This is a genomic window from Acidovorax sp. FJL06 (assembly GCF_003852545.1).
GTDB lineage: Bacteria > Pseudomonadota > Gammaproteobacteria > Burkholderiales > Burkholderiaceae_C > Acidovorax.
On record NZ_QAJR01000001.1, the window covers coordinates 64,722 to 121,262 of the forward strand.

The following is a 56,541-nucleotide window of genomic DNA, read 5'->3' on the forward strand; positions in this document are numbered from 1 at the left end:
GCGGGAACCGGTGTCAGAAGGCACAAAGTGTACCGTGGGCCCATGTAAGCGCCTGTTCCAGCGCTGTGGGGCGCCCAGAAATGGGGCCTCCCCCGGCCGCGCCGCCCAGGCGACCAACCGCGCGCAACCCCCCTTTGATAATCCCCCGATGCATTCCACCCGCAAAACCCACATCGACGCCCTCGCCATCTCCTTGCTCCTGGCCTGCTGCATGTTCTGGGGCTTCCAGCAGGTGCTGGTCAAAGCCACCGTGGCCGAGGTGGCGCCGGTGTTCCAGGCCTTTGTGCGTTTTGCGCTGGCCACGGTGGCCGTGGCGGCCTGGTGCCGGTGGCGCGGCGTGCCGCTGGCCAGCAGGGCCGAGCCCGCCGGGGCCGCACGCGCCGGGCTGCTGGCCGGGGCGCTGTTTGCGGGCGAGTTTGCGTGCATCTACCTGGGCCTGCAGTACACCAGCGCCTCGCGGCTCACGGTGTTTTTGTATGCCTCGCCCTTCTGGGTGGCGCTGCTGCTGCCGCGCTTCATCCCCGGCGAGCGGCTGCAGGGCAGGCAATGGCTGGGCCTGGCCGCCGCGTTTGTGGGCGTGGGGCTGGCGCTGGGCGATGGGCTGCTGGGCCCCGCCAATGCCGCCCAGCCCCAGGCCTGGCTGGGCGACCTGCTCGGGCTGGCGGCGGGGCTGATGTGGGCGCTGACCACGGTGGTCATCCGCACCACGCCCCTGGCGCGCGTGGCGCCCGCCAAGCAGCTGCTCTACCAGGTGGGCGTGAGCACGGCGTTGCTGCCGGTGCTGTCGCTGGGCCTGGGCGAGGCCTGGGTCTGGCAGTTCAGTGCGTTTGCCTGGGGCTCGCTGCTGGCGCAGGCGCTGGTGGGGGCGTTTGTGAGCTACCTGGCGTGGATGTGGATGCTGGCGCACTACCCGGCGACCAAGATCTCGGTGTTTGTGTTCCTCACCCCCGTGTTTGCGCTGCTGTTTGGCGCCTGGTGGCTGGGTGAGCCCGTGACGCCCGGGCTGCTGGGGGCCCTGGTGCTGGTGGCGGCGGGCATTGTGCTGGTGAACCGGCGGCCTGCCACCCCTTGAGATTGAACAAAAGTGGCTGCTAGCGCTTGCCCATCAAGCGCTAGCAGCTATCTTTTCAGAAGCAATCAGAATTTCGGAATCTTGATCCGGCTGATCATCAACGAGCCCGAGGCCGCAAACAGCAGCACCAGCGGGTGCAGCGTGAAGCCGCCAATCAACACCTTGCCGAACCACAGGTGCTCGCGCACCGCACCCATCGCGCCGGCCACGGCCAGCAGGCCCACGAGCACGATGGAGGTGGGGATGGGCGTGCCCTCGAAATACTTCACCTTGCCCGTGCCTTCGGACAGCGTTTCGGCCGTGACGTTGTAGCGCGCCAGGCGCGAGACGCCGCAGGCCACGAAGTAGGCCAGCACGATGCGGTCGTACAGGCCCTGCATGCCGCAGCCGTAGGCGATGATGGCCGGGGCCACGCCGAACGAGATCACGTCGGCCAGCGAATCCAGCTCGCGGCCCATGGCCGAGCTTTTCTGGCGCCAGCGGGCGATGCGGCCGTCGAGCACGTCAAAGACCAGCGCGGCCAGCACCAGGGCGCAGGCGAAGTGGATGTGCAGGATGTCGCCCGTCTCCAGGTACGACATCACCGAGAACAGGGCCCCCACGCCGCAGAACGCGTTGCCCAGCGTGAACCAGTCCGCCAGGTGGAACTCACGGATCATCGAAAAACGCTTGGGGGGGTTGGGGGTGTTCATGAAAGGGGCGCTGGGGGGCGCGCAGTGGACATCCACGGCATTATGGGCGCGCCGCCGGGGCGGCCGCGCGGCCCTCGCCCACCTTGGCCAGGATGAAATCGATCAGCGTGCGCACCGAGCTGGTCTGGTAGCGGTTGGGCATGTAGAGCAAAAACATCTGCGTGCCGAACACGCTCAGGCGGTAGTCGTCGAGCGCGGTCACCAGCTGGCCCTGGTCCACCAGGTCCTGCACCACGTAGTCGGGCATCAGGCCCACGCCCAGGCCCGCCAGCACCGCGTCGCGCAGAAACAGCATGTTCTCGGACAGCAGCGTGGGCCGGGGCAGCACCTCTTCGCGCTGGCCGTTGCGGTAGGCGGCCACGCGCAGTTCGCGGCCGATAAAACCTGCGGAGATGAGCGGCACCGCCCCCAGGTCGCTCAGTTGCCGGGGCAGGCCCTGCGCGTCGGCATAGCCGCACGACGCGCAGACCACATACCGCACGGCCCCCAGCGGCCGGGCCACCAGCGCGGGTGGGGGCTCGGTCATGATGCGGATGGCGATGTCCACGTCCTCGCGCACCAGGTCGCTCACGCGGTTCTCGAACACCACCTCCAGCAGGATGCCGGGGTACAGGCGCTTGAACTCGATCAGCCACCCGGCCATGACCACCTGGCCGTAGCCCACGGGCATGCTCAGCCCCACGCGGCCCTGCAGGCTCTTGCCCAGGGTGGCGATGGTCTCCTGCGCCGCCAGGATCTCGTTGACGATGCTGCGGCCATGGTCGTACAGGCGCAGCCCCACCTCGGTGGGCTCCACGCGCCGCGTGGTGCGGCGCACCAGCTGCACGCCCACCGATTTTTCGAGCTGGGCGAGGTGGTAGCTCACGTTGGCCCGGCCCATCTTGAGCTTGCGCGCGGCCAGGCTGAGGTTGCCCGCGTCCAGGATCTCCACCAGCAGGGTCAGGGCCGAGAGGTCCAGGCGGTCGGCAGCCGGTGGTTTGTCAAAATTTTTCATACAGAGTGTCAATGCTTCATGGGATTGTCAAGAAATCCTGTCAACACAACAATGCCCTCTCTGCCCCTTCACCCGCCACGATGCCCAGCGCCGCCCCCCTGAACCCCGCCTTCGCCCGTTCTTCCACCATCCGCAGCCTGCAGGACGTTGAGCGCCTGGAGCGGCTGCCGCTGGCCCAGGCCCAGCCGGTGCAGAGCACCTACGAGATCTTCCGCAACGCCGCCCACGCCTTTGGCGGCAAGACGGCGCTGACCTTCCTGCCCACGGCCGACCCGGCGGACGAGCCCATCCGCTGGTCGTATGCGCAGCTGCTCACCGGCATCCACCAGACGGCCAACCTGCTGCACCACCTGGGCGTGGGCCCGCAGGATGCCGTGGCCGTGCTGCTGCCCGGCTGCCTCGAATACCACCTGGCGCTGTGGGGCGGCGAGGCGGCGGGCATCGTGCAGCCGCTCAACCCGATGCTCACCGACGAGAAGATCGCGGCCATGATGCAGCTCGCACGCGCCAAGGTGCTGATCGCCTACGGCGCCGAAGGCGACTCGGGCCTGTGGTCCAAGGCCCTGCGCCTGCGCAGCTTGGTGCCGACGCTGACCACCGTGCTGCGCGTGGCCCCGCACGACGAGGCGCCCGGCGCCGCAGGCACCTTGCCCGAGGGCGTGATGGACTTCGCGGCCCGCCTGTGCCAGCCCGCCGACCGGCTGGTGAGCGGCCGGCACATTGCGGCCACGGACATCGCCGCGTACTTCCACACCGGCGGCACCACGGGCGCGCCCAAGCTGGCGCGCCACAGCCACGGCGCACAGGTGTTCACCGCCTGGGCCAGCGTGCAGATGCAGGGCATCACGCCGCAGGACGTGGGCATCAACGGCTACCCGCTGTTCCATGTGGCGGGGGTGCTGCCGGGCTCGCTCGCGGCGCTGTCGGCCGGCGTGGAAACCATCATCCCCACCACCGGCTTGTTCCGCAACCGCGAGGTCATCGCCCGCTACTGGCAGCTGGTGGAGCGCTACCGCTGCACCTACCTCTCGGCCGTGCCCACGGTGCTGGCCGCGCTGGCCAATGTGCCGCTGGATGGTGCCGACATCTCCACGCTGCGCTACTGCCGCACGGGCGCGGCCATCCTCGCGCCCGAACTGGCGGTGCGGTTCGAGCGGCTGTTTGGCCTGCATGTGCACGAGAGCCTGGGCATGACGGAGATGGCGGGCATTTCCACCATCACGCCGCCCGGCGTCCACGCGCCCGCCGGCTGCGTGGGCTGGCGGCTGCCGTACACCCAGCTGCGCGTGGTGGCGCTGGATGCGCAGGGCAACGCCTCGGACCAGGACCTGCCCCCCGGCCAGAGCGGCATGGTGCTGTTCCAGTCGCCCAACCTGTTCTCGGGCTTTCTCGATGCGGCCGACACCGCCAAGGCCTTCACCCCCAATGGCTGGCTGGCCACCGGCGACCTGGGCTTTGTGGATGAGCAAGGGCGACTGCACCTGAGCGGCCGCTCCAAGGACCTCATCATCCGCAGCGGCCACAACATCGACCCCAAGGTGATCGAGGACGCGCTGGGCGCCCACCCCGCCGTGCAGCTGTGTGCCGCCGTGGGCGCGCCCGATGCCTACGCGGGCGAGCTGCCCGTGGCCTTTGCCACCCTGGTGCCGGGCGCCGAGGCCACCGAGGCCGAGCTGCTGGCCTTCACCGCCGAACGCGTGGACGAGGCCGTGGCCCGCCCGCGCTGGGTGCAGGTGATCGACACCATGCCCGTGACCAACGTGGGCAAGATCTACAAGCCCGCGCTGCGCCAGCGCGCGGCCTGCCGCACGGTACAGGCCCTGGTCGATGGCGTGTGCACCGAACTCGGCGTGGCCCCGCACCCCAGCGCGCAACCCGAGGGCGACAGCGCCGTGCGCGTGGCCGTGGCCGCCAGCCCCGAGGCGGCCGGGCTGATGGCCCGCCTGCGCGAGGTGCTCGCGCCCCTGCCCCTCACCGTCCGCGTGGCGGCGGGCACTGGCGCAGCAGCGGACCACCCTGCGTCCGCACAGCCCACGGCGTGACGGCCCGCCGTGCCCGCCCGCCTGCCTGCGCGCCCGCCCGGCCGGGACGATCCGATTTCCGATAACCACGACAGGAGACAACCCATGCCCCACCCGCCTCTGATGACCCGCCGCCACTGGCTGGGCACCGCCGCCCTGGCCACCGCCACCTGCATCGGAGCGGGCACCGGCACGGCCGCCTTCGCGCAGGCCGCCCCGTACCCGAACAAGCCCATCAAGGTGGTCGTGCCCTTTGCGGCCGGCGGCGCCACCGATGTGCTGGCGCGCGTGCTGGCCGAAAAGATGGCCGTGGGCCTGGGCCAGCCCCTGGTCATCGACAACAAGCCCGGCGCGGCCGGCATCATCGGCACCGACGCCGTGGCCAAGGCCGCGCCCGACGGCTACACCCTGCTGCTGGGCCTGAGCAACTCCATGCTCACCAACCAGTTCCTCTACACCAAGCTGCCCTACAGCCCCGAGCGCGACATCGCCCCCATCTACCAGATCGCGATTGCGCCGCTGGTGCTGGTGGCCCACCCCAGCGTGCCCGTGAGCACGGGGCCCGAGCTGCTCAAGTACGTGGCGGCGAACAAGGGCAAGGTGGCCTATGGCTCCTATGGCACGGGCGCCTATCCGCACCTGGCCGGGGCCTACATGAGCCAGTCGCAGAACGCCGACATGAGCCATGTGGCCTACCGGGGCGAGGCGCCCATGGTGCAGGACCTGCTGGGCGGGCAGATCCAGATCGGTTTTGCGAGCGCACTGCAGGCCAAGGCCCACATCGATGCGGGCAAGCTCAAGGCCCTGGGCGTGAGCGGCGAGCGCCGCATGGGCACGCTGCCCCACGTGCCGTCGCTGGCCGAACAGGGCATGAACGACGAGGCCTACCGCGTGGCGGGCTGGCTGGCACTGGGAGCCCCCGCCGGCACACCGGCCCCGATCGTGGAGCGCATTGCCGCCGAAGTGCGCAAGGCCACGCAGCACCCCGACGTGGCCCAGCGCATTGCGGCCATGGGCTTTGATGTGCAAAACAGCTCGCCCACGCTGTTTGCGGCCGCCATGGCCAAAGAGCGGCCGGTGTGGGAGCGGCTGATCAAGGCGTCGGGGGCGAAGCTGGATTGAGGTGGGGAGGGGCGGCCTTCACAGCCCCCGCATCGCCGATAGCGCCCCCTGATACTCCCTCTTCCGCAAGGGGAGAGGGGGTCACACCGGGGCGCCGCTGGTGCTTGGTTGGCTGGGACCACATGGGCGGTATGACAACGCCAAAATTCAATCCAATATGGCCGCCATCGCCCATCCAGCAAGCGCTAGAAGCTATTAATTTTGCAGCATCGCAGCCCGTTCCGCTGCAAACGCCACATACCAGCCCAGGCACCCCGGGTTGGCCATCGCATCCTGGTTGACCACCTTCTCGATGGGCTGGCCCAAGAGCAGCTTCTTGATCGGCAGCTCCTGCTTCTTGCCGCTCAGGGTGCGCGGCACCTCAGCCACCACAAAGATGTCGTCCGGCACAAAACGCGGGCTCAGGGCCGTGCGCACCGCGCCGTTGATGCGACCGCGCAAGGCGTCGTCCAGCACGCTGCCGGGGCGCAGCACCACAAACAGCGGCATATAGCTTTCGCGGCCCAGGTACTCCAAGTCCACCACCAGACTGTCGAGCACCTCGGGCAAGGATTCGACCGCGCTGTAGATCTCGCTCGTGCCCATGCGCAGGCCGTGGCGGTTGATGGTGGCGTCGCTGCGGCCATAGATCACGCAGCCGCCGTTGGCGCCGATCTTGAGCCAGTCGCCATGGCGCCAGACCGCACCCATGCTGGCCGGGCCATCGCCACCGCCGGGCTGGCGGCCGTGGCCTGCGGGGTACATGTCGAAGTAGCTCGACAGGTAGCGGCTGCCGTCCTGGTCGCCCCACAGGAAGAGCGGCATCGACGGAATCGGCTGCGCGCAGACCAGTTCGCCCACCGCGTCCTGCACGGGGCGGCCTTCGGCGTCCCACGCTTCCACGGCCGCGCCCAGCATGCGGCACTGCATCTCGCCGGGCACCTGCGGCATTTCGCGGTTGCCGCCGATGAAGGCGCCGCAAAAATCGGTGCCGCCGGAGATGTTGTTCCACCAGATGTCCGATGTGCCCAAGGCCTCGAACTGCGCTGTGCCCCACTCCTGCACCTCGGGCGACAGCGGCGATCCGGTGGTGCCCAGCGCGCGGATGCGCGTCAGGTCGCCATGGTCGCTGAGCGCGATGCCCGCCTTCATGCAGTTGGCAAAAAACGCCGCGCCCGCGCCGAAGAAGGTCACGCCCGTCTCGGCCGCAAAGCGCCACAGCACGCCCCAGTCGGGGTGGTCCTTGCTGCCGCCGGGGTTGCCGTCGTAGATCACGCAGGTGGTGCCCGAGAGCAGGCCGCTCATCTGCGCGTTCCACATCACCCAGCCGGTGGAGCTGTACCAGTGGTAGCGCTCGCCCAAGCTGTTGGCCTCGTAGCTGCAACCGATGTCGTTGTGCAGCACCTTGAGCTGCAGCGCCACCAGCACCGTGCCGCCGTGGCCGTGCACGATGGGCTTGGGCAGGCCGGTGGTGCCGCTGGAGTAGACGATCCACAGCGGGTGGTCAAACGGCAGCCACATCGGCTCGAAGGCCGTGGTTTCGGCATCATTTCGGGCTGTAGCGCTCGTCCAATCTGCCCAACCAGCTATCGAAACAGAAGCATCCAGGTTGCCCAGCAGCACCGCGTGCCGCACGCTGGGGAGCTGCGCGCGCAGCTCGGCCAGCACGGGGCGGCGGTCGTGGTCGCGCCCGCCGTAGCTCACGCCGTCCACGCCGATCAGCACGGTGGGTTCGATCTGGCGGAAGCGGTCCAGCACCGCATGCGTGCCCATGTCGGGCGCGCAGATGCTCCACACACCGCCGATGCTCACCGTGGCCAAAAACGCCACCATGGCCTCGGGCACGTTGGGCAGGTAGGCGGCCACACGGTCGCCGGGCCGCACGCCCTGGGCCTTCAGGTGCAGCGCCAGCGACGCGACCTGGCGGCGCAGCGCGGGCCAGCTCAGCTCGCGGTGCTGGCCTTTTTCGTTGCGGCTGATGACGGCGGGCAGGCCCGCGGCATGCGCGGCATCCACATGCCGCAGCACCTGGCGCGCGTAGTTCACCTGGGCACCGGGGAACCACTGCGCGCCCGGCATGGTGTTCTTGCCCAGCACGGCTGTGTGGGGCGTGGGCGACTGGATGTCGAAGTAATCCCACACGCTCTGCCAGAACGCATCCAGCGCGGTGGTGGACCAGCGCCAGAGCGCGTCGTAGCTGTCGAACTGCAGCCCGCGCGCATCGCGCAGCCAGTTCTGGTACAGCCGGATCTGGGGGATGTAGGGCGGGGGGGTGTTTGTTGTTGTCTCCATGGCGACGCAGCGTACCAGCGCCCCCGCGCGCTGACCATGCCGGGCCGTCTCCGAATTGACAGCATGCATAGCATCCCTGGGCTTGACTGCGGTATTGCACCGCGCCCCGCGCGGGCATTGCCTACACTGCCGGGCTCGCTCGTTCTGCGCACCGCGCAGGGTTTGCGTTCTTTCTTGCGTTTCTTTCCCTTCCCCGCCTTGCCGCGCCACCGCTGCGCGCATCGGCCCCGGGCCAGGGGCATGCCGCCCCTGCGGTGCATGCGCCCGGCCCCGGGAGGTGCAGGTGGGTTCTCTTGCGGCCCGGACACCACCCGCCGCACCCCAGCCCTGCCCCCGCCCGGCCCACCTTGCGCCGGGCTGCGTTTTCAGGCTTCATGGGCGCTGGCGGCGTGGCTTCCTCCTGCACATCCCCTTTTCGACTGTTCAGAAAGGTGATCAATCCATGGAACTTTTCATCTCGGCGGGCCTGATCCTCGCCATCGTGCTCTGGGGCGTGGTTGCCCCGGAGGCCCTGGGCGCGGTGTTCGACACGGCGCTGGCCGCCATCACGCGCAACTTCGGCTGGTTCTACCTGTGGGTGGTGCTGGGCCTGGTGGTGATGGCGCTCGTCCTGGCGTTCAGCCGCTATGGCGACCTGAAGCTGGGCCAGGAGGACGACGAGCCCGAGTTCTCCATCGGCGCCTGGTTTGCCATGCTGTTCGCAGCGGGCATGGGCATCGGCCTGGTGTTCTGGGGCGTGGCCGAGCCCATCTCGCACTACGGCACGCCGCCGCCCGGCGTGGTGCCGCGCACGCCCGAGGCCGCCAACGCCGCCATGCGCTACAGCTTCTTCCACTGGGGGCTGCACCCCTGGGCGGTGTACAGCATCGTGGCGCTGGCGATTGCGTTTTTCCAGTTCCGCCGCGGCGGCTCGGCGCTGGCCAGCACGGCGGTGCAGGCCCTGCCCTGGGCGCCGCTGCAGCGCATCGGCCCGGCGGTCAACATCCTGGCCGTGATCGCCACCGCGTTCGGCGTGGCGGCCTCGCTGGGCATGGGGGCGCTGCAGATCAACAGCGGGCTGCACACCGTGCTGGGCGTGCCGGTGGGCGCGGCCTGGCAGGTGGGCATCATCGTGGCGACCACGGCGCTGTTCCTCATTTCAGCGGTGTCGGGCCTGGGGCGCGGCATCAAGTGGCTGTCCAGCTTCAACCTCATCGTGGCGGCGCTGCTGGCGCTGGCGGTGTTCGTGCTCGGGCCCACCGTGGTCATCATCGACACCTTCACCAACACGCTGGGCAGCTACCTGAGCGACTTCGTGCGCATGAGCCTGCGCATGACGCCCTTCCGCGACAGCGGCTGGGTGGGCGGCTGGACGGTGTTCTACTGGGCCTGGTGGGTGAGCTGGTCGCCCTTCGTGGGCCTGTTCATCGCGCGGGTCTCGCGCGGGCGCACCATCCGCGAGTTCATCCTGGGCACGGTGCTCGCGCCCACGCTGGCGGCGTTCGTGTGGTTCTCGGTGTTCGGCGGCGCAGCGCTGCACCTGCAGATCATGCAGGGCGTGCCCCTGGCGGATGCGGTGAATGCCGATGTCTCCACCGCACTGTTCGCCATGTTCCGCGCCCTGCCCTGGGGCGCGGTGATGTCGGGGGTGGCCACCGTGCTGGTGCTGGTGTTCTTCGTCACCTCGGGCGACTCGGCCACGCTGGTGCTGGGCATGATGAGCACCGGCGGGCAGGAGAACCCCTCGGCGCGCGTCAAGGTCGTCTGGGGCCTGCTGATCTCGGGCATTGCCATCAGCCTGCTGCTGGCTGGCGGCGTGAAGGCGGTGCAGACCGCCACCATCGTGTTCGCGCTGCCCTTCACCGCCGTCATCCTGCTCATGGCGCTGGCGCTGTGGCGCGGCGTAAAGGCCGACTGGGAGGCCGAGGACCGCCGCGACCGCGCCCTGCGCCGCCGCCTGCGCGAGATGGCGGGCCCGCCCCCGCAGCCGTAGGCCGGCGAGAGAGAACAGAAGGACGGAACGCGCCCCGGCGCCGTGGGCGCACAGGCGCATGCGGGGGGCGCGCGGTGCATGCGTCTATCATCCGCAGCCACACCCGCGCACCCTGCGCGCCCCGCCTCTCCTGTCTTTTCTTCGCGTCCGATGTCCATGCCCCTGCTTCTGTCCGCCTGGCCCGCCCTGGTGCTGGCCTTGCCCGTTCTGTGGCTGGTGTCGGCCATCGTTTTCCTGGCCAAGGGCAACCGCCGGGCGTTTGCGCAGCTGCTGGCCCTGGCGGCGTGTTTTCTGATCGGCGCACTGCTCATGGAGTTTTTCACCTTCATGGGCGCGCTCATGGCCCGCACAGGCAGCCAGCACGCCACGCCCGAGGTGGGCACCGGCACGCGCCAGCTGCTGGAGACCATCGCCAACCCACGCTCCATCACCGCGCCGCCGCTGTCGCTGGCCGCCTTCGCCGCGTACAGCATCCCTGCGGCCTACCTGTGGCTGCTGGTGACCTGGGGGCTGCACCTGCGCGGCAAGAAGGCCGGCCCGGCCAAGAAGAAACCCGCCAAAGGCACGCGCAAAGCAGCCAAGGATTGATACCGGTATGCGTTCAAAAATATAGGTCCGTTCACGCTGAGCCTGTCGAAGCGCCGCGCGAGGCTTCGACAGGCTCAGCCCGAACGGTTCTGGTTTATTGAACGCAAACGGGTATGAGAGGCTGAACCCCGCCCATGGCGCTGAATCACCACAGGGCTTCAGGTGATTTTGGCCTGTAGCGTGCATTGGTAGTGCGCTGTAAGCTATTAATTTCATAGCATCACCCACACCATGGCTTGACCCAGGGCAAAGCCCGCCCTGCAGGCCGCGCCCACAATGGCGGGCGCGCCAGGCGCCTTGTCTGGCCTTGTTGGATTTCACCCCGCCATGACGACCCCCCACCACAGCGACGTGCTCATCGTCGGCGCAGGCCCGGCCGGCCTGTCGCTGGCCATCTCCCTGGCCCAGGCCGGCTTCACCGCCACCGTGGTGGAGCAGCAGAGCGACAGCGCCCTGGCCCAGCCCGCGCCCGACGGCCGCGAAATCGCCCTCACCCACCCCAGCCGGGCCACGCTGCAGCGGCTGGGCAGCTGGGCCCATTTGGCCGACCACGAGGTGGGCCAGATCGCCGAGGCCCAGGTGCACGACGGCCCGCTGGGCCAGCGCAGCGCGCTGCAGCTGAACGCGGCCAGCGGCGCCCCCCGTGGCGCTGCGGCGGCCCCCGGCGCCCTGGGCTTTATCGTGCCCAACCACGCGCTGCGCCGCACGGCCCACACCGTGGCCGCGCGCACGCCGGGCGTGCGCCTGCTCACCGGCACCCAGGTCACGCGCGTGGCCACGCTGCCCGGCCATGCCGAGCTGGACTGCGTGCCCACCGCCCCCGGCGACCACACTGCGCCCCAGCGCCTGACGGCCCCGCTGCTGGTGGCCGCCGACAGCCGCTTCTCGGCCACGCGCCGCCAGCTGGGCCTGGGCGCGCAGATGACCGACTTTGGCCGCACCGTCATCGTCTGCCGCATGCGCCACCCCCAACCCCACGGCGGCGTGGCCCACGAGTGTTTTGGCTACGAGCGCACGCTGGCCGTGCTGCCCCTGCCCGACGACCCGCAGGGCGGCCATGCGCTGTGCTCGGTGGTGGTCACGGCGGGCGCGGCCGACGCCGCCGCGCTGATGGCACAGAGCCCCGGGGCCTTTGCCGCGCAGGTGCAGGCCCAGTTCAGCGACCGGCTGGGGCCCATGGCGCTGGTGGGCGAACGTTATGCCTACCCGCTGGTCGCCGTGTATGCCCAGCGCTTTGCAGGCCACCGCTGCGCGCTGCTGGGCGACGCCGCCGTGGGCATGCACCCGGTCACCGCGCACGGCTACAACCTGGGCCTGGCCGGGGTGGAGCGGCTGACCGCCGCACTGGTCAGCGCCCGCCAGCGCGGGCGAGACATCGGCAGCGCCGACGCACTCGCGCCCTACGCCCGCGAACACCACCGCCACGCCTGGCCCATCTACCAAGGGACCAACGCCATCGTGCGCCTGTACACCGACGCCCGCCCGGTGCCGCGCCTGCTGCGCCAGCTGGTGCTGCAGGGCGCGCGGCGCCTGCCGCCGCTGCAGGCGGCCATCGTGGGGCAGCTGACGGGCCAGGCCCCCGCGTGGATGCGGGTGCTGGCGCCTGGGCAGGCGGCGGGGCTGCGCAACGGCTAGCGCCAGTCTCTGCGGGCTTTCGGACAGTGGCCCATCTACATCGAAGCGCTAATTTTCAGAAGCACAACCTCTGCAACTGGCGCGCCCCAGGCCAGTGCCACCGTGGAACTGGCTGTGCCAGGCCACGGGTGGCGTCCCCCTCAGGGGGAAGACGCGAAGCGGCTCAGGGGGAGCCATCCCTTACCCCCAACGTGGCCACCCCATACACCGGCGCGCCCAGCCAGGGCCGCCACAGCGCATCCAGCGCGATGCCCGCCCAGCCATAGCCCTCGGCCGCGCTCTGCTCGCGCAGCAGCCGCAGGCGCGGGTGCACGGCCGCCAGCTCGGCCATGCGGCCCACGCCCCAGCAGAACTCGGCCCCCGTGGGCCCCACGCTGGGGTGCCGGGCGGCCCGGCCCACGGCCTGGCGCGTCAGCACATCCAGCACCATGCGCGAGCCCGTGGGCGCATGCTGCGCAAACTCGGCCAGCACCGCCTGTACCTGCGCGGGCTGCAAATACATCAGCACGCCCTCGCACACCAGCAGCACCGGCTGCGCGCCGCTGCGCGATGGCAGCCCCAGGCGCTGCCACCAGCCGGGCTGGGTGAGGTCCACCTCAGCCTGCCGCGCGCGCGGACCCCACGCCGGCAGCAACGGGCGGCGCAGCGCCATCACCTCGGGCAAGTCGGCATCGAGCCACTGGTTGGCGCCCACGTCCAGCCACTGGAAATGCTGCGTGAGGCCGCAGCCCAGGTTGGCGCCCAGGCCCTGCGGGTGCGCCGCAAAAAAGGCACGCCCCGCGTCCTTGACGGCCCGGGTGCGCCACAGCACCTGGAACACCGTGGGCAGGTCGTCGAGCAGCGCATCCACATCGGCGCCCAGGCGCTCCAGCAGCCCGCCCGCCACGGCATCGCGGCAGTCCAGCCACGAAAAGTAGCGCGCGCCCCGCGCCCGTGCCGCCAGCGGGATCAGCAGGGTGCTGGGCACGGGGGGCAGGTGGGCGCGCTGCAGCAGGCTGCTGGGGCGGCTGGCCGGGGCCGCATGCAGCGCGGGGCTGCGCGGCGGTCGAACACGGCGTCGGGCGGGGGTCTGCGGCACGGGCGCTCCTCCTGTGGCAGCAGGCGCCACGGTCGGGGTGGAATGCGGGAGGCCCGGAATCCAGGCCTTTGAACGGCTTGCCATGCCATTCTGATCGCTTCGCTGCACAACGCGGAGAATGGCCGCAGCACGTGCTGCGGTATGTCAAGACATGGGGGTCCGCAAGTGTTCAGCTAACTACGGAATACCCCGCCAGTCCGTCACCAACCCCGCACCCGCGTTGCCCTGCGACGCCTTGAGCTATGACACAGAGGGTGTACCGGCCTCAGCCCCTCACTGAAGCAGTGGCTTGTTCAAACACAAACCCCAGAGCGCGGATCTCGTCCTCGCTCATATGCACCTCTATCAGCTCTGGTTGCCTCGCTTCGATTGCGCGGCGACGCTCATAGTTGGTGGGAGGGCCATTGTCGATCTGGCGGCGATCTTTGCCGCTGCGCCGCTCCGCGCCTCTTCTGTGTTCGACGGTCATGCTGCTGGTGGGTTGATTTGGATGAGTGTTTGCATGTGTCTTTGAGACTCCCCTTTGCGCCATGTGGCTGAACCCCATGCAACGCCTTGTCGTTTCTTGGCTGCCTGCAACGGATCGGGAAGTGCGAGTGGAAAGATACCGCTGCCCAACACCTGTGAGAAGGAGGCATGACATTTGTTGACGATCTGCGCCACCGGAGCGTGTCAAAGATGTGAAGTTAGCTGTCGCATCCCGAAGCGGAGGATTCAAGCTGAATTGCACCCCACGCATGCTGGCTAGCACCTGCCAAGCCCTCCGAAATTGATAGCTGCCAGCGCTTACCCATCAGGCGGAAACGCCCAATTTGGCTCAAAACCCAGCAAGGCCAGCGCGACTGCTGGGCCGCCAGCGCATCCATCCTCACACGCCCGGATGCTGACCGGCCCCGCCTGCATGCTAGGCCCTGGTACCCACTAATCCTTCACCAACGCCCACACCAGCGCCACCCCCGCCGCCAGCAAATCCCCGGTGAACGAGCTGTCGTCTGCATCGCCGGTGCTGCTGGTGAACGCGCGCTTTTGCCGCTCGCGTTCGGCCCGGGTGCGGTCGCGCTCCAGCGCGACCAGGGCATCGCCGATGTCCACGGGCGACGCGGGCATGCCCTGGGCCTTGGCGCGGGCGCTGGCTGCGGCGTAGCCCTCCATGGCGCGCACCACGGCCTGGGGGTCGATGAGGGAGAACGCGGCGCGGCAATAGGGGCAGGCGTGGTCCTTGCGGATGTCCACGGGCGCGCCGCAGCTGGTGCAGTAGATGGCGCCCACGCGTTGGGCCAGGTCATCGATCTCGGGGCGCGTCATGTGGCGCACAAAGCCTTTTTCGACCATGAAGGACGAGAAGCTGCTGAAGCGGCCATGCTGGCGCGCGCAGCGATAGATCATGTAGCGGCCGCTGCGCACCACGTCGAACCCCTTCACCAAGGCCCCCGTGCAGCGTGGGCAGGCCATGCGTTCCGCCAGGGGCTGGTGCTGGTCGGTGCGGTGCTCGTGCAGCAGGCCAAACAGCTGGACCACCGAGGCGGGCGTGAGCTTGAGGTTTTCGTGCCGGTCAAACCACAGGCCCTGGCAGGCAAAGCAGATGTCCAGCTCCAGCGTGTCGCCCAGGTTGCTGGCAAACCGGTGGGTCTGCATGGGCTGGCGGCACGAGGGGCAGGACGGCAGGGGCGACATGGGGGGTGCGGCGCAGGGCCAAGCGGTGGGTGGCCCAAATCCTAACCCGGCCCAGGCCCGGTGCGCGGCGCAACAAGCGGCGTGCGGCCTGGTGGGCAGCGTTAGCATTCGCGCCTTAACAACAAGGAACCAACACCATGGGATTCATGAACTGGCGCGTGAAAAGCGCTGAGGTGCTGCAGCAAGGCGGCGTGATCGCGCCCGACGAGCGGCTGCCCTGGCCGCAGACGGCGGTGATGGGTGTGCAGCACGTGATTGCGATGTTTGGCGCCACGGTGCTGGCGCCCATCCTGATGGGCTTTGACCCGAACGTGGCGATCCTGATGAGCGGCGTGGGCACGCTGATCTTCTTTCTCGTCACCGGCGGCAAGGTGCCCAGTTACCTGGGGTCGAGCTTTGCGTTCATCGGCGTGGTGATTGCGGCCACGGGCTATGCGGGCCAAGGCGCCAATGCCAACATCGCCGTGGCGCTGGGCGGCATCATCGCCTGCGGCCTGCTGTACACGCTGATTGGCGCGCTGGTGCAGGCGGTGGGCACGGGCTGGATCGAGCGCTTCATGCCGCCCGTGGTCACGGGCTCGGTGGTGGCGGTGATCGGCTTGAACCTGGCGGGCATCCCGGTCAAGAACATGGCGGCGAGCAACTTTGACAGCTGGATGCAGGTGGTGACCTTTGTGAGCGTGGGCCTGGTGGCCGTGCTCACGCGTGGCATGGTGCAGCGCCTGTTGATTCTGGTGGGGCTGATCGTGGCCAGCATCATCTACGCGGTGCTGACCAACGGCCTGGGCCTGGGCCTGGGCAAGCCCATGGACCTGACCGCGCTGGCCAACGCCGCCTGGTTGGGCATGCCGAACTTTGCCGCGCCGGTGTTCGATGGCAACGCCATGCTGCTGATTGCGCCCGTGGCCATCATCCTGGTGGCCGAGAACCTGGGCCATGTGAAGGCCGTGACGGCCATGACCGGGCAGAACCTGGACCGCTACATGGGCCGCGCGTTCATCGGCGACGGCATTGCCACCATGGTCAGCGGCAGCGCGGGTGGCACGGGCGTGACGACCTATGCCGAGAACATCGGCGTGATGGCGGCCACCAAGATCTACTCCACCGCCGTGTTCTTGCTGGCGGGCGTGTTTGCGCTGGTGCTGGGTTTCAGCCCCAAGTTCGGCGCGCTGATCCAGACCATTCCGCTGCCGGTGATGGGCGGTGTGTCCATCGTGGTGTTTGGCCTGATCGCAGTGGCGGGCGCCAAGATCTGGGTGGACAACAAGGTGGATTTTTCGCAGAACAAGAACCTGATCGTGGCGGCCATCACCCTCATCCTGGGCACGGGCGACTTCACGCTCAAGTTCGGCCAGTTTGCGCTGGGCGGCATTGGCACCGCCACGTTTGGCGCCATCCTGCTGTATGCCTTGCTCAACCGCAAAGGCTGATCGGTTTAGTAAGGGTTAACCCTTAATTTGTAAGCAACAAACGCTAGCATCCTGGGTTTTGCCCTGGGGGTCGTCCGCCCGTGAGGCGGGCGGCCCCTTTTTTCTTTCTGCGGAGTTTGTTCATGTCCCTGGCCGATCGGGTGCTCTACCCCGACTTTCTCTCCCGCACCATGTCCGCCGACGAGGCGGCCGCCCTGATCCCTGCCGGTGCCCATGTGGGCATGAGCGGCTTTACCGGCGCGGGCTACCCCAAGGCCGTGCCGGGCGCGCTGGCGCGCCGCATCGAGAGCCTGAACGCGCAGGGCCATGGCTTCAAGATCGGGCTGTGGACGGGCGCCAGCACCGCCCCCGAGCTGGACGGTGCACTGGCCCAGGTGGACGGCATCGAGATGCGCCTGCCCTACCAGTCCGACCCCACGGTGCGCCGCCAGATCAATGCGGGCCACATGCAGTATGTGGACATCCACCTGTCGCATGTGGCGCAGTTTGTGTGGTTCGGCTTTCTGGGCAAGCTCGATGTGGCGGTGGTCGAGGTGGCGGGCGTGCTGCCCGACGGGCGGCTGATCCCCTCGTCCTCGATCGGCAACAACAAGACCTGGCTGGACCAGGCCGACAAGGTCATCCTGGAGGTGAATGCCTGGCACAACCCGCAGCTCGAAGGCATGCACGACATCTACTACGGCACCGACCTGCCGCCGCACCGCCGGCCCATCCCCATGACGCGGCCCGACGAGCGCATCGGCGAGCCCTATCTGCGCTGCGACCCGTCCAAGGTGATTGCGGTGGTGGTGACCAACCAGCCCGACCGCAACAGCGTCTATGCCGCACCCGATGACACGTCGAACCGCATCGCGGGCCACATCATCGAATTTTTGCAGCACGAGGTGAAGAAGGGCCGCCTGCCCAAAGACCTGCTGCCGCTGCAGTCGGGCGTGGGCAACATTGCCAACGCGGTGCTGGCGGGGCTGAACAACGGCCCGTTCGAGAACCTCACGGCCTACACCGAGGTGCTGCAGGACGGCATGCTGGACATGCTGCGCTCGGGCACGCTGGCCAGCGCCTCGGCCACGGCGCTGTCGCTGAGCCCTGCGGCCATGCAGGACTTCAACGACCGCATCGACTTCTACAAACAGCGCATCGTGCTGCGCCCGCAGGAGATCAGCAACCACCCCGAGCTGATCCGGCGCATGGGGCTGATTGCCATGAACGGCATGATCGAGGCCGACATCTACGGCAACGTGAACAGCACCCACATCATGGGCTCGGCCATCATGAACGGCATCGGCGGCTCGGGCGACTTTGCGCGCAACGCCTACCTGTCGATCTTCATGACGCCCTCGCTGGCCAAGAACGGCAGCATCTCGTGCATCGTGCCCATGGCCTCGCATGTGGACCACACCGAGCACGACGTGCAGATCCTCGTCACCGAACAGGGCCTGGCCGACCTGCGCGGGCACTCGCCCACGCAGCGGGCCGAACTCATCATCGAGCGCTGCGCGCACCCGGACTTTCGCCCGGCGCTGCACGACTATGTGGCCCGCGCGCGCAAAACGGCCGTGGGCCAGCACACGCCGCACCTGCTGAACGAGGCGCTGTCGTGGCACCAGCGCTATGTGGAAACGGGCTCGATGCGGCCGGGCCCGGCGGCGTGATCAGCCCAGGAAACGGCCCGCGCCGTTGAGCACTCCGAGGTCGATGAAGCGCGAGCCCACATAGGGCGACTGGCCGCTGTAGTCGACCACAAAGCCGCCCATGTCCCAGTTGCGGATGCCGGCCAGCGCCGTGCGCAGCTTGGAGCGGCTGGGGTCGGAGCCGGCGCGCTCCAGGCCTTCGGCCAGCACGCGCATGTTGACGTAGGCCTCCAGGCTGCCCAGCGTGAAGTCCTGCTGGCCTTTGGCGCGCATGGCGGCCTGGTAGTCGCGCACCAGCTGGGTCTTGGCGCGGTTGGGGTCGGGCATGACCATGGTCACGGCAATGCCGCTGCCGGCATCGCCCAGCTGCTTGAGGCCGTCGCTGGTCAGCGTCACGCTCACGCCGGCCATCAGCACGCCCGGCACGGTCTTCTTGATGCCGCGCACCAGTTCCACCGAGGCCGCGCCCGCCGTGGCCAGCAGCACGGCGGCAGGGCGGGACTCGGCCACCTTGGCCAGCACGTCGGCCAGGTTCTTGCCGTCGGTGGCCAGCGCGGCCTGGACGGTGGGTTTGATGTTCTGCTCGGCCAGCGAGCGCGTGGCGTCTTCCAGCATCTCGCGGCCATAACCGTTGTCCAGGTACACCACGCCGATGCCCTGCAGCCCCATGCCCGCCAGGCGCTGCACCAGGCGGCGCACCTCGTCGGTGTAGCTGGCGCGCACATGGAACACGTTGCGCCCGCCCTTGCGCAGCGACGACGCGCCCGTGAGCGGCGCCACATAGGGGATGCCGGCCTCTTCGATCAGCGGAAGGATGGCCGTGTTGTTGGGCGTGCCCACGCAGGACAGCAGCGCAAAGGCGCTGCCCTGGCCGATCATCTGCTTGACGTTCTCGGTGGTGCGCTGGGGCACGTAGCCGTCGTCCACCATGTTGAACTGCAGCGTGCGGCCATGGATGCCGCCCCGGCCGTTGAGGTACGCCAGCGCCGCGTCGGCGCCCTGCTTGATGTCGTGTCCAAAGCCCGCCAGGGGGCCGGTGAGCGCGGCCGAGCAGCCGATGGTGAGCGTCTTGCCCGTGATGCCCCCTTCTTGCGCCCAGACGTTGCGCATGAACACGGGGGCCGCCATCACGGCGGTGGCACGGGAGGCAAGGGTGACAAACTGGCGACGCTGCATGAGGAACCGACTCCGGGAAAAAACACAATGGAAAACCCCGGCATGCTGCTGAATGTGCCTATGCACGCAGGCCCGGCCTGCTGCCGACCCCCGGGGAAAACTGCATTCTAATGAGCCATGTTACTGTGCAGTAGTGTGCAAAGAACCTGTTCAAGATCTTTTCGGGGATCGCATTGGAGTGCCATCGTGATGAAGTGGATGCCTCGGGTGTGCCGCATGGGCTCATGCCCNNCCCGATTTCACTCCAACCCTTCGGGCAAGTGCCTTGCCGGGCGGTCTGCGGCGTTGCGGCGCTTGCCAATAGCCGAGCTATTGGCGGCGCCCCGCGCCTAGCACCCCATCCCGGCAAGGGACTTGTGCGACCCCGAAAAGATCTTGAACAGGTTCTAGCACTACCCCGCTCCTTCTTGAGAACACCATCCGCCATGCCCATCTGGAAAAAGCCCGCCAGCCTTGCTGAATTCAACGCCGCCAACCACAACACCGCCGCCCAGCACCTGGGCATCGAGATCACCGAGCTGGGAGACGATTTCGTGCGCGGCCGCGTGCCGGTGGACCACCGCACCGTGCAGCCGTTCGGCCTGCTGCACGGCGGCGTGAGTGTGGTGCTGGCCGAGTCGCTGGGGTCGATTGGCGCCTACTACGCCAGCCCTGAGGGCCACAACGCCGTGGGCCTGGACATCAACGCCAACCACCTGCGCTCCGCCACCAGCGGCTGGGTCACGGGCACGGCGCGGCCGGTGCACATCGGGCGCAGCACGCAGGTGTGGCAGATCGAGATGGTGAACGAAGAGGGGGAGCTGACCTGCGTGTCGCGGCTGACGATGGCGATCCTGGCGCCGAGATAGGGAACATCCCCCTGAGCCGCTACGCGGCTTCCCCCTTCTCTCGAATCGCTGCGCGATGCGGGAAGGGGGACGACACCGGTGGCCTGGCAAAGCCAGTTCCACGGTGTCTCTGGCGTGGGCGGCGCGCCAGTTTCCACGTGCTGCGTGTTGTGCCGGCCTTTGATTTAACCGGCCTGCAACGATCGTGGAATAAGCGCCGACAGCTATCTATTCAGTAGCGTTTTCTTGTTTCGCCAGCCGCTCGCTTTTCCAGTACACATCGTCGCCGCCGTCCATGCGGTTGAGCACACGGGCGAGCACGAACATCAGGTCGGAGAGGCGGTTAAGGTACTGGCGCGGCGCGTCGTTGAGCGCCTCGGCCGCGCCCAGCGCCACCACGGTCCGCTCGGCGCGGCGGGCCACGGTGCGGCACACATGGGCCTGCGCGGCGGCACGGGTGCCGGCGGGCAGGATGAACTCCTGCAGGCGCGGCAGGGCGGCGTTGTGTTCAGCCAGGGCTTCGTCGAGCGCCAGCACGGCGGCAGGCTTGAGCAATTCAAAGCCCGGGATCGACAGCTCGCCCCCCAGGTTGAACAGCTGGTGCTGCACCTCCACCAGCAGCGTGCGCACGCCGTCGGGCAGGGGCTCGCACAGCAGCAGGCCGATGTGGGAGTTGAGTTCGTCCACATCGCCCAGCGCGTGGATGCGCAGACTGTCCTTGGAAACACGTTCGTTGTTGCCCAGCCCGGTGGTGCCGGCGTCTCCGGTGCGGGTGGCGATCTGAGTGAGTCGGTTGCCCATGGCGGTGCCTTGGTGAAAAGGGAAAGGAAAACCCGTGATTCTCCGCCAGCCGCTTGCGGCCCCCAAGGGCTGCATCCCGGCGCATCACGGCCCCATGGCGACACACCACCGGCCCGCCCGTTACACCGCGCACGCAAATGTTGGCGGAGGCAACAGCAGGCAAGAATGCTGGCGCGCGGAGCCTTGCTGCGGTGCAATAAAACCCTGTTCAACTTTGAAGGAGCTTCGCATCCCATGAAAGCACTGCAACGACGCACTTACTCGTTCGACACCCGCAGCGTGCTGCTGTTCACGGCCCTGGCCCTGGGTGGCGCGGGGGCCCTGCACGCACAGACCGCTTCGCCCGCCTCCACCCCCCAGGCCGGTGCGCAGAGCAAGGGCCCGGGCTTTTCCTTGGGGCCCGGCAATCCCCCCAGCGCCAGCGCTGCGGCCTTTGACCGGGCCGACACCAACAAGGACGGCCAGTTGAGCGCGCAGGAGGCCGCAGCCCTGCCCGCCATCAGCCAGCGCTTCCAGGAGCTGGACACCGACAAGAACGGCATGCTCTCGCGCGCCGAGTTCGACAAGGGCGTTCAGCACTGACGCGGCCCCGCGCCGAGGCGTGGCGCCTGTCCGCCACGCCTTGATGAATGAATGAAGAAACGAAGGAAGCAAGGGCCTGCCCGCGCTGGAACTCCAGGGCGTGGGCAGGCCCTTGTGCGTGCCCTGTGCGGCGTGCGCGGCGGCATCCCGCAGAAGGGCTTTTGTATCAGTCGTGCAGCGACGACAAGAACTGCTGCAGCTCGGGCGTCTGCGGATTGCCGAACAGCTCTGCAGGCGTCCCCTGCTCATGCACCCGCCCCTGGTGCATGAAGATCACGCGGTCGCTCACCTTGCGGGCAAACGCCATTTCGTGCGTGACCATCATCAGCGTCATGCCCTCTTGCGCCAGCGACTCGACCACGCGCAGCACCTCGCCCACCAGCTCCGGGTCCAGCGCCGAGGTGATCTCGTCGCACAGCAGCACCTGCGGTTCCATGGCCAATGCGCGCGCAATGGCCACGCGCTGCTGCTGGCCGCCCGAGAGCTGGTCGGGCATGGCGTCGAACTTTTCGGCCAGACCCACCCGCGTGAGCAGCTTGCGCGCCTGCGCCTCGGCGGCTTTGGCATCGCGCGCCTTCACCAGCGTGGGGGCCAGCATGATGTTGCGGCCCACCGAAAGGTGCGGAAACAGGTTGAAGCTCTGGAAGATCATGCCCACCTGCTGGCGCAGTTCGCGCATGGCGGCGGGGTTGTCGTGCAGCAGCTTTTTGCCATGAACGCTGAGCGCGCCCTCCTGGAACTCTTCCAGACCGTTCACGCAGCGCAGCAGCGTGCTCTTGCCCGAGCCGCTTTTGCCGATGATGGCGATCACCTCGCCGCGCTGCACCTTCAGGTCAATGCCCTTGAGCACCTCGTTGCTGCCATAGGACTTGCGCAGCGCCGTGATGTCCACGATGGGCGGCTCGCCCACCACGATGCCATCGTGGGCGGGAGTCGGGGTTTCAACGGCGGTTGCCATGGAGTTTCCTTTCAAGGGACTGCGCCACCAGGCTCACCGGGAAGCACAAAACAAAGTACAGCAGGGCCACGCAGGCGTAGACCAGGAAGGGTTGGTAGGTGGCGTTGGAGATCATGCTGCCCGCCTTGGTCATCTCGACAAACCCGATCACCGACGCCAGCGCCGTGCCCTTGATGACCTGCACCAGAAAGCCCACCGTGGGCGGCACCGCAATGCGCAGCGCCTGCGGCAGCACCACATGGCGCAACTGCTCGCCGAAGTTCAGCGCCAGGCTCTGCGCCGCCTCCCATTGCCCCTTGGGGATGGCGGCCACGCAGCCGCGCCAGATCTCGGTGAGGTAGGCGCTGGTGTAGAGCGTGAGCGCCACGGCGGCTGCCGTCCACGGCGAGGTCTTGATGCCGAACAGCGCAATGCCGAAGTACGCCAGGAAGAGCTGCATGAGCAGCGGCGTGCCCTGGAACACCTGCACATAGGCGCCCACGGCGCGGTCCACGCCGCGCACCTTGGACAGGCGCAGCACCAGCAGCAGCAGGCCCACCAGGCCACCGCCGATAAAGGCAATGAGGGACAGCGAGACCGTCCAGCGCGCGGCCATCAGCAGGTTGCGCAGGATGTCCCACAAAGAAAAATCCACCATGGCGATCTACCTTCCCACCAAAAAACGCGCACCCACCCACATCAGCAGGCGGCGGGTCAGCATGGACAGCAGCAGGTACACCAGCGTGGCCAGGATGAAGGCCTCGAACGCGCGGAAGGTGTTGCTCGAAATCAGGTTGGCGGCGTAGCTCAGTTCGGGCGTGGAGATCTGCCCGCACACGGCCGATCCCAGCATCACGATGATGATCTGGCTCACCATCGCCGGCCACACCTTGAGCAGCGCCGGCGGCAGCACCACGCGCCGGAATGTCTGGCCGGGCGTGAGCGCCAGGCTGTGCGCCGCCTCGATCTGCCCACGCGGCGTGGCCTCGATGCCCGCGCGGATGATCTCGGACGAGTAGGCCCCCAGGTTGATCACCATGGCCAGCACCGACGCGAATTCTGGCGACAGCTTGAGCCCCAGCGCGGGCAGCCCGAAGAACAGGAAGAACAGCTGCACGATGAAGGGCGTGTTGCGCACCAGCTCCACATAGCTGGCCACGGCCCAGCGCAGGGGCACGGCACGCGGGCCGAGGTTGCGGGCCCGCGCCCAGGCACAGGCCGTGCCCAGCAGCAGGCCCAGCACCGTGCCCACGATGGTGAGGGCTATGGTCCAGGCCACGCCGCGCACGAGCAACGGCCAGGAGGACAGCACGGCGGAGAAATCAAGTTGGATCAGCATGGTGCATACAGCTCATGGTCTTGTGGCCTGCGCCCCGGGGTACTGCGCATGCACTGCGACTGCGGGGCTGCGCCTTCAAATCACATCCAGTCAAAACCCCACCCGTTCGGGCTGAGCCTGAACGGTGGGGTGTGTCGGTGCCCGATCCAATCACAGCGGCAGGTCGCCCGCAGGGCGGCCCAGCCACTTGCTGGAAAGCTTGTCGATGTCGCCCGACTTGCGCGCCTCGGCAATGATCTCGTTCACGCGCAGGCGCAGCTTGTCCTCGCCCTTGGCCACGCCGATGAAGTTGGGGCTGTCTTTCAGCAGCAGCTTGTATTCGGTGGCCAGGTTGGGGTTCTTGACCATGATGGTGCCGGCCGTGGAGGCGCTGGTGGCAATGGCCTGTGTCTGGCCCGACACGAAGGCCGAGATGCTGGCCGCGTGGTCTTCAAAGCGCTTCACGTCCACACCGGGGGGCGCCACCTTGGCCAGTTCCTGGTCTTCCATGGCGCCGCGCGTCACAGCCACCGACTTGCCTGCCAGGTCGGCAAAGCTCTTGATGGACAGGCTTTTGCTCGCGAACACGGCCTGAAAGAACGGTGCATAGGCGGCGGTGAAGTCGATCACCTTTTCGCGCTCGGGGTTCTTGCCCAGGGTGGAGATCACGAGGTCGGCCTTCTGCGTCTGCAGGTAGGGGATGCGGTTGGCACTGGTCACGGGGATCAGCTCGACCTTCACGCCCAGCTTGGCGGCGATGTAGTTGGCCATCTCCACGTCCAGGCCCTGGGGCTTGAGGTCGGTGCCGACAAAGCCGTAGGGCGGGTAGTCGGTGGGGATGGCGATCTTGATTTCCTTGGCCTTGAGGATGTTGTCCAGCGCGTTCTGCGCATGGGCAGCGGGCGCCATGAGGGCAGCCCACAGGCCGGTAGCGGCGAGCAGGCCCAGGGTGGAACGGCGGGTGGTGCGGGTGGTCATAGCAGGGCTCCTAGGTAGGTGGATGCGTCGTCGTCGGACAGGGGGGAAACGGGTTTCTTGGCCGCCGCTGTCTTGCGCGGAGCACGGGGCCTGGCGGGCACCGAAGCAGGTTCGGCCACAGGTGCCGGGGCGCTCTTGCGCACCGGGGCCAGCGCATCGCGCAGCCCGGCCAGCGGGTCGCTGCTGGCCTTCAGGCGCAGGGCCGACTGCACGGTGCCGATGTGCTCGGACATCAGCGCCTCGGCGCGCGCGATGTCGCCCGCCTCCAGCGCCTCGACGATGCGCACATGGTCGGCGCAGCTTTGCGCCGCGTCGTGCGACGACTGGTAGAGCATGGCGATCAGCGTGGTGCGCGCCGTGAAATCGCGCAGCGTGTCGGCCAGCAGGCTGTTGCCCAGGCATTCGGCCAGGCACACATGGAAGTCGCCCAGCAGAAAGCTGCGCGCGCCCACGTCGCTGCCGGCCAGGGCCGCCTTCTCGCGCTGCAGGTGGCTCTTGAGCTGGCGCACGGCCGTCTTGTCCACGGACTTGAGCTGGTGCAGCAGGCCCAGTTCGATCACGCGGCGCGCCTCGAAGGCCTCGCGCGCCTCGTCTTCCGAAGGCTCGATCACATACCAGCCGCGCCGCGCGCTCACGGTGACGATGCCGCGCGTGGCCAGCCGCATGAGCGCCTCGCGCACGATGGTGCGGCTGCAGTCGAACAGCATGGCCAGCTGCTGTTCGCCCAGGCGGGAGCCGGGCGCAAGCTTTTGCGCCATCACGGCTTCGATGATGCGGTTGCTGATCTCGGTGGCGGTGGTCATTGCCTGCGGTGATGCAGGTTCCGTGCCAACTGGTATACAAGGCCGATGCACCACTGTGGCGCACCACCGCCCGCTTTCTGCATCCCACGGGTGCACCCCGGACCGGGATGCGCGCCCTCCATCCGGTGCCCGCCCCGTGCGGCTTTACGCGGTGGCGGCGCTTCTTTACCCAGGCCTTACGCGATCTCCCCAATCGGTCCGTAGCCTCCGCACCAGTCTCGACCCCCTGCACTACAAGGAAGCACGCCGTGTCCCACCCCCAGCATTCCGCCCCTGCGGCACATCCCCCGGCCCCGGGCCGGCGCCACCTGCTGGTATCGGCGCTGGGTCTGGTGGGCAGCAGCAGCCTGCTGGCGCTCACCGGCTGCGGGGGCGCGTTGGCCAGTGAAGCCAGCGTGCGCTTCATCAACGCCACGGTGGACGACACCCAGGCCGACTTCTACCTGGGCAGCACCCAGGAGGTCTCCAAGCTCGCCAACGGCGGCGCCATCACCAGCTGGCGCACGGTGGATGCCGAATCCACGCAGTTCGCGCTGTACAAGGGCGGCGGCGCGACCGCCCAGCTCACCGAGACCCGGGCACTGGAAGAAGACAGTTACACCAGCGTGCTGGCCTATGGTTCTTTGGCCAACAGCCTGCGCTTCCGGTTTTTTGCAGAATCCAGCGCCAGCGCCGACAGCGGCAAGGTCAAAGTGCGTCTGTTCCATGCGGCCGAGAACCTCGGCGGCATGGACCTGTACATCACCAACACCAGCAGCCTCAGCGGCCTGAGCCCCACCGCCACCGTGACGGCCTATGGCGAACTCAGCGACTTCAGCACCGTCACCTCGGGCACCTACCGCATCCGCATCACCACCCGCAACGACCAGAGCAATGTGCTGTTCGACACCACCACCCAGGTCAACCTGTCGAGCCTGTCCGTGCACACGCTGGTGGTGGCGCCCCGGCCCAGCGGCTCGTACCCCAATGTGAGTGCGCTGCAGGAAAAGGGCGATTCGGCCCTGCTGGCCAACGCGCTGGCGACCGGCTGACCCCGCGGCCATGCAGCGGCCGACGGCTTGTCTTGCAGGGACCTGACCGCTCCCGCGCGGCGGTGCCCCTGCCCCTGGCCGGGCGGAAACCCTGGTGGTATTCTTTTTGGCTTCCCCAGGAGACAAACACCATGAACGCCCCCACCGCTGCCGCCCATCTGCTGCCCGCCATCCACCTGCGCGATGTGCCCCCGGCACTCATCGACGCGCTGCAAAGCCGGTTTGGCACGCAGTGCTCCACCGCGCAGGCCGTGCGCGAACAGCACGGGCGCGACGAAGGCTCGCTGCAGGCGCCGCCGCCCAGCGCGGTGGTGTTTGCCGAAAGCACGCAGGACGTGGCCGACGCGGTGAAGCTCGCAAGCCAATACGACGTGCCCGTGATTGCCTATGGCGCGGGCTCCTCGCTCGAAGGCCACCTGCTGGCCGTGCAGGGCGGCATCAGCATCGACGTGAGCCGCATGAACCGCGTGCTCAGCGTGAACGCCGAAGACCTCACCGTGACGGTGCAGCCTGGCATCACGCGCAAGCAGCTCAATGACGCGATCAAGGACACGGGCCTGTTCTTCCCCATCGACCCCGGTGCCGACGCGAGCATCGGCGGCATGAGCGCCACACGCGCCAGCGGCACCAACGCCGTGCGCTACGGCACCATGCGCGAGAACGTGCTGGCGCTGCAGGTGGTCACCGCCAGCGGCGAGGTCATCCACACCGGCACGCGCGCCAAGAAGAGCAGCGCGGGCTACGACCTCACGCGCCTGCTGGTGGGCAGCGAAGGCACGCTGGGCATCATGACCGAGATTACCGTGCGCCTGTACCCGCTGCCCGAGGCCGTGAGCGCGGCGATCTGCTCCTTCCCCAGCATCGAGGCGGCCGTGCACACCGTGATCCAGACCATCCAGCTGGGCGTGCCCATCGCGCGCGTGGAGCTCATCGACCACCACACCGTGCGCATGGTCAACGCGCACAGCAAGCTCACGCTGCGCGAGGAGCCCATGCTGCTGATGGAGTTCCACGGCTCGCCCGCCGGTGTGAAGGAGCAGGCCGAGACGGTGCAGGACATCGCCTCCGAATTCGGCGGCCAGGCCTTCGAATGGGCCAGCACGCCCGAAGAACGCACCCGCCTGTGGACCGCACGGCACAACGCCTACTTCGCCGCCGTGCAAAGCCGCCCCGGCTGTCGCGCCATCAGCACCGACACCTGCGTGCCCATCAGCCGCCTGGCCGACTGCCTGCTCGAATCGGTGGACGAGGTCGAAGCCAGCGGCATCCCCTACTTCCTCGTCGGCCACGTGGGCGACGGCAATTTCCACTTCGGCTATCTCATCGACCCCGACAATGCCGACGAGCGCACGCGCGCCGAGCAGCTCAACCACCAACTCGTGGCCCGCGCGCTCTCCATGGGCGGCACCTGCACCGGCGAACACGGCGTGGGCATCCACAAGATGGGCTTTTTGCTGGACGAGACCGGCGCGGGCGCGGTGAACATGATGCGCGCCATCAAGCGCGCGCTGGACCCGAAGAACATTTTGAATCCGGGGAAAATCTTCGCTATGTGAAGCCCGCCCGGGGCGACGCAGGCAAGCAGCGCCCTCGGCCTCCAGGGTGACCCTACACCAGGGCAGCACGAGCGGAACCTCGTGGCCCTGCGGGGGCACCGAAACCCCCAATTCACGATGCGCATCGCCCTCGTCTCCGACATCCACGGCAACCTCGCAGCCCTTGAAGCCGTGGCGGCCGACATCCGCCGCCGGGGGGCCGATCAGGTGGTGAACCTGGGCGACAACCTCTCGGGGCCGCTGCTGCCGCGCGAGACAGCACAGTGGCTCATGGCCTCAGGCTGGCTGTCGCTGGCCGGCAACCACGAGCGCCAGGTGCTGCAGCTGCGCCCGGGCCATGGCAGCGCATCGGACCAGTACGCGCATGCGCAACTCACCGAGGCCGAGTTCGCCTGGATGCGCAGCCTGACCCACACCCTGCGCCTGGATGAGGATGTGCTGCTGTGCCACGGCTCGCCGCGCAGCGACCACGAATACCTGCTGGAGACGCTGGACGGCCCCACGGTGCGCGCCGCCACGCCGGCCGAAATCGACGAGCGCCTGGCGGGCCACTATGCGCCGCTGATGGCCTGCGGCCACACGCATGTGCCGCGCCAGGTGCGGCTGGGGGCGGGCGTCCTGCTGGTCAACCCCGGCAGCGTGGGCCTGCAAGCCTATGGCGACGACCACCCTGTGGCCCACAAGGTAGAGAACGGCACGCCGGATGCGTGCTACGCCATCGCGGAGCGCACAGCCCAGGGCTGGCAGGTGGCGCACCACCGGGTGCCTTACGACCACGAGCCCATGGCGATGCTGGCGCAAAGGAATGGCAGGCCGGAGTGGGCCCACGCGCTGCGCACGGGCCATATGCCAGCGTGAGGAACTGCGCGCGGTCAGCCGTGCACCGCGCGGGAATCGGCGGGCGCCTGCGCCCGGTCGTTCAGGCCGTAGTCACGCACTACCGCCGCCACGCGCAGCCGGTAGTCGGCAAACACATGGTCGCGCCCGGCCGCCTGGGTGCTGCGGTGCACCTCCTGCTGGCGCCAGCGGGCCACGGCCTCCTCGTCGCGCCAGAAGGACAACGACAGCAGCTTGCCGGGCTCGCTCAGGCTTTCGAAGCGCTCGATGGAAACAAAGCCGTCGATCTGCGCCAGCAACGGCTTGAGCGCTGCGGCTGCATGCAGATAGGCACCGCGCTGGCCCGGTGCGGGCGCCACCTCGAAGATCACGGCCATCATGCGGCGGGCTCCTGCGGGTGGGCTGGCAAACCCAGCGTGCCCTCCACGCCCTGCGTGAAGGTGCGCTCCTCGCGCAGGATGAAGCGTTTCTCCTGTGCGATCGCAAAGTTGGCGCGGCCTTCGGGGTCGGCGCGCAGGCGCGCGCGGTAGGCCTCGTAGGCGGCCAGCGAATCGAAGCCGATCAGGCCCCAGGCCTCGTAGTTGCTGCCTTCGTGCGGCAAGAAGTAGCCCAGCAGGTGGCCACCGCAGCGGGGAATGATCTGGCCCCAGCGGCGCGCGTATTCGGCGAACGCCTCGCGCTGAAAGGGGTCGATGTCATAGCGGATGAAGCAGGTGATCATGGTGTTGGGAAGTCCTGGTTTGGCAAGGGCTTCACGATAGGCCGTTGACGGCCCAGGATGGTTCGCCCAAGATCGAACCATGAAAGACGGCCCCCACATCGCGCGCATTGCCGCGCTCATCGGCGACAGTGCGCGCGCCGAAGTCCTCACCGCCCTGATGGCCGACCGCGCCCTCACGGCCACCGAGCTGGCTGCCCTTGCGGGCGTGACCAAGCAGACCATCAGCGCCCACCTCGCCAAGCTGCTCGACGCCGGTTTGCTGGTGGTGGAAAGCCAGGGCCGGCACCGCTACTTCCGGCTGGCGGACCGGGACGTGGCGCAGTTGCTGGAGTCGCTGATGAACGTGGCGTTCCGCGCCGGCGCCGTTCGCCTGCGCGCCAGCCCGCGCGAGCCGGCCCTGCGGCGCGCCCGCGTGTGCTACGACCACCTCGCGGGCGAAGTGGCCGTGCAGCTGCACGAGGCGCTGCTGCGCCAGGGCTACCTGCAGCCCGCCGAACAGGGCCTCGTACTGACGGCCGCCGGGGCCGAATGGTTTGCCCACCAGGGCATCGACACCACCGCCGCCGCACGCCAGCGGCGCATGCTGTGCCGCCCCTGCCTGGACTGGAGCGAGCGGCGCCACCACCTGGGCGGCGCTTTGGGCGCGGCGCTGCTGCAGCGCATGCTGGAGCGCGGCTGGGCCCGGCGCGACAAGGATTCGCGCGTGCTGCATTTCTCCGCCGAAGGCGAGTTGGCCCTGCGCGCCTGGCTGGCGCCTGCCGCGGGCGAGGCCGCGAGCAACGACACTGCCCCCCGCACGGCGCGCAGGGCCCAGGCCGGCACATGAAGACGCTGCTGCTCTTTGTGGCCACCGCCCTGGCCGAGATCGTGGGCTGCTACCTGCCGTGGCTCTGGCTGCGCCAGGGCAAACCGGTGTGGCTGCTGCTGCCGGCAGCCGCAAGCCTGGCGCTGTTTGCCTGGCTGCTCACGCTGCACGACACCGCAGGCGCAAGCCGCGTGTATGCGGCCTACGGTGGCGTCTACATCGGCGTGGCGCTGGCCTGGCTGTGGGCCGTGGACGGCATCCGGCCCACGCCCTGGGATGTGGCAGGGGTGCTGGTGGCGCTGGCGGGCATGGCGATCATCGTGTTCCAGCCGATGAAATGAACACCCCCTGAGTCGCCTTCGGCGCCTTCCCCCTCTCTCGCTGCGCGGGAGGGGGACGCACCCGGTGGCCCGGCAAAGCCGGTTCCACGGGTGCACTGGCATGGCGCCACGCCAGTCTCAAGGGCTGCGACACCTGTGGGTGTCAGTTCATCTTGATCAACCGCCAGTCAATCCGGTTGTCTGGCCGCTGCACCAGTTCCACGTTTTTCTTCATCGCCCAGGCCAGCATCTGGTTGTGCAGCGGGATGTGGGCCACGGTGTCGTTCTGCAGCTGCAGGCCTTCCGTCAGCAGGCGGTTGCGCACGGGCAGGTCGGTCTCGGTTTTGACGCGGTCCACGATGTAGTCCATGCGCTCGCTGCTGTAGCGGCCCAGGTTGTAGTTGCCGTCGCCGCCCGTGGTCTTGGTGCGCGTGAGCGACTGCAGCGTGTACAGCGCGTCGAACGTGGGCACGCCCCAGCTCAGCATGGCAATGCTGGCCTCATGCCGCTGGGCCATGGGGTAGTAGGTGACGGCGGGCAAGGTCCGCAGCTTGGCCTTGATGCCAATGCGCGCCCACATGGCGGTGATGGCCTGGCACAGCTGCTCGTCTTGCACGATGGCATTGTTGCTGCAGGCAAAGTCCACCTCAAAGCCATCGCTGTAACCCGCCTGCGCCAGCAGGTCCTTGGCGACATTGGCGTCGAAGGGCAGGCGTTTGTCCACGGCCTCCGTCCAGCCGTTGACCAGGGGCGACACGATGGCGCCCGTGGGCTTGGACATGCCGCGCATGGTCACGCGCTGCAGCGTGGCGCTGTCGATGGCTTGGTACAGCGCCTTGCGCACGCGCAGGTCCTTGAGCGGATTCTTGCCCTTGAGGTTGCTGCCCACGAGTTCGTCTCGGAACTGGTCCATGGCCAGGTAGACCGTGCGGTTCTCCACCATCTCCATCACCTTCAGGCTGGGGTGGGCCTTGATGCGGGCCAGGTCCTGGATGCTGGTGTCGCGCACCATGTCCACCTCGCCCGACAGCAGCGCGGCAATGCGCGTGGCTTCCGACTTGATGGGGATGTAGGTGATCTCGGTCACATTGCCTTCGACCTTGCCGGCGTTCCACCAGTTCGGGTTGGCCGAGAACACGATCTTCTGATCGGGCACCCATTCCTTGAGCACGAAGGGGCCCGTGCCCATGGCATTGCGGTGTGAATAGGTTTCGTCCTTGGCCTTGATGTCCTTGGGCTCCACGGCATTGTTCTTCTCGGCCCAGGCCTTGCTCATCACGCGCAGCTCGGTGAGCTGGTTGAGCAGCACCGGGTTGGGGTTCTTCAGGAAGATGTCGATGGTCTCGCCATCGACCTTGGCAATGCGGTCCATGCCCTGGGTGTAGATGGCGTAGGTGGAGGTCTTGCTCATCGCGCGCTGCAGCGAATAGACCACGTCATCGGCCGCCATGGCCGAGCCATCGCTGAACTTCACGCCCTGGCGCAGCTTGAAGCGCATCTGCGTGGGCGTGACCTGCTGCCACGATGTGGCCAGCAACGGCTCGACCTTGAGCGTGCGGCTGTTGAACATCACCAGCGACTCGTACACGGCCGCATGGATGCCGTTGCCCAGCGCACTGTTCTGCGAGTGGATGTCCATGGTCTGGATGTCGCTGGAGCCGGCCCATTTGAACGGTTTTGCCGATACGGTGGGTGCAACGGCTGCCAGGGCCAGGGTGGCGGCCGCGAGCACAGAACGCTGAAATGGCATGGCGTGGTTTCCTTCATGAAATAGGAGAACCGGCAATATGCAGCAGGATGCCCCCGGGCCCAAGCCCTGGACGCACCGGTGTGGTGCGCGGCTGTCAGGGGCGCGTCACCGCCAATTGCGCAATCGCCACGTCTGCGATAGAGAACGCCACCCAGGACGGCCACGGCGGGCTTTTGCCCTTTTCACCGCTCCTGGGAGCCCCGGCATCGAAAAAAATGGCTTTAGCCATCGGCAAATTTTGCATTGTGAGATTCAATTGCAAAAACTGCGGGCGCAGACAGGCCCAAGCAAGGAGAATCAGAGAGCATCCGCGTTTGGCCCCGCAGCGACCCAGCCGGGGGCATTTACATACTCTGTTTCGTGAGACAAGCCATGACGACCCAGCAACCAACCATCATCTACACCCTGACCGACGAGGCCCCTCGCCTGGCCACGGCTTCCTTCCTGCCCCTGATCCGCACGTTCGCCGCACCCGCGGGCATCAACGTGACGGAATCCGACATTTCGGTGGCGGCCCGCGTGCTGGGTGAGTTCCCTGAGTTCCTGAAGGAAGAGCAACGCGCGCCCAACACCCTGGCCGAGCTGGGCAAGAAGACGCTGCAGGCCGATGCCAACATCATCAAGCTGCCCAACATCAGCGCTTCGGTGTCCCAGCTCAAGGCGGCCATCACCGAGCTGCAGGGCAAGGGCTATGCCCTGCCCGACTACCCGGACCAGCCCAAGGACGACAAAGAGAAAGACATCAAGGCCCGCTACGGCAAGTGCATCGGCTCGGCCGTGAACCCCGTGCTGCGCGAAGGCAACTCCGACCGCCGCGCCCCCAAGGCCGTCAAGGAATACGCGCGCAAGAACCCGCACAGCATGGCCGAGTGGAGCCAGGCCTCGCGCTCGCATGTCTCGCACATGCACGCTGGCGACTTCTACCACGGCGAAAAGTCCATCACGCTGGACCGCGCCCGCGAAGTCAAGATGGAGCTGATCACCAAGAGCGGCAAGACCATTGTCTTGAAGCCCAAGGTTGCGCTGCTCGACCGCGAGGTGATCGACAGCATGTTCATGAGCAAGAAGGCGCTGCTGGCCTTCTACGAAAAGGAAATCGAAGACGCACGCAAGACCGGCGTGATGTTCTCGCTGCACGTGAAGGCCACGATGATGAAGGTCTCGCACCCCATCGTGTTCGGCCACTGCGTGCGCATCTTCTACAAGGACGCGTTCGAAAAACACGCCAAGACGTTTGACGAGCTGGGCGTGAACGTGAACAACGGCATGGTCGACCTGTACAGCAAGATCGAGACGCTGCCGCAAAGCCAGCGCGACGAGATCAAGCGCGACCTGCACGCCTGCCACGAGCACCGCCCCGAGCTGGCCATGGTCGACTCGGCCAAGGGCATCACCAATTTCCACTCGCCCAACGACATCATCGTGGACGCCTCCATGCCCGCGATGATCCGCAACGGCGGCAAGATGTGGGACGCCAACGGCCGCCTGAAGGACGTGAAGGCCGTGATGCCCGAGTCGACCTTCGCCCGCATCTACCAGGAAATCATCAACTTCTGCAAGTGGCACGGCGCCTTCGACCCCAAGACCATGGGCACGGTGCCCAACGTGGGCCTGATGGCCCAGCAGGCCGAAGAGTACGGCTCGCACGACAAGACCTTCGAGATCGCCGAAGACGGCGTGGCCAACATCACCGACCTGGCCACGGGCGAAGTGCTGCTGAGTCAGAACGTGGAAGCCGGCGACATCTGGCGCATGTGCCAGGTCAAGGACGCCGCGATCCGCGACTGGGTGAAGCTGGCCGTGAACCGCGCCCGCAACTCCGGCATGCCCGTGGTGTTCTGGCTCGACTCGTACCGCCCGCACGAAGCGCAGCTGATCACCAAGGTCAAGATGTACCTGCACGAGCACAACACCACCGGCCTGGACATCCAGATCATGAGCCAGGTGCGTGCGATGCGTTACACGCTCGAGCGCGTGATCCGCGGCCTGGACACCATCAGCGCCACCGGCAACATCCTGCGCGACTACCTGACCGACCTGTTCCCCATCATGGAACTGGGCACCTCGGCCAAGATGCTGTCCATCGTGCCGCTGATGGCCGGTGGCGGCATGTACGAAACGGGTGCGGGCGGCTCGGCCCCCAAGCATGTGCAGCAGCTGGTGGAAGAAAACCACCTGCGCTGGGATTCGCTGGGTGAGTTCCTGGCGCTGGCCGTGTCGCTGGAAGACCTGGGCCTGAAGACGGGCAACGCCAAGGCCAAGATCCTGGCCCAGACGCTGGACGCCGCCACGGGCAAGCTGCTGGACAACAACAAGAACCCCTCGCCCAAGACCGGCCAGCTGGACAACCGCGGTAGCCAGTTCTACCTGGCCATGTACTGGGCCCAGGAACTGGCCGCACAGACCAGCGATGCCGACCTGGCCGCCAAGTTCGCGCCTCTGGCCAAGCACCTCACGGACAACGAGCAGAAGATCGTGGAAGAGCTGAACGCCGTGCAGGGCCAGCCCACCGACATCGGTGGCTACTACATGCCCGACGTCGCCAAGCTCGACGCCGTGATGCGCCCGAGCGCCACGCTGAATGCGGCGCTGAAGACCGTGGCGGTTTGACCTGCTCGATCTGCGTGATCTGTCTGAATGGATGAAGATCTAGGTCATATCGGCTGCTAGCGCTTGTCCAGCAAGCGCTAGCAGCTATTCATTCAATAGCATCACAAGCACAAAGGCCTCGCCATCCGGCGGGGCCTTTGTCTTTGCGCTTCTGGAACCTGGCGGGCTGGCGGGCTGGCGGACTATGGTCGCTCGCGGTCCAGCACCCGGCTGGAGAGTGGCGCAGGCACATAGGCCGGCACGAAGGCACAGCCCTTGCCGAACCCGGCTTCATAGGCCGGACATTGCTGGGCGATGCCTGCGGGCGTGGGCTTGGCGCCCTCCCCCTCATTCACCCAGCGCAGCAGCGCCGCCATCAGCGTGGGATAGGTGGGGTCGCTCAGGTAGCTGTGGCCGCTGTGGCGCGTGAAGGTCTGCACCAGCCGCGCGCCGCTGCCCGCCTTGTCCATGGTGGCCTTGAACTGCGCATCCAGCTCGACAAAGGCCGTGGGGTCGTCGATGCCCTTCACGGTGAGCACCGGCACGGGAATGTTTCCGGTCGGGTCCGTGTCTGCGCCAAAACGCGCCACGGCCCCGGGGTCTGCGCGGTAGCGCAGCACGCCGGCATTGAGTGCCGCGTCGTCCGGCGAACCCTGGTACGCCACACCCATGTTGCCAAACGGGCTTGCGCCCCCGGTGCGGTGCTGCACCACGTCGCGGAAGTGGAAGGTCGCCCAGTTCATGTGGCCCTGGATGGAGCTGGCCGGGATGCGGATCACATCGACGAGGGTCCGGACCTTGCGCTGCTGCTCCGGGGTGCGCTCGGCGGCTGGCTTGTCCAACGCCAGGCATTCGTTCACGCGCGCCTGCAGGTCGGCCTGCGTCATTGCCGCATCGCGCGGCAGGCCGGTGTTCAGCGGATACTGCGCTTCGGTGGGCCGGGGGTGGTTGTGGCACAGGGATTGGTAGACCACGCGCAGGTCGGTGCGAAAGTCGTACGAGCGGGTGCCGCCCGCGAGCACGCCGCTGGTGAGCAGCACGGCGTCGTACGGGCGTTGGCCCTCGGCCGTGCGCTGGAACATCTCGGCGCCCCGGGCCGCCACGCTGGCGCCCCAGGACTGGCCGTGCAGGATGGTGCGCTGCGGCTGGGCCACGTGTTGCACGAAGATCTGCCGCAGGCGCTCGGTGTCCTCCGCCGCCGCGCGCACCTCCACGCCGCCCTGGCGGAAGGTGCTGCCGGCCCAGGCATAGCCCGCGCGGACCATGATGGACCAGCGCTCCAGGTCCTCCACCGCGCGCTCTGCCTTGGGCGCCCCCAGCGCGGGCCCGCCATGCGCATGCAGCACCAGGTGGCCATTCCACTTCTGCGGGACGGCGATGAGGTAGTAGGCCCCGGCCGAGTCCTGGCCCGCCAGGCAGCGGGCGATGGGGGCCAGCTCCTTGGGGCAGGCCACCGCCCCGGGCGCAGCCTCGGCTTTTGCCACCACCGCGCCGGCCGCCGCTGGGCCGGAGGGTGCCATGGGCGCACAGGCGGCCACCGCGAGGCTGGCCAGCCCCACCAGGGCCGGGCGGAGCAGAAGGAAATGCGGCTGCGGGGCAGTCATGGTGGGGGTGTCTCCTGAAGGGGTTAGAGCGGCGCTAAACCGGATGCCGCTGCGCATCGTAGAAATCGGCACTCAATACGTCAAATAGGCAAAAATGGACCAGGCGATACGATTTGCATATGAAACCCTCTCCACGGCATGCAGGCACTGATTCCGTTTCCAAATCACGCATGTTTAGGGTGATAAGGCGAAGCCACAACGACACGGATGATTGAGAAAGGGAATGCCATGGACATCCGCCAGTTGCGCTACTTCCTCGCCGTGGCCGAGGCCGGGCACATGACCCGTGCGGCCGAGCAGCTGGGCATGGCCCAGCCGCCGCTCAGCCAGCAGATCAAGGCCCTCGAAAACACCGTGGGCATGGTGCTGTTCAAGCGCCATGCCAAGGGCGTCACGCTGACCGATGCCGGCCACGCACTGCAAGCCGACGCCACGCGCCTGGTGCACGACTTCGACGCGCTGCAAAGCCGCATGCAGCTGCTGGCCGAGGGCAAGACGGGCCGGCTGGTGATCGCCTTCACCAGCTCGGCCGCCGCGCACGAGTTCACGCCGTTCGCCCTGCGCGCATGCCGCGCCCGCCACCCCGGCCTGGTGCTGGAGATCGGCGAGAACAACGCCGCCGAGATCACCGAGGCCGTGGCCGATGGCCGCCTGCACTGCGGCCTGCTGCGCGTGCCCGTGGCGCGGCCTGCGGGCCTAGTGTTCGACACGCTGCAGCACGAGCCCGCCATGGTGGCCCTGCCCATCGACCACCCGCTGGCGCTGCGCCAGCGGCGCGGCAAGCCGCTGCCCATCCAGATTGCCGACCTGGAGGGCGAGCCCATGATCCTGGTGCGCCGCCCGGGCGCGCCCGGCCTGTATGCCAACCTGCTGGCGCTGTGCAGCGAACAGGGTGTGCGCCCCCGCGTGGTGGCCGAGGTGGCGCGCATGCTGACCAACCTCAACCTGGTGGCCGCAGGCACCGGTATCTCCGTGGTGCCGTCGTCCATGCTGGGCGTGCACCGCCACGCGATCGCCTACCGGCCGCTGGTGGACGCCGGGCGGCTGGACGTGCCGCTCACCCTGGTCTACCGCGCCGACGACAACGTGGGCCCCACGGCCACGTTCACCGCCTTGCTGCACACGCTGGCGGGTGAACCACACCCGGCGGTGGCCACAGAGCCCCCACAAAAAAAGGCTGCCCGGTAGTCCACCTGGCAGCCTCTTCCTGTACCGGCGCAGCACCTGTGCAGGTGCTGCAGCCGATCACCACAAAGCAGGTCAGTTGTTGCCCTGTGCAACCCCCTCGCGGCGCGGATCGGCACCGCCCGCATAGGTGCCCGCGCCCGGGTTGCGCGCCAGCAGGCCCGCATTGCCGTTGGAGCGCAGGCCGTTGAACACCGCGCCATGCAGGCCGCTGGTGAAGGTGTCGGTCTGCGCCACGGTGTGGCCACGCGCCTTGAGGCCGTCGCGAAGGGCTGCGGTGTCAATGACCGAGCCCTTTTCGATGGAGGTGGTGGCGTTGGTCTGCGCGCCGAAGTTGGGCAGGTTGATGGCCTGCTGCACGTTCAGCCCCCAGTCCGTCATGCCCAGGATGCTCTTGGCCGTGTACTGGATGATGGCGCTGCCGCCGGGCGAGCCGATCACACCTTCCAGGTCACCCGTGGCGGCGTTGAAGATGATGGTGGGCGCCATGGAGCTGCGCGGGCGCTTGCCGGCCTGCACGCTGTTGGCGATGGGGTTACCCGCCGCATCGGTGGCCGTGAACGAGAAGTCGGTGAGCTGGTTGTTCAGCAAGAAGCCGCGCACCATCTGCAGGCTGCCAAAGCCGTTCTCGATGGTCGTGGTCATGGACACCGCATTGCCCGCGCCGTCGATGATGGACAGGTGCGTGGTCGATGGCAAGGCCAGCGAGCTGTCCTGCCCCTTGGCACCGCTCACGCCCGGTGGAATGCCCGCCACGGGCGTGCCGATGCTCTTGCTCATGCTGATGAGCTTGGCGCGTTCCTTGAGGTAGTCGGCATTGATCAGGCCGGCCTGGGGCACGCTCACGAAGTCGGGGTCGGCCACATACAGCGCGCGGTCGGCATAGGCCAGGCGGTAGGCCTCGGACACCACGTGCACCGAATCCAGCGTGTTGGGCTTCATGGCCGCGAGGTCAAAGCCCTGCAGCAGGCCCAGGGTCTGCAGCACCGCAATGCCGCCCGAGCTGGGCGCGGGCATGCCGCACACGCGGTATTGCACGCGGTACACGCCGCACACGGGCTCGCGCACCTTGTGGGTGTAACCGCTCAGGTCATCGAGCGCGAGCTTGCCGGGGTTGGTGGGGTGGCCCGCGACCTTGGCCACGATGTCCTTGGCGATGTCGCCCTTGTAGAACGCGTCGGCACCACCGGCCGCAATGGCCTTGAGGGTGGCCGCCAGCTCGGGGTTCTTGAGCAAGGTGCCCGCCGCCTTGGCCGTGCCGTCGGTATTGAGGAAGTAGCTGGCGCCGGGCTCGCCCTGGGCCTTGATGCGCGCAGCCGATCCGGCAATCGACACGCTCATGCGCGGCGAGATCGCAAAGCCGTTTTCGCTGAGCTGGATGGCAGGCTCGAACAGGTCCTTCCACGGCAGCTTGCCGTGCGCCTTGTGGGCCGCTTCGAGCATGCGCAGCACACCCGGCGTGCCCACCGACAGGCCACCGTCCACCGCCGCCAAAAAGGCCAGCGGCTTGCCGTCGGCACCGATGAACAGGTTGGGCGTAGCGGCCTTGGGCGCGGTCTCGCGGCCATCGTAGGCCAGCAGTTTGTTAGCACTCTTGTCGAAGTGCAGCATGAAGGCGCCGCCGCCGATGCCCGAGGACTGCGGCTCCACGAGGTTCAGCACCATCTGCACGGCAATGGCGGCGTCTGTGGCCGTGCCCCCCTTGGCCAGGATGTCGACGCCGGCCTTGGTGGCCAGCGGGTTGGCCGTGGCCACCATGTCCTTGTTGGCATAGCTGATGGCCTTGGGCGTGTAGCCCGAGGGCGGCTCGGGCGGCACGTACTGCTCGACGGGCTCGGGCGTAGCCACCGGGAGGGTGGGGCCATCGTTGCCACCACAGGCTGCGAGCACCGCCAACGCGGCGATGCTCAGGCCCGTGACATAGGGTTTGCGTCGAAAGACAGAAGCCGTCATGGATGAAAGTCCTTGGAAGAAAGGGAAAGCAAAGGAAGGGGAACGCGGGCCACGGGGGCGCGGAGCACGCCGCACCACGATGGATGCAAAACCCCGGAACTGCGGGGTGGGGACCGCAGGTTCCGTGCCAGAAACGCCCGTCCAGTATGTGACACGGGCATGAAAATGATTTTGCTTTTACGCCACGCTTATCGCCAAATAGAAGAAAAGATTTTTCATATTTGCCGAAAAACAGAATCAGGATTCCATTGACCGCCCACTGCTGGCCTTGCTGCAGCAGGACGCCGAAACCCCGCCGGCCGAACTGGCGGACGCGGTGAACCTCTCCAACACCCCCTGCTGGCGCCGCAGTCGGATGTGGGTTCGCGCTTTGCGATGGAAGCCATCCAGTTCACCACCGCGCTGCCGATGAACTGCGCGCAGTGCACCGTAGCGGCCGCCGGGGGCGGCCGCCTGCGCAAAGGCCCGGATCAGTATTGGCCCATGTAGTCGCGCTTGCCCAGCTCCACGCCGTTGTGGCGCGCAATGGCATAGGTCGCGTTCACATGGAAGAAGAACTGGGGCAGGCCGTAGTGCAGCAGGTAGTGCTCGCCCACAAACTGCTTCTCGCGGGGGGTGCCGGGCTGGATGGTGATCTGGCGCGTGGCGGCCTCGGCAAACGCGGCCTGTGGCAGGCCGTCGATAAACGCCAGCACGGTGGCGATGCGCTCGTTCAGTTCGGCAAAGCCGGGGCGCTCGGCGTCGGGGAAGGATGGCACCTCCACACCGGCCAGGCGTGCGGCCACGCCCTTGGCAAAGTCGCAGGCAATCAGCACCTGGCGCGCCAGCGGGAACATGTCGGGGAACAACCGGGCTTGCAGCAAGGCATCCGGCTCGATCTTGCGCGCCGTGGCATGGGCCTCGGTCTTGGCCAGCACGTCTTTCAAGGAGCCCAGCATCTGGCGGAAAACAGGGATGCTGGCGTTGTAGATGGGGTGGGTCATGGGGGGTCCTGGGAAGGGTTGGAGTGGGCTGCGCGCCGGGAGCCAAGCACAGCCGCCGTGATTGCAACACAAGCCCGCTCCGCGCGTTGGACAGGGCGCAGAACCCCTGGCGCGCCCGGCCTATAGCCGCGCCTCCCCGCCCCTCCGGTCAGGCTGCGGATGCCACGGGCCGCATGGCCCGCGCCGCCACGCCCACGCCCACCAGCGCGGCCGACACCACACTCAAGCCCAGGGTCACCGCCGAGCCATAGAAAATGCCCGAGGTCATGCCGTGGTCCAGCATCGCGCCAAACACCGGGGCCGCCAGGCAAAAGCCCAGGTCCAGCCCCGAATACACCGTGCCATACACACGCCCCGTGGCGCCCGGGGGCGCAGCGCGCTTGATGAGCATGTCGCGCGAGGGCCCCGCCAGGCCCGTGCCCAGCCCGGCCACCGACGCCACCACCACCGCCGCCATGCCGGGCAAAAAGCCCAGGCCCACCACCACCAGCAGCGCGGCCGAGCCCAGCAGGCACACCGAAATGATCTTCTCCAGCCGCTGCACGCGCCCCACCAAAAAGCCGCCCACCAGCATGCCCGCCGCGCCGCACAGCATGTAGCCGGTGACGACCATGGCGGTGACGCTCAGCGGCAGGCCGTACATGGACTGCAGCGCGGGGCTGGCAAAACTCTGGATGGCGCTGAGCGCGCAGGTGCTCCAGAAGAAGAACGAGAAACACAGCCACACCGAAGGCAGCCTGAGGAAGGCCATGGGGTGCTCGGGTTGGGCCGCCGCTGCCCCGCCCTTGGCCTGGTGCGCCCAGGCACCCTGGCGGTCGTCAATGGCATCGCGGTTCCACACCATGATGGCCAGCACCGTGAGGGCCAGCAGCGCGCCACACAGGCAGGCGGTGCGCCACGAGCCCGTGGCCGTGGCAATGCCCGCCATGAACACCGGTGCCGTGGCCCAGCCCAGGTTGCCGCTGATGCCATGCACCGAAAAACCATGCCCCAGGCGCTGCGGCGACACGCGTTTGTTCAGAATAGTGAAGTCCACCGGGTGGAACGGCGCATTGCCCAGCCCGGCCAGCGCCGCCGCCAGCAACAGCCCCGGATAACCCTGCGCCGTGCCAGCCGCCAGGCCCGCCGCCGCAAAACTCGACAGCGCAAAAAACATCACCGGCCGCGCGCCCACGCGGTCCACGATGAAGCCCGACAGCGCCTGGCCCACGCCCGAGATCACAAAAAACACCGACACCAGCAGGCCCAGCTCGGAATAGCTGAAGCCAAACTCACCGATCAGCCACGGGAACAGCGGCGGCAGCAGCATGTGGAAAAAGTGCGAGCTGCCATGGGCCAGGCCAATGAGGCCGATGGTGCGGGCGTCCTGCCGCAGGGGGACAGGGTTGGTGAGGAGGCCAGAGGAAGAGGAAGCGGTCATGGGGCTGATCTTAGGCAGGCAGGCCTCGGCAGGTTTACGATAGACGGACAACTTTTGTCGCAAACATGCCAAACCCACCCGCCGCGCCTGCCATGCCCCCCGCACCGGTGGTGGAACACTTCGCCGCCGAGGTGGTGCCACGCCCAGCCCCCGGCAGGTCGCGCGGGCTGTCGTACGTGGGCTCGCTCACCCCCGAACTGTTTGTGCCCACCGCCGCGCGCCCGGTGCGTGCCAAGCTGCGCTGGCTGGCCGCCGACACCCAGGTGATGCCCCACAGCCATCCCTGGGCCCAGGTGGCGATCTCGACCACCGGCGTGATCCGGCTCACGGTGAGCCACGGCACCTACATCGTGCCGCCCTCGCGCGCGCTGTGGATTCCGCCCGGCGTGGAACATGCCGTGACCATGGTGGAGGACGCCGACCTGCGCACGCTGTACTTCCACCAGCCGCGCGGCCGCTGCGGGCCCGGTGCACTGGGCGACGGCAGCCACAGCGGGTCTGCCCAGGCCTGGCGCCAGTGCCGGGTTCTGGAGGTGTCCGACCTGCTGCGCGCCCTGGTGCGCGAAATGCCCACCACGCCCGACGGTGGCCCCGCCCCCACCCAGGCCGCGCTGCTGCGCGAGCGGCACCTCAGCGCCCTGGTGCGCGACGAACTCGCCCGCGCCGCCGCCGTGAAGCTGGGCGTGGACCTGCCGCAGGACAAGCGCCTGCGCCACCTGTGCGAAGCCGTGCTGGCCGACCCCACGCGCCACGACACCCTGGCCGACTGGGCGCAGGACACCGGCGCCAGCCCGCGCACCGTGGCGCGGCTGTTCCGCTCCGAACTGGGCAGCACCTTCACCCAATGGCGCCAGCAGGTGATCCTGGCCAAGGCCGTGTCGCTGGCCGCCGGGCGCATGCCCATGGGCCAGATCGCCGCCGAACTGGGCTACAGCGCGAGCGCCTTCAGCGCCATGGTGCGCAAGTCGGTGGGGCAGCCGCCGGGGCGGTTTCTGGGGCAGCAGGATTTCAACGGATCTACGGGTAGCAGACCTGTTGCGTGACGGTGCCAAGCGACCTGTACGGTCTTGCAGATTGCCCCCGCGGGGGAACCAGGCACCGCCTGTCGGCAACTCCCTCGTGCCCTAGGGGCCGCTCTCCGGCGAGCTGTCAAACGACATCTCCAAAGCGTATCCACCTTCACCCTGCGGCACGCTGACGGTGCCCATATCCACCATCTTGAACGGCTGAAAACACCCCCCATCAGCTTGGAAATAGGGCTCCCTTTTCACGCCCCAGCTTTTCACCCACTCACGAGGGCCTGGACCCACCTTCTGACCAACTTCCGCGAGGACAAGAAAATCCTCACCGTTCCACATTCCGATGTTTGCGTTGCGCCCTCGCCCTGCGTACCAACGGCCAACAATCAACGCGTCCTTGGAAATTTGCGTGCATGTCACCAATTGAGATTGCCTCCAAATCAACTTCGCACCAAACAGAGACCCACGCGGACTTCGCGCCAAAAGCTCTGAGTTATCAGCGGTCGAGCAATTTCTCGACGTGCGCCAGGAACTGGCCACCCGCAATCCAGTTGCTTCCAAGCTTCTTGCCCACACCACCTTCTGCAAGGTCACACTTGTAGGCCTTCGCTCGGAGTTGCTCAAGGGTCATTGTCGGCAGCGCTGAACGCCAGTTCTTCAGACCCACGACCCAAGAGGCCCCCTCCATTCGGCACCGTTGCAGAAGCGTATCGAAATCGAGCACCTCCCGATAGTTCCTGGCTCCCGAGGCAGAAGGGACATCGCCATTACGCAACCGGCGCGTGAGCAAGTCCAGCGACAGCAGGCTGCTTCGCACGGCGGGCCACTGGTCGGCATAGTCATGCGCATCGAGCGACTCTGGCAGGTCAGCGAACGACATCCAGGTCCAACCATCCTCACCGGTCGGCCAATCCACCGGCTTGCTCACCTGAGGTGCCAGATAGATGACCTTGGCGCGTGAGCAGTGGCCCAAGGCTTCGCGCAATCCATTGGCATCAGAGGCACCAAACCCTTGCGCCAGCAGGTTGCGCACGTTCTGGTACTTGCCCCGCTCCTGGGAGGCGGCTCCAATCGCGTCCAGGTCATCCAGAAGGAACGCCGCAGACCCCTCTCGGACAATCTTGTTCTGAAGTTCCCGATAGATAGCGGCCTGTTCTGGACGGAAGGTTGTGTCCGTGGTCTTCAGTTCCACCAACAGCAGTTCTCGCGTGGCGAGATTGAGCATTAACCAGTCGATGTTGGTGGACTGGTTGTTGCCAGCCTTCTGGATCGGAAACTCCGGGCACAGCATCACGATGTCATCGTCCGGCTTAGACGCCAGTGCGTCGGCCAGAAAGAAGCCGATGATCGGTCCGATGGAGCGCTCAACCTGCACCTTGGGAATCATGGTGCCTTGCATCAGGTGCTGCATCAGGGCCGCGAAAAACGGAACTTCGCTTGCAGATTCGGAATGCGCAGGGGATTGGGTCAACATGGCTTTTTCTCCTTGGGTACTGCCTGTGGGTTGAGGTATTGAGTAACTTTGCGAAAATTTTTTCCAGATCTCCACCATCGCCAGCGTATCCAGCGCGCAATACGCCAAGAGTTCATCGCGAATCAGCGCCTTGCGCTGTGGTGACGTGGCCGGTGCGATGGCTTCAAGGTACGCAGCCATTGCCATGCCGCCGTCCTGCACACCCGTCAGCGCGTCATATCCTAGATGGGGCGCTATGGCGGGCAACACTTTCTTGATGCTCCAGCTCCCGTGCTGGCGCGGGTCGTAATACCGAGCCTGTGCAATTGGCAGCAGATCCACCAGCCTGTCGCGAATCGCCTCCAGTTCTGGGGCCAAGGCGGGAAAGCGCTGGGCGAGTTCCTTCAGGCGGCTGCCTTCAAATCCTGCGTGGTAGACGAAAACGGGAAGCGGCTGTGCACAAGTGCGGACCAATTGCGCGGCAAACGCTTCCGAGGGCTCGTTGCCGGAGATATCTAGAAAGGACTCATGGCTCAGTTGCCCCTGCGCATCCATCTGGTGCAGGCTGAACTGAAAAGGCAGCATCTGGAATGGCCGCGTACCTGCCCACCGGGGCACTCCAAACTGGATGGTTTCGAAATCCAGAAAGTACGCAGGCAAGGGATACGGGCGCAGATCCTGCTTGGCGCCTTCGGCATCAAAGTACGCCCGTCCCGAAACGGTGGCATCACGCACACGGCGTTGCAGAGGGGTGAGCAGCGCTTTGGGTACATCCCGCATGTCTTGTACGCCAGTGTGAGCCAGAAAATCCTTGAGCGCTTTGGATGAAGTGCGCGGCAGCCAGGCAACAGGGAACTCCGCCGAAGGCAGGTACTTTCGACAATGTTCCTGAAACCCGCAGGGAAAAGGGGTTTCGCACTGCGTCCCCATCTGCACATCCGGAGGCACGGCCTGCGCGGCCACCCGCTGCGCGTTGCCAATCCATGCCGCCACCTCCCCGCTGCGTGCAAAGGCGCCTTCGGTGACATCTTTCTCAACGAGCAAACCCTGGTAGTTGCCCTCGCCCGGGTAAATCCACGCCGCGTCGATGTGTGCAATACAAACGCTGCGCACTTCAATGCCCGCAGCCCGTGCGATGTAGCTTTGAATGGCGGCATCGTCTTCCTGGTAGTTTTTGACAGAAGTCGATGACTTGACCTCTACCATCTTCCAGGCCGGCGTTGCGCCATCCATGACCGGCAGCATCACATCGGCGAATGCAAGCCCCCCCGCCGCAGACATACCAGCTTCAAACAGTGGCTTGCGCGCCTGCAGAAGCTTGCGGGTCTTTTCCACCGCCGCAGCCACACCCTCGGCCTGCAAATCGATTGTTGCGCCATCACCCGCCGGGTCATAGATTTGCTGCGCCACGGCCCCCACCGCATGGCCCGTCTGGAAAACGGCTTGCGTAGCTGCGGAGTCTCGCCGCGCCCCGGGTTGGTGGACTTCCAGCCAGAAACGCTTGGGGCACTGCCTGAAAGCAATCAGCTTGGATTTCGACAGGGCACGCACGGGGTGTTCTTCCGTAGAAAAGTGGTTTGGCATAGCGGGGGAAAGAGTGCTCTGTTAACTAGGTACCGCCGCAGACTACGCATCAACGGGAGACGCGTCCCGCGCGCCTTGCGAACCCGCCCCCCATTTCGCCAGCGCTTGCTCCAGGCAATGGACCAGCGCCTGGTGCCAGGCCAACGGCTGCACGATGCGCACATGTGGCAGCCAATAACGCACCACGGGCAACAACTGGTTCAGGTGGCTGACATGGGCCGTGACAAGCAACGACCCATCCGCGTCCTGCCTGTGCTGCTGCTTGGGCAGGATGGCGCGTCGCACGAAGTAATGCGCTACCTCAGAATCAACGCGCAGAAGTACCTCCGTGGTGTCGGGGGCGAACCACATGTCCTCTTTGCGGTTGATGTAGTCATGGTGCCGCCGGTCCGGGGTGAAATGACTGGCTTCATCCGGTTGCAGAGACTGAATCAGTGCCACGCTGAAGCTCTTGAGCTGCCGCCCTTCTGCAGCGGCCAGGTACCACACGCCATTGTTGTGAATCAAACGATAGGGCTGGACATGACGAGGCTTGGCCTTGTAGGTGAATCGGCATTCGTGGTGCTGCTCAATGGCCCTCTGCAGCAAGGCGAACTGCGGGCCCAGCCCTTGCAGGTCTTCGCTGGGCATGGGCTGAACCCGTACTGCGTGCCCAACAGACTTTTGCGTGTCCAGAAGCCCCAGGAGATAACCCAGGCTGTTGTCCGGAAACAGATGCTCGGTACCTGCCAACCGGGCGTAGACGCCGAGATGGCTTGCGGGGATCAAGGCGCGGGCCGCGTGGGCCAGTTGCCAACGGCCTTCGGGAGTGCGCTCAGCAATACCGTACAGGCGTTCGCCCAGGTCGCGTTCAATCGTTCGCACATCCACCTCAAAGTCCCGCGCCAACCGATGTTTATCAACAATATCTCCCTGATGCAGTTGCGCCAGGATCTGAGCTAGGCGTTGCGCCAGCTTTTCTCCTTTGGCGCTGGTGCGGCGGGTGACACGGGTGTTCATGCGAAGTGGGACTTGGGTGGTGACGAAAGGCAATGTAGACAAAAGCTGCGACAGGTTGTGTCAGAGCAACTGGCAACTTGTTTACGAGGAAACGGGAATTTCCCAACACATTCTGCCGTGGAGCATTGGCACTGCCGGAGCCCATCCAAAACACCTGACATCTCCGCAGCAGGGCCCCCACGCCCCATGCCGATACCATGCACCCAGCATGAAACCACCCCTGCGCCCCCTCCTTCTGGCCCTGCTGTGCACGGCACCCTTCCTCGCCCCCGCCGCGCCGCTGGACGTGACGCCCGACACGCTGATCGAGCGCGCCAACCTGCTGCGCGATGCGCGCGAGCGCCCCTGGGACCCTGCCACGGGCCGCCTGGGGAATCTGCGGCAGGTGCACATCATCGCCAACGACTGCACGGTGCGCGTGGTGTCGGGGGCCGAGAACCGGCTGTTCCTGGGGCGGGGTTCCTTCAGCGTGACAGAAGACACCCTGGTGGCCGACCGCCAGCGCCGCGCCCTGCCCCCGGTGCGCGACGTGACGATTGCCGCCGGGCCTGCGGCCCCGGCCATCCCCCGCCTGGGTGCCGACACCGGGGCCGTCTGCTTCACGCTGCAGCTGGCCACGGCGCACGAGATGCTCGTTCGCGGCGACCGGCTGGCGCTGCTGTTCGATCGCGTGGAGCTGCCCGTGCTGCGCATCTCCCTGAACCCCAGTGCCGACATGCGCCTGTGGTTCTACGGTGTGCGCCTGGGCCTGCTCAGCCTGAGCTCCAATGCCTGGGCCAAGGCCGGTGGCACAGGCCAGATCGAGTGGCTGAAGCTGCACAGCACACAAAGCAGCAGCGCACTGCTGTTCCACGACATGAACGCACGCCATGTGGGCGTGAGCGCCCTCACCACCGGGGCGCGGTTTTCGATCCGCATCGGCCAGGACACCGATGCGGGCTACTACCAGCCCGCCCGCGCGCCGGGCGCCATTGCGCACCAGTACCCCATCTGGATCGACGGCCCGGTCAACGCGCTGAAGGTGCCTGCGGGCCGGGTGGACGCCCTGCCCCTGACCGGTGCGCTGCGCGACGAAACCCGCGCGCTGCAGCAGGACGTGATGGGCCGCGCCGGGCCCATGCCGGTGCTGCCGGCGCCCGACCCCTCGGCCGCGCCGGCCCCCACGGTGCGGGCCGCGAGCGGTGAGCCCCTCTCGCCCCGCCAGCGGGTGAGCGATGTGCTGCAGCCCGTGCTGCTGCCGGGCATGGCACTGGGCAAGGTGGACCTGTGGAAGGACGGCGCCGCGCTGGAAGGCCGCGCGCCCAATGACCAGGCCGTGCGCCAGTTTGTGAAGGACCTGCAGCGCTCGGGCGAGGTGCGCAACCCGCAGGTGGCCTGGATCCGCGCCGAAGGCGAGCGCGTGGCCTTCCGCGTGCTGGTCACGTTCCTGTGCGCGGCGCCGGGTGAACCCAGCCGGTGCCTGCCCGCCACGGGCAGCAGCTACACCCGCGAGCAGGTGGAGGATGCCCTGCGGCCGGTGCTGGGCAGCGCCGTCACGCTCACGCGGCTGGATCTGGTGGACGGCGCCCTGGTCACGCTGGAAGGACGCGGCAGCGAGGCCGATGTCCGCGCGGCCATGGAGCGTGTTCGCAACGAGCTGCCCTGGCTGGAAGCGTCCAGCTCGGGTATGGGCAACGGCAGCTTCTCTGCCCGGCTGCGCATGGTGTGCACCACCCCGCCGCGCGCAGCGGGCATCTGCGCCGCACCGGGGCCGCAGCGCTGATCCGCAGGGACACAGGACATAAAACCCCTTGTAGCGCTTGATGGTCAAGCGCTACAAGCTATCAAAACAAGAGCAAATCTATGCCCTGAAGCTGGGTGCCTCAGCGGTTCAGCGGCCCGCACAGGCCCGCACCAGGCGCACGCGCCCACTGCTCGGTCCACGCCCACAGCTGCTGCACGCCGTCCTGGCCCTCCCCACCGGATGTGCGGCGCTGCAGGCCGTGGTCGGCGCCCTCCATGCGCCGCGCGCAGTAGGGCGCGGTGCGCGAGGCGGCCAGCTCCGCAAAACGCGCATAGGCCACGGCGGGCACCAGCGCGTCATCACCGCCCCACACCTGCAGCAGCGGCCAGGGGCTGCGCAGCAGCGGCAAGGTCAACGGCCAGTGCTGCAGGTCGCGCCAGTAGCCCAGGCTGCGCCCCTGCACCACCACGCTGTCGGGCGGAGCGCCCGCCACGGTCTGCGCCAGCGCGGTCCAGTCGCCCTCCACGCCCAGGCGGCGGGCCTGCAGGGCCCCGGCCTCCTGCGGGTCCAGCCCACTGGAGCCGATGAGCACCAGGCCGGCGAGCTGCGGCACCTCGGGCGCCAGCGCGGGCAGCAGTTCTGCCCCTTCGGAGATGCCCACCAGCAGCTGCGGCACCGCGGGCTGCCCCTGGCGCAACCGGGCATCGGCGCGCAGGGCCGCGCGGGCGTGCGCGAGCCAGGTGGAGTGCCGGTCGCGCACCACAAAGCGGTGCGGGCAATCGGCGGGGGCAGTGCGGTCGCCAGGGCTTACCCCGGGCTTGTGCAGCACCAGCACCTGGGCGTGCAGTAGCCCGGCAAAGTAGCGGTCGGCCAACGCCCCCAGGCCCGCACAGCCCGAGCCAGGGACCACGATCACCCGGTAGCGCAGGGGCGGCACCCGCTCGCTGCGCTGCAGGGCCTCCAGGGCCACGCCGCCTTCGCCGGGCAACACCAGGGACTGGAAGGTGCGGGTGGGCGCTGCGGTGCTGGCCGCTGCAGATGGCGGGGTGGAAGGCGCGGCCGCACAGCCCCCCAGCCCAGCGCCCACCGCAGCGGCGAGCATCACCCGCCCCGCCCACCACCGCGCGCCCATGAAAAAGGCCAGCACGTGGCTGGCCTGAGGCGATGGGCTCGCAGCGACAGAACAATGCGCCACGGCGTAGAACATCGGCAGGGTTTACTTGAGGATCAGCACCTGCTCGGGCTGCTGGGGCTGCGGCACGGGCATGGGTTGGCCGCCTTGCTGGTACACCGGTGGCGGGCGCACGCCGCGCGCCAGGTTGGCATCGGTGTAGCCCAGTTGCCCGGCGAGCTGCTGGTACACGTCCTGCGCGAGCGACAGCGAGGTCTCGCGCATCACCTTGGCGCGGTTGGGCGGGGCGATGTCGCCACGGACCGACAGGATCTTGGTGTCGTTGCCTTCGCCCTGGGCGGAGAACGCGGCCTTGATCTCGTAGGTCTTGGTGTTGATGAGCGAGAAGTCGGCCAGCAGTTGCAGGCCGTACTGGCGCGTGGCGCTGGTGGTGCCTTGCAGGGGCGAGAGCGCGTCGGTGAAGTCGATGCTCGACACCACGCCGAACAGCACATAGTCCGCGCCATTGAACTCGCCCTTCTTGATGCGGCTGATCACATCGGCCACCTGGGGCTGCGCCTGGGGCGTGGCCATCTTGCCGCCCTGCACCTGGTTCAAGACCTGCTCGGCCTTGCTGGGCTGGGGCTTGCCGGCGTCAAAGCCCTTGCCCTGGATCAGGCGGAAGTAGGTGCCCTGCAGGATCGCGCCCTTGATGTCGTTGGTGTAGCCCCCCAGCTCGCGCTGCTCGATGTAGCTGTAGCGGCCGGCCACATAGGTGCCGCTGGCCTGCTCGGACGCCTGCATGGACTGCTGGCCCGAATACGAGCCCGAGCCGCCGTACATGCCGTGGCTGTGGCCGCCGCCCTGGCTGCTTTGCGCGCTCATCTGGCTGCTGCGCTGGTAGGTGCCGGCCAGGAAGTACTCGGACACGCGCTGGGCATAGGCCAGGTCGGTCACGGCGATCTTGGGGGCAGCGCCCGGCTGCTGCGCCTGGGCGGCGGTGCCCCAGGCCAGCGTGGTGGCCGCGATCACGGCCAGGGCCGTGTGGAGAGTGGTTCTGCGTTGCATGGTGTGCTCCTTGTGAGCTAACGGAAAGTCTGTGTTCTTCAAACGATGCGGGTCATTGCTCACATCGCCGGGCTACTGGCGCGCCTCAGGCAAGGGACGCCGAGCAAGGGCCGCCCCGCAGCGAGGGCGTCGTCCCCCTTCCCGGCGAAGCCGAGAGAAGGGGGAAGGCGCGCAGCGCCTCAGGGGGATGTCCTGCTTCAGCGCTTGCTGGTCTTGCGGATTTCCTTTTCGTCCTGCCACTCGATCGTGCCTTCCTGCACGTCAAACAGCTTGAGCGTGAACTTGTAGTACACGTCCTTGGTCGCGTTGTTCTGCTTGACGATGCTGGTCAGCTCGCCTTCCATGCTGTACTTGGCCGCCGTCATCTGGCCGACCTTGGCGGTGGTGCCCTGCTTGTACAGGCCGCTCTGGTTCTGGCGCTGCAGCTCGTCCACGCCGGCCTGCATCTCGTTGATGGAGCGCACAAAGCGCACCTTGCCCGACTTGACCAGCGCGGTCTGGATGGAGTTCATCACGTTGGTGGTGTCGATGTACTCGCTGGTCTTGTTCTTGACGGTGGAGATCGTCACCGTGGGGCGGCCCTGGAAGATACCGGTTTCGAGCAGGCCGCCGGTCATCTTCTCGGCGATCATCTGCAGGTCGGTGGAGCCGAACTCGTTGGTCACCAGCTCGACGGCCTTGGCGTCGCCGTAGTTGACCTGGCGGTCAAAACGCACGGTGGGCGAAGACAGGTTCTGGCAGGCCGAGAGGGCCAGGGTACCGGCCGCAAGGGCCAGGATGAGCGCGCTGCGCTGGATGCGGTTCTTGGTCATGGTGTTGATTTCCTTAGTGATACATAGCGCTTTGCGCTAACTGCAACGCCCGAAACTGGCGCGCCTCAAGCGCGGGCAGCCGCGCAAGGGCCGCCCCGCCGCGCTGGCTGCGTCCCCCTCCCACGCGCAGCGTGAGAGAGGGGGAAGGCGCGCAGCGACTCAGGGGGAGCTTCATCTCAGCGCGGCTCCACATTCATTTCCAGGCGCAGGTCCACGGCGGCGCTGGTGGGCGCCACGCTTTTCACGGTCTGCTGGCCCAGGCCGAGCACGCTCATCTGCTTCCAGGATTCGCCATCGCCCACCTGGTTGCCCACGTTGTCCAGCCACTTGAAGCGGTAGAACACGGTGCGGTCGGTACGGCCCATGTTGGCCATGTCGGCCTGCACGACGAGGATGTCGTTCTTGCGCACGATGCGCATCTCGCGCACGGCGATGCTGTTGGCCTCGCCACGCAGTGCCACCTTGGCGGCCACGGCCAGCGGCGTGGCCGGGTCGTGCAGTTGGGCGCTGGCGCTGCCCGCCAGGGTCATCAGGGCCGCGCACAGCACTGCGGGGATCGCGGCGGGGACAAAACGGGTTCTCATGCCAGAGGCTCCTTGAATGGGGTCGGAAACAGGGGTCAGTTCTTGGCGGCCGCTGCGGGCTGGGCTGCCGTGGGCTTCACCGTGGACGAGGGCACAGTGCGCGCACGGTTGTTGGTGGTGGTGCGCACCGGGGCCGCCGGGGCCGCCGGGGCCGCAGCCGCCGCCGGGGCCGGTTGCGCGGCAGCCACCGCAGGCAGCTGGCCCAGCATGGCCACGTCGCCGGTCAGCACGCTGTTGTCATACATGCGCAGGGGCACCAGCGCGTACTGGCCGTCGATCTTGATGGGCTGGGGCAGCTGGCGGCCGTTCACGCTCACCAGGTGTTCGCCAGGGGGCAGGTAGCCACGGGCCACATACACGCGGCCGGGCAGCATGCGCCACATGCGGTCGTCGGCCTGCTCGGTGGCCACCGAGGCGGCCGCGCCGATGAGGCCGCCGATCAGGCCGCCGCGCTTTTGCAGCTCGTTCTGCAGCACGCCCTTGGCCACGGCGCGGGTGAAGCCGCGCAGCACCATGCCAGGCATTTCGTCCTTGAGCGCACGGCGCGCCATCACGTTCACGTCCACCACCTTCTCCAGCTTGAGGTCAGTGCCGGCGGCAGAAACGGTGGTCAGCAGCGCGTCCTTGGACGGCTCGATCACGGGGTAGGAAATGCTGGCGGTGACCAAACCACGGCCCGTGGGCACGGGGATGGTGAAGGCCTTGGGCTTGCGCGCGGGGGCGTCACCGGCTTCGACGATGAAGAGCACGTCGGTCATGCGCTGGCGGCGCTTCCAGGTGAAGCCGGTGCGGGTATCCAGGCCACGCAGGCCTTCTTCGAGCACAGCGGTTTCGGGCTTGAGTTCGATGGCCTTGCGGTAGCCGGGCGCGGCCAGGCCGGGCTCGTTGAGCATTTCGTACAGGAAGCCGGCCAGGTAGTGGGACAGGGCGTTCTGGTAGCCGTTCTTGAGGGCCAGCACTTCAGGGTCGTTGAGGGTCTCGACGGGGTAGCCGTTGAGCTCCTTGCCACCCGATGTGGCGCCCTTGGACTTGGCTTCCTCCTCGGCGGCCAGGGTTTCCTTGGCGCGGAATTCGGCAATGATGGCTTCGCGTTCGTGCGTGCGCTTGATGTCCACGCGGGCATTTTCAAAGTCGCCCACGGCCATGCGGTTGAGCGCCAGGCGCGTGGTCACCCACACCTTTTCATAGTCCTGGCCTTCGTAGACCTTCAGGCGCTCGCTGATCAACGCGGCGCCCACGGTGCCCATGAGCTTGCTGGGGTTGGTCTTGGCGGTTTCTTCCCATTCCTTGACCTTGTTGTCGGCCAGCAGGAAGGCGTTGGTGCTGTCGGGGTAGCGGCGATCCATGCGCAGCAGCTCGCCACGTTCCATGTTGTAGAGCAGCGCGGTTTTCTCGTCTTCGGTCTTGGCCGTGCTTTCCAGCTGGGTGATGGCAGCGGGAATGCCGCCGCTGCGGCCGGCCGTCTGCATGTCGGTGGCCAGCTTGTCATGGCTCTGCATGGTGGCGCAGCCGGTCAGGGCGGCGCTCAGCGTCAGCACCCACAGCAGGCGGGGGCGAAAACGGGACAGGGGAGTGGTCATGGATGCTCCTTGCAGATCGGTCGGTTGCTCACCAGAAACACCCCCGCGCTCCCCCCGCGCAGCATGGCATCGCGCTGCAGCGACTTTTCTGAAAAGTGGCGCTGCAGACGCGGCATGCGTGGTGGAAATCCCGGACAAGGCAGGCGCTGACAGCCCGTGTGCCCCCTCCCGGTGCATGAACGTGCTGCGTACGGCCCCCTCTGGCTGTGAGTTTCTTGGTTCTTGTGTATGGGGTTGTAGCCAGGGGCGGAATGTAGCAAAAGCTTGTATCTTTTCTGTAACCGTGTGGGGCCTGTGACACAGGCGGACACACAAAGCAGGGCACGGCGCATGTCATCACCCCTCCACGCGGTTCAGCGGCATGCGGTACAGCCACACCACCCGCCCGCCCGGCGCACGCAGCTGGGCGCTGGGCAGCACACCGGGCACGGCGAACTCCAGGCTCACCAGCCAGGCGCCCGGGGCCAGTTCGGCCTCGGCCTTGGCGGCCGCGCGGGCCATGCTTTCGGGGCGCTGGAACAAATAGACCATGTGATAAGGGCTCCAGTCGGCCTTCCACATGTCGGCGCGCCGCACCCGGGCCCAGGGGCACAGCACGGCGCACAGCAGGCGCAGCGGCCAGCTCCACTCCAGCCCTTCGAGCTGGGCGGCGGGATAGGCCTGGCGCAGGGCCTTGAGGCCATCGCCCAGGCCACAGCCCGCGTCGAGCACCCGCGCGCCCGGCGGCAGCGGCGCCTGCACGGCCAGGGCCTGCAGCGCATGGCGCGGCGTGGGGAACAGCGGCGCATCGCGCCAGGCGTTGAGCGGGTAGACCAGCAGCAGCAGCGACAGCGGCACCAGCCAGGCCCAGGTGGGCAGGCTGGCTGCGCCCAGCAGCGCCAGCGACAGGGGAAACCCCGCCGCAATCAGCCCCCGCCGCCACCAGCTGCCCCCCAGCACGCTCGCGGCCGTGCCCAGCAGGCAGGCCACCAGCAGGGCCGCCACCGGTGGCACCGCACGCTGCAGCGCCACAAAAATCAGCCATGCGCCGGCCCACGCGATCAGCGCGGGCAGGGGCCAGGGCATGCGCAGGGCCAGCATGGAACCGCTCTCAGCGCCCGAACAGGCCGCGCAGCAGGTTGACGGGGTTCACCACGCTGCCCGCAGCATCCGCAGCCCCCTCGCCAGCAGGCTGCGGGCCTGCTGGCGCACCGCCCATGCCGCTCGAATAGGCACCGCCCGGAGCGGCCGCCGGGGCAGCCCCCATGCCACCCCGCGCGCCCTGCATCTCCTCGCCCAGCATGGCCATGGTGTGCGACTTCACACGCACGCGCACCGCCCATTCGGGCTCCCACGCGGCCTTGGGGTCGGCCGGGCGCGGGGGGTGCACGATGTGGCTTTCGCCGCCGTAGGCCACCATGCGCAGCATGGGCGTGGCGTCGCGCCCGCCGCCTGCAAAAATGCCCTGCGGGATGGCGCACTGCGTGGTCTCGGGCTGCAGCAGCACCCGCTCCTGGAGCCAGCGGTCCATGGTGGCGGGCGAGAGGTAGTCGAACAGGCCCATGCCGGAGTCGGGCGTCTCGGCGCTGGACCACATCACGAGGTCGTCCCCGTTCTGCGACATGGCATGCAGGTAATAAGCGCGCGCATGGCGCACGGGCTGCCAGCTAGTGCCCATGCTGTCCTGCGGCTTGCCGGTGGTGCGCAGGTCGATGGCGGGCATCAGGTCCTGCGCCGCGCCCAGCGTGAACTTCATGGACGCGGGCACGCCGTCGCCACGCACCTGGTGTTCGCCCACCAGCGAGCTGTCCCGCGACAGGCTCACCTGGTTGCGTTCGTTGGGGTACAGCGCATAGGCCGGGCCTACGCGCGGCCCCCGGTCGGGCACGGCACGGCCGGCAAAGGCCTGGGCATAGTCCGAGGGTTTGGCGCGCGCCAGGTCGATCACGCGCGGCTGGCCGGCGCGCACCGCACTGCCACAGCCCCAGTACAGCAGGATGCGGCCCTTGGGCTGGTGCTGCTGGTACTGCTGGGGCACCTCGCCCGGCTCGGCCTGCGTGGGCTGCGCGCGGGGCGGAATCAGCGGCAGGGATTCGCCCATGCGCATGCCGGGCGGGATGGCCTGGCTGGCCTCCACGCCGGGGCGCAGCGTGTTGTGCAAGGCGATGTCGATGACACGCGGGGGCATGATGGACATGGCACGGGCCTGGCCATAGGCCGTGTTGCCGCCGCCCGCCCTGCCCTGCGCGGCGCCGCCGCCCATGCTCCCCATG

At 67.6% G+C, this 56,541-nt stretch carries 49 protein-coding genes (1 of these 49 cut by a window edge); 20 read left to right on the plus strand and 29 right to left on the minus strand.

The window, feature by feature from the left end:
• Positions 1–148 precede the first annotated feature (148 nt).
• Positions 149–1,072: a DMT family transporter gene (locus DBV10_RS00270; RefSeq protein WP_124509465.1), complete on the plus strand. Its 924-nt coding sequence runs from the start codon at positions 149–151 to the stop codon at positions 1,070–1,072.
• A 65-nt stretch (positions 1,073–1,137) separates the two neighbouring features.
• Here the strand turns inward: DBV10_RS00270 and pssA are convergent, their stop codons facing one another.
• Both pssA and DBV10_RS00280 read right to left on the minus strand, forming a co-directional pair.
• Entirely contained in the window at positions 1,138–1,764 is a 627-nt protein-coding gene (gene pssA, locus DBV10_RS00275) for a CDP-diacylglycerol--serine O-phosphatidyltransferase (protein WP_124509467.1), read from the minus strand.
• 40 nt (positions 1,765–1,804) lie between these two features.
• Complete coding sequence (locus DBV10_RS00280) at positions 1,805–2,722, minus strand: LysR family transcriptional regulator (RefSeq protein ID WP_124509760.1); 918 nt, start codon at positions 2,720–2,722, stop codon at positions 1,805–1,807.
• A gap of 116 nt (positions 2,723–2,838) precedes the next feature.
• On the opposite strand from DBV10_RS00280, the gene DBV10_RS00285 reads away from it, so the two are divergent.
• Both DBV10_RS00285 and DBV10_RS00290 read left to right on the plus strand, forming a co-directional pair.
• Positions 2,839–4,800: an acyl-CoA synthetase gene (locus DBV10_RS00285; RefSeq protein ID WP_124509469.1), complete on the plus strand. Its 1,962-nt coding sequence runs from the start codon at positions 2,839–2,841 to the stop codon at positions 4,798–4,800.
• An 84-nt stretch (positions 4,801–4,884) separates the two neighbouring features.
• Positions 4,885–5,901 (plus strand): tripartite tricarboxylate transporter substrate binding protein, encoded by a 1,017-nt coding sequence (locus DBV10_RS00290; RefSeq protein ID WP_124509471.1) that lies wholly within the window; start codon positions 4,885–4,887, stop codon positions 5,899–5,901.
• A gap of 195 nt (positions 5,902–6,096) precedes the next feature.
• Here DBV10_RS00290 and DBV10_RS00295 read toward each other — a convergent pair whose 3' ends face one another.
• Positions 6,097–8,172, minus strand: a complete 2,076-nt coding sequence (locus tag DBV10_RS00295; protein ID WP_124509473.1) for an acetoacetate--CoA ligase — start codon at positions 8,170–8,172, stop codon at positions 6,097–6,099.
• Between the two features lie 442 nt (positions 8,173–8,614).
• On the opposite strand from DBV10_RS00295, the gene DBV10_RS00300 reads away from it, so the two are divergent.
• The 3 genes from DBV10_RS00300 (at position 8,615) to ubiM (ending at position 12,367) form a co-directional block, all read left to right on the plus strand.
• A complete protein-coding gene (locus DBV10_RS00300) occupies positions 8,615–10,144 on the plus strand; it encodes a BCCT family transporter (protein ID WP_124509475.1) in 1,530 nt (509 codons plus the stop codon).
• Positions 10,145–10,300: 156 nt separating this feature from the next.
• A complete protein-coding gene (locus tag DBV10_RS00305) occupies positions 10,301–10,732 on the plus strand; it encodes a hypothetical protein (RefSeq protein ID WP_124509762.1) in 432 nt (143 codons plus the stop codon).
• A 327-nt stretch (positions 10,733–11,059) separates the two neighbouring features.
• On the plus strand, positions 11,060–12,367 hold the full coding sequence (ubiM, locus tag DBV10_RS00310) for a 5-demethoxyubiquinol-8 5-hydroxylase UbiM (protein ID WP_124509477.1): 1,308 nt from the start codon (positions 11,060–11,062) through the stop codon (positions 12,365–12,367).
• Positions 12,368–12,530: 163 nt separating this feature from the next.
• Here the strand turns inward: ubiM and DBV10_RS00315 are convergent, their stop codons facing one another.
• From DBV10_RS00315 to DBV10_RS00325, 3 genes are all read right to left on the minus strand, one after another.
• A complete protein-coding gene (locus DBV10_RS00315) occupies positions 12,531–13,445 on the minus strand; it encodes a class I SAM-dependent methyltransferase (protein ID WP_233589748.1) in 915 nt (304 codons plus the stop codon).
• Between the two features lie 265 nt (positions 13,446–13,710).
• A complete protein-coding gene (locus tag DBV10_RS00320) occupies positions 13,711–13,914 on the minus strand; it encodes a hypothetical protein (protein ID WP_124509481.1) in 204 nt (67 codons plus the stop codon).
• A 452-nt stretch (positions 13,915–14,366) separates the two neighbouring features.
• On the minus strand, positions 14,367–15,119 hold the full coding sequence (locus DBV10_RS00325; protein ID WP_124509483.1) for a zf-TFIIB domain-containing protein: 753 nt from the start codon (positions 15,117–15,119) through the stop codon (positions 14,367–14,369).
• 137 nt (positions 15,120–15,256) lie between these two features.
• Here DBV10_RS00325 and DBV10_RS00330 point away from each other — a divergent pair, with 137 nt between their 5' ends.
• Both DBV10_RS00330 and DBV10_RS00335 read left to right on the plus strand, forming a co-directional pair.
• The gene (locus DBV10_RS00330; RefSeq protein WP_124509485.1) at positions 15,257–16,549 is read left to right on the plus strand and encodes a solute carrier family 23 protein; all 1,293 of its coding nucleotides are present in this window, start codon (positions 15,257–15,259) and stop codon (positions 16,547–16,549) included.
• 122 nt (positions 16,550–16,671) lie between these two features.
• Entirely contained in the window at positions 16,672–18,201 is a 1,530-nt protein-coding gene (locus tag DBV10_RS00335; RefSeq protein ID WP_124509487.1) for an acetyl-CoA hydrolase/transferase family protein, read from the plus strand.
• Here the strand turns inward: DBV10_RS00335 and DBV10_RS00340 are convergent, their stop codons facing one another.
• The gene (locus DBV10_RS00340) at positions 18,202–19,356 is read right to left on the minus strand and encodes an ABC transporter substrate-binding protein (RefSeq protein WP_124509489.1); all 1,155 of its coding nucleotides are present in this window, start codon (positions 19,354–19,356) and stop codon (positions 18,202–18,204) included.
• Positions 19,357–19,781: 425 nt separating this feature from the next.
• On the opposite strand from DBV10_RS00340, the gene DBV10_RS00345 reads away from it, so the two are divergent.
• The gene (locus tag DBV10_RS00345) at positions 19,782–20,204 is read left to right on the plus strand and encodes a hotdog fold thioesterase (protein ID WP_124509491.1); all 423 of its coding nucleotides are present in this window, start codon (positions 19,782–19,784) and stop codon (positions 20,202–20,204) included.
• Between the two features lie 207 nt (positions 20,205–20,411).
• On the opposite strand, the gene DBV10_RS00355 is transcribed toward DBV10_RS00345, so the two are convergent.
• Positions 20,412–20,984: a cob(I)yrinic acid a,c-diamide adenosyltransferase gene (locus tag DBV10_RS00355; RefSeq protein WP_124509493.1), complete on the minus strand. Its 573-nt coding sequence runs from the start codon at positions 20,982–20,984 to the stop codon at positions 20,412–20,414.
• Between the two features lie 234 nt (positions 20,985–21,218).
• Here DBV10_RS00355 and DBV10_RS00360 point away from each other — a divergent pair, with 234 nt between their 5' ends.
• Positions 21,219–21,566: an EF-hand domain-containing protein gene (locus DBV10_RS00360; RefSeq protein ID WP_124509495.1), complete on the plus strand. Its 348-nt coding sequence runs from the start codon at positions 21,219–21,221 to the stop codon at positions 21,564–21,566.
• Positions 21,567–21,732: 166 nt separating this feature from the next.
• On the opposite strand, the gene DBV10_RS00365 is transcribed toward DBV10_RS00360, so the two are convergent.
• From DBV10_RS00365 to DBV10_RS00385, 5 genes are all read right to left on the minus strand, one after another.
• Complete coding sequence (locus tag DBV10_RS00365; protein ID WP_124509497.1) at positions 21,733–22,524, minus strand: amino acid ABC transporter ATP-binding protein; 792 nt, start codon at positions 22,522–22,524, stop codon at positions 21,733–21,735.
• Complete coding sequence (locus DBV10_RS00370) at positions 22,508–23,161, minus strand: amino acid ABC transporter permease (protein ID WP_124509499.1); 654 nt, start codon at positions 23,159–23,161, stop codon at positions 22,508–22,510. Before DBV10_RS00370 ends, DBV10_RS00365 begins: the two co-directional genes overlap by 17 nt.
• Before the next feature lie 6 nt (positions 23,162–23,167).
• Complete coding sequence (locus tag DBV10_RS00375) at positions 23,168–23,842, minus strand: amino acid ABC transporter permease (RefSeq protein WP_124509501.1); 675 nt, start codon at positions 23,840–23,842, stop codon at positions 23,168–23,170.
• A gap of 150 nt (positions 23,843–23,992) precedes the next feature.
• Positions 23,993–24,799: a transporter substrate-binding domain-containing protein gene (locus DBV10_RS00380; RefSeq protein WP_124509503.1), complete on the minus strand. Its 807-nt coding sequence runs from the start codon at positions 24,797–24,799 to the stop codon at positions 23,993–23,995.
• Entirely contained in the window at positions 24,796–25,602 is an 807-nt protein-coding gene (locus DBV10_RS00385; protein ID WP_124509505.1) for a GntR family transcriptional regulator, read from the minus strand. Before DBV10_RS00385 ends, DBV10_RS00380 begins: the two co-directional genes overlap by 4 nt.
• Before the next feature lie 248 nt (positions 25,603–25,850).
• Between DBV10_RS00385 and DBV10_RS00390 the strand changes: the two genes are divergently transcribed.
• The 3 genes from DBV10_RS00390 (at position 25,851) to DBV10_RS00400 (ending at position 29,047) form a co-directional block, all read left to right on the plus strand.
• Positions 25,851–26,633, plus strand: a complete 783-nt coding sequence (locus tag DBV10_RS00390; protein ID WP_158616791.1) for a DUF4397 domain-containing protein — start codon at positions 25,851–25,853, stop codon at positions 26,631–26,633.
• A gap of 131 nt (positions 26,634–26,764) precedes the next feature.
• Positions 26,765–28,189: an FAD-binding oxidoreductase gene (locus tag DBV10_RS00395; RefSeq protein WP_124509509.1), complete on the plus strand. Its 1,425-nt coding sequence runs from the start codon at positions 26,765–26,767 to the stop codon at positions 28,187–28,189.
• Positions 28,190–28,306: 117 nt separating this feature from the next.
• Entirely contained in the window at positions 28,307–29,047 is a 741-nt protein-coding gene (locus tag DBV10_RS00400) for a metallophosphoesterase (protein ID WP_124509511.1), read from the plus strand.
• Positions 29,048–29,061: 14 nt separating this feature from the next.
• On the opposite strand, the gene DBV10_RS00405 is transcribed toward DBV10_RS00400, so the two are convergent.
• A complete protein-coding gene (locus DBV10_RS00405) occupies positions 29,062–29,406 on the minus strand; it encodes an antibiotic biosynthesis monooxygenase (protein ID WP_124509513.1) in 345 nt (114 codons plus the stop codon).
• The gene (locus DBV10_RS00410) at positions 29,403–29,747 is read right to left on the minus strand and encodes an NIPSNAP family protein (protein ID WP_124509514.1); all 345 of its coding nucleotides are present in this window, start codon (positions 29,745–29,747) and stop codon (positions 29,403–29,405) included. Before DBV10_RS00410 ends, DBV10_RS00405 begins: the two co-directional genes overlap by 4 nt.
• Before the next feature lie 79 nt (positions 29,748–29,826).
• On the opposite strand from DBV10_RS00410, the gene DBV10_RS00415 reads away from it, so the two are divergent.
• Together DBV10_RS00415 and DBV10_RS00420 are read left to right on the plus strand one after the other, a co-directional pair.
• A complete protein-coding gene (locus DBV10_RS00415; protein WP_124509516.1) occupies positions 29,827–30,573 on the plus strand; it encodes a helix-turn-helix transcriptional regulator in 747 nt (248 codons plus the stop codon).
• Entirely contained in the window at positions 30,570–30,893 is a 324-nt protein-coding gene (locus DBV10_RS00420) for a YnfA family protein (RefSeq protein WP_124509518.1), read from the plus strand. The genes DBV10_RS00415 and DBV10_RS00420 overlap by 4 nt, the downstream gene beginning before the upstream one ends.
• Before the next feature lie 142 nt (positions 30,894–31,035).
• On the opposite strand, the gene DBV10_RS00425 is transcribed toward DBV10_RS00420, so the two are convergent.
• Positions 31,036–32,622 (minus strand): ABC transporter substrate-binding protein, encoded by a 1,587-nt coding sequence (locus tag DBV10_RS00425; RefSeq protein ID WP_124509520.1) that lies wholly within the window; start codon positions 32,620–32,622, stop codon positions 31,036–31,038.
• A gap of 372 nt (positions 32,623–32,994) precedes the next feature.
• Between DBV10_RS00425 and DBV10_RS00430 the strand changes: the two genes are divergently transcribed.
• On the plus strand, positions 32,995–35,232 hold the full coding sequence (locus DBV10_RS00430) for an NADP-dependent isocitrate dehydrogenase (protein ID WP_124509522.1): 2,238 nt from the start codon (positions 32,995–32,997) through the stop codon (positions 35,230–35,232).
• A 182-nt stretch (positions 35,233–35,414) separates the two neighbouring features.
• On the opposite strand, the gene DBV10_RS00435 is transcribed toward DBV10_RS00430, so the two are convergent.
• Positions 35,415–36,815: a hypothetical protein gene (locus tag DBV10_RS00435; protein WP_124509524.1), complete on the minus strand. Its 1,401-nt coding sequence runs from the start codon at positions 36,813–36,815 to the stop codon at positions 35,415–35,417.
• Positions 36,816–37,043: 228 nt separating this feature from the next.
• Between DBV10_RS00435 and DBV10_RS00440 the strand changes: the two genes are divergently transcribed.
• Positions 37,044–38,003, plus strand: a complete 960-nt coding sequence (locus tag DBV10_RS00440) for a LysR family transcriptional regulator (RefSeq protein WP_124509526.1) — start codon at positions 37,044–37,046, stop codon at positions 38,001–38,003.
• 72 nt (positions 38,004–38,075) lie between these two features.
• Here the strand turns inward: DBV10_RS00440 and ggt are convergent, their stop codons facing one another.
• Positions 38,076–39,953, minus strand: coding sequence for a gamma-glutamyltransferase (gene ggt / locus DBV10_RS00445; RefSeq protein WP_124509528.1), 1,878 nt, complete (start codon positions 39,951–39,953; stop codon positions 38,076–38,078).
• Between the two features lie 247 nt (positions 39,954–40,200).
• Here ggt and DBV10_RS23355 point away from each other — a divergent pair, with 247 nt between their 5' ends.
• Positions 40,201–40,365 carry an Lrp/AsnC family transcriptional regulator gene (locus DBV10_RS23355; protein ID WP_370451079.1) on the plus strand — a complete coding sequence of 55 codons (165 nt, stop codon included), beginning with the start codon at positions 40,201–40,203 and terminating at the stop codon, positions 40,363–40,365.
• 58 nt (positions 40,366–40,423) lie between these two features.
• On the opposite strand, the gene DBV10_RS00455 is transcribed toward DBV10_RS23355, so the two are convergent.
• Positions 40,424–40,936, minus strand: coding sequence for a DUF1993 family protein (locus tag DBV10_RS00455; protein ID WP_124509530.1), 513 nt, complete (start codon positions 40,934–40,936; stop codon positions 40,424–40,426).
• A 148-nt stretch (positions 40,937–41,084) separates the two neighbouring features.
• Positions 41,085–42,356 (minus strand): MFS transporter, encoded by a 1,272-nt coding sequence (locus DBV10_RS00460; protein WP_124509532.1) that lies wholly within the window; start codon positions 42,354–42,356, stop codon positions 41,085–41,087.
• 65 nt (positions 42,357–42,421) lie between these two features.
• Between DBV10_RS00460 and DBV10_RS00465 the strand changes: the two genes are divergently transcribed.
• The gene (locus tag DBV10_RS00465; protein ID WP_199740010.1) at positions 42,422–43,399 is read left to right on the plus strand and encodes a helix-turn-helix domain-containing protein; all 978 of its coding nucleotides are present in this window, start codon (positions 42,422–42,424) and stop codon (positions 43,397–43,399) included.
• Positions 43,400–43,871: 472 nt separating this feature from the next.
• Here the strand turns inward: DBV10_RS00465 and DBV10_RS00470 are convergent, their stop codons facing one another.
• Positions 43,872–46,379 carry a DUF2779 domain-containing protein gene (locus tag DBV10_RS00470; RefSeq protein WP_233589749.1) on the minus strand — a complete coding sequence of 836 codons (2,508 nt, stop codon included), beginning with the start codon at positions 46,377–46,379 and terminating at the stop codon, positions 43,872–43,874.
• Between the two features lie 75 nt (positions 46,380–46,454).
• A complete protein-coding gene (locus tag DBV10_RS00475) occupies positions 46,455–47,411 on the minus strand; it encodes a YafY family protein (RefSeq protein WP_124509538.1) in 957 nt (318 codons plus the stop codon).
• A gap of 208 nt (positions 47,412–47,619) precedes the next feature.
• Here DBV10_RS00475 and DBV10_RS00480 point away from each other — a divergent pair, with 208 nt between their 5' ends.
• On the plus strand, positions 47,620–49,173 hold the full coding sequence (locus tag DBV10_RS00480) for a hypothetical protein (protein WP_124509540.1): 1,554 nt from the start codon (positions 47,620–47,622) through the stop codon (positions 49,171–49,173).
• 100 nt (positions 49,174–49,273) lie between these two features.
• Here the strand turns inward: DBV10_RS00480 and DBV10_RS00485 are convergent, their stop codons facing one another.
• The 7 genes from DBV10_RS00485 to DBV10_RS00515 form a co-directional block, all read right to left on the minus strand.
• On the minus strand, positions 49,274–50,281 hold the full coding sequence (locus DBV10_RS00485; protein ID WP_370451077.1) for an alpha/beta hydrolase: 1,008 nt from the start codon (positions 50,279–50,281) through the stop codon (positions 49,274–49,276).
• A 69-nt stretch (positions 50,282–50,350) separates the two neighbouring features.
• Positions 50,351–51,313: a hypothetical protein gene (locus tag DBV10_RS00490; RefSeq protein WP_124509542.1), complete on the minus strand. Its 963-nt coding sequence runs from the start codon at positions 51,311–51,313 to the stop codon at positions 50,351–50,353.
• Positions 51,314–51,510: 197 nt separating this feature from the next.
• Positions 51,511–52,125: a penicillin-binding protein activator LpoB gene (lpoB, locus tag DBV10_RS00495; RefSeq protein WP_124509544.1), complete on the minus strand. Its 615-nt coding sequence runs from the start codon at positions 52,123–52,125 to the stop codon at positions 51,511–51,513.
• Between the two features lie 176 nt (positions 52,126–52,301).
• Positions 52,302–52,709: a YcfL family protein gene (locus DBV10_RS00500; protein ID WP_124509546.1), complete on the minus strand. Its 408-nt coding sequence runs from the start codon at positions 52,707–52,709 to the stop codon at positions 52,302–52,304.
• A 35-nt stretch (positions 52,710–52,744) separates the two neighbouring features.
• Positions 52,745–54,289, minus strand: a complete 1,545-nt coding sequence (locus DBV10_RS00505) for a COG3014 family protein (RefSeq protein WP_124509548.1) — start codon at positions 54,287–54,289, stop codon at positions 52,745–52,747.
• A gap of 336 nt (positions 54,290–54,625) precedes the next feature.
• Complete coding sequence (locus DBV10_RS00510; RefSeq protein WP_124509550.1) at positions 54,626–55,369, minus strand: class I SAM-dependent methyltransferase; 744 nt, start codon at positions 55,367–55,369, stop codon at positions 54,626–54,628.
• A gap of 10 nt (positions 55,370–55,379) precedes the next feature.
• Positions 55,380–56,541: the 3' portion of a hypothetical protein gene (locus DBV10_RS00515; RefSeq protein WP_124509552.1), read on the minus strand. 191 nt of this gene lie beyond the right edge of the window; only the last 1,162 of its 1,353 coding nucleotides appear in the window; its start codon lies beyond the right edge, outside the window; it ends in the stop codon at positions 55,380–55,382.

Excerpts from the sequence above, each read along its gene's own strand:
- DBV10_RS00270 (WP_124509465.1), top strand. The coding sequence starts at position 149 with ATGCATTCCACCCGCAAAACCCACATCGACGCCCTCGCCATCTCCTTG.
- pssA (WP_124509467.1), bottom strand. The coding sequence starts at position 1,764 with ATGAACACCCCCAACCCCCCCAAGCGTTTTTCGATGATCCGTGAGTTC.
- DBV10_RS00285 (WP_124509469.1), top strand. The coding sequence starts at position 2,839 with ATGCCCAGCGCCGCCCCCCTGAACCCCGCCTTCGCCCGTTCTTCCACC.
- DBV10_RS00290 (WP_124509471.1), top strand. The coding sequence starts at position 4,885 with ATGCCCCACCCGCCTCTGATGACCCGCCGCCACTGGCTGGGCACCGCC.
- DBV10_RS00295 (WP_124509473.1), bottom strand. The coding sequence starts at position 8,172 with ATGGAGACAACAACAAACACCCCCCCGCCCTACATCCCCCAGATCCGG.
- DBV10_RS00300 (WP_124509475.1), top strand. The coding sequence starts at position 8,615 with ATGGAACTTTTCATCTCGGCGGGCCTGATCCTCGCCATCGTGCTCTGG.
- DBV10_RS00305 (WP_124509762.1), top strand. The coding sequence starts at position 10,301 with ATGCCCCTGCTTCTGTCCGCCTGGCCCGCCCTGGTGCTGGCCTTGCCC.
- ubiM (WP_124509477.1), top strand. The coding sequence starts at position 11,060 with ATGACGACCCCCCACCACAGCGACGTGCTCATCGTCGGCGCAGGCCCG.
- DBV10_RS00320 (WP_124509481.1), bottom strand. The coding sequence starts at position 13,914 with ATGACCGTCGAACACAGAAGAGGCGCGGAGCGGCGCAGCGGCAAAGAT.
- DBV10_RS00325 (WP_124509483.1), bottom strand. The coding sequence starts at position 15,119 with ATGTCGCCCCTGCCGTCCTGCCCCTCGTGCCGCCAGCCCATGCAGACC.
- DBV10_RS00330 (WP_124509485.1), top strand. The coding sequence starts at position 15,257 with ATGGGATTCATGAACTGGCGCGTGAAAAGCGCTGAGGTGCTGCAGCAA.
- DBV10_RS00335 (WP_124509487.1), top strand. The coding sequence starts at position 16,672 with ATGTCCCTGGCCGATCGGGTGCTCTACCCCGACTTTCTCTCCCGCACC.
- DBV10_RS00340 (WP_124509489.1), bottom strand. The coding sequence starts at position 19,356 with ATGCAGCGTCGCCAGTTTGTCACCCTTGCCTCCCGTGCCACCGCCGTG.
- DBV10_RS00345 (WP_124509491.1), top strand. The coding sequence starts at position 19,782 with ATGCCCATCTGGAAAAAGCCCGCCAGCCTTGCTGAATTCAACGCCGCC.
- DBV10_RS00355 (WP_124509493.1), bottom strand. The coding sequence starts at position 20,984 with ATGGGCAACCGACTCACTCAGATCGCCACCCGCACCGGAGACGCCGGC.
- DBV10_RS00360 (WP_124509495.1), top strand. The coding sequence starts at position 21,219 with ATGAAAGCACTGCAACGACGCACTTACTCGTTCGACACCCGCAGCGTG.
- DBV10_RS00365 (WP_124509497.1), bottom strand. The coding sequence starts at position 22,524 with ATGGCAACCGCCGTTGAAACCCCGACTCCCGCCCACGATGGCATCGTG.
- DBV10_RS00370 (WP_124509499.1), bottom strand. The coding sequence starts at position 23,161 with ATGGTGGATTTTTCTTTGTGGGACATCCTGCGCAACCTGCTGATGGCC.
- DBV10_RS00375 (WP_124509501.1), bottom strand. The coding sequence starts at position 23,842 with ATGCTGATCCAACTTGATTTCTCCGCCGTGCTGTCCTCCTGGCCGTTG.
- DBV10_RS00380 (WP_124509503.1), bottom strand. The coding sequence starts at position 24,799 with ATGACCACCCGCACCACCCGCCGTTCCACCCTGGGCCTGCTCGCCGCT.
- DBV10_RS00385 (WP_124509505.1), bottom strand. The coding sequence starts at position 25,602 with ATGACCACCGCCACCGAGATCAGCAACCGCATCATCGAAGCCGTGATG.
- DBV10_RS00395 (WP_124509509.1), top strand. The coding sequence starts at position 26,765 with ATGAACGCCCCCACCGCTGCCGCCCATCTGCTGCCCGCCATCCACCTG.
- DBV10_RS00400 (WP_124509511.1), top strand. The coding sequence starts at position 28,307 with ATGCGCATCGCCCTCGTCTCCGACATCCACGGCAACCTCGCAGCCCTT.
- DBV10_RS00405 (WP_124509513.1), bottom strand. The coding sequence starts at position 29,406 with ATGATGGCCGTGATCTTCGAGGTGGCGCCCGCACCGGGCCAGCGCGGT.
- DBV10_RS00410 (WP_124509514.1), bottom strand. The coding sequence starts at position 29,747 with ATGATCACCTGCTTCATCCGCTATGACATCGACCCCTTTCAGCGCGAG.
- DBV10_RS00415 (WP_124509516.1), top strand. The coding sequence starts at position 29,827 with ATGAAAGACGGCCCCCACATCGCGCGCATTGCCGCGCTCATCGGCGAC.
- DBV10_RS00420 (WP_124509518.1), top strand. The coding sequence starts at position 30,570 with ATGAAGACGCTGCTGCTCTTTGTGGCCACCGCCCTGGCCGAGATCGTG.
- DBV10_RS00425 (WP_124509520.1), bottom strand. The coding sequence starts at position 32,622 with ATGCCATTTCAGCGTTCTGTGCTCGCGGCCGCCACCCTGGCCCTGGCA.
- DBV10_RS00430 (WP_124509522.1), top strand. The coding sequence starts at position 32,995 with ATGACGACCCAGCAACCAACCATCATCTACACCCTGACCGACGAGGCC.
- DBV10_RS00435 (WP_124509524.1), bottom strand. The coding sequence starts at position 36,815 with ATGACTGCCCCGCAGCCGCATTTCCTTCTGCTCCGCCCGGCCCTGGTG.
- DBV10_RS00440 (WP_124509526.1), top strand. The coding sequence starts at position 37,044 with ATGGACATCCGCCAGTTGCGCTACTTCCTCGCCGTGGCCGAGGCCGGG.
- ggt (WP_124509528.1), bottom strand. The coding sequence starts at position 39,953 with ATGACGGCTTCTGTCTTTCGACGCAAACCCTATGTCACGGGCCTGAGC.
- DBV10_RS00455 (WP_124509530.1), bottom strand. The coding sequence starts at position 40,936 with ATGACCCACCCCATCTACAACGCCAGCATCCCTGTTTTCCGCCAGATG.
- DBV10_RS00460 (WP_124509532.1), bottom strand. The coding sequence starts at position 42,356 with ATGACCGCTTCCTCTTCCTCTGGCCTCCTCACCAACCCTGTCCCCCTG.
- DBV10_RS00465 (WP_199740010.1), top strand. The coding sequence starts at position 42,422 with ATGCCAAACCCACCCGCCGCGCCTGCCATGCCCCCCGCACCGGTGGTG.
- DBV10_RS00475 (WP_124509538.1), bottom strand. The coding sequence starts at position 47,411 with ATGAACACCCGTGTCACCCGCCGCACCAGCGCCAAAGGAGAAAAGCTG.
- DBV10_RS00480 (WP_124509540.1), top strand. The coding sequence starts at position 47,620 with ATGAAACCACCCCTGCGCCCCCTCCTTCTGGCCCTGCTGTGCACGGCA.
- DBV10_RS00490 (WP_124509542.1), bottom strand. The coding sequence starts at position 51,313 with ATGCAACGCAGAACCACTCTCCACACGGCCCTGGCCGTGATCGCGGCC.
- lpoB (WP_124509544.1), bottom strand. The coding sequence starts at position 52,125 with ATGACCAAGAACCGCATCCAGCGCAGCGCGCTCATCCTGGCCCTTGCG.
- DBV10_RS00500 (WP_124509546.1), bottom strand. The coding sequence starts at position 52,709 with ATGAGAACCCGTTTTGTCCCCGCCGCGATCCCCGCAGTGCTGTGCGCG.
- DBV10_RS00505 (WP_124509548.1), bottom strand. The coding sequence starts at position 54,289 with ATGACCACTCCCCTGTCCCGTTTTCGCCCCCGCCTGCTGTGGGTGCTG.
- DBV10_RS00510 (WP_124509550.1), bottom strand. The coding sequence starts at position 55,369 with ATGCTGGCCCTGCGCATGCCCTGGCCCCTGCCCGCGCTGATCGCGTGG.